General features: G+C 57.2%; 51 protein-coding genes, 1 tRNA gene and 1 other annotated feature (1 of these 53 running past the window's edge). Of the genes, 38 read left to right on the forward strand and 14 right to left on the reverse strand.

Features of this window, described 5'->3' with window-relative positions; all coding sequences use genetic code 11:
- From U9R25_03095 to uxaC, 14 genes are all read left to right on the forward strand, one after another.
- Nucleotides 1-244, forward strand: partial view of a uroporphyrinogen decarboxylase family protein gene (locus tag U9R25_03095; protein MEA3334868.1) — the end only. Its footprint begins 923 nt before the window's first position; only the last 244 of its 1,167 coding nucleotides appear in the window; its start codon lies off the left edge, out of view; its stop codon occupies nucleotides 242-244.
- Nucleotides 245-321: 77 nt separating this feature from the next.
- Entirely contained in the window at nucleotides 322-675 is a 354-nt protein-coding gene (locus U9R25_03100; GenBank protein MEA3334869.1) for a carboxymuconolactone decarboxylase family protein, read from the forward strand.
- Nucleotides 676-713: 38 nt separating this feature from the next.
- Nucleotides 714-899, forward strand: coding sequence for a hypothetical protein (locus U9R25_03105; protein ID MEA3334870.1), 186 nt, complete (start codon nucleotides 714-716; stop codon nucleotides 897-899).
- An 8-nt stretch (nucleotides 900-907) separates the two neighbouring features.
- Nucleotides 908-2,131, forward strand: a complete 1,224-nt coding sequence (locus U9R25_03110) for an AGE family epimerase/isomerase (protein MEA3334871.1) — start codon at nucleotides 908-910, stop codon at nucleotides 2,129-2,131.
- A gap of 9 nt (nucleotides 2,132-2,140) precedes the next feature.
- The gene (locus U9R25_03115; GenBank protein ID MEA3334872.1) at nucleotides 2,141-3,478 is read left to right on the forward strand and encodes a sulfatase; all 1,338 of its coding nucleotides are present in this window, start codon (nucleotides 2,141-2,143) and stop codon (nucleotides 3,476-3,478) included.
- A 7-nt stretch (nucleotides 3,479-3,485) separates the two neighbouring features.
- On the forward strand, nucleotides 3,486-4,481 hold the full coding sequence (locus U9R25_03120; GenBank protein MEA3334873.1) for a sulfatase-like hydrolase/transferase: 996 nt from the start codon (nucleotides 3,486-3,488) through the stop codon (nucleotides 4,479-4,481).
- A gap of 81 nt (nucleotides 4,482-4,562) precedes the next feature.
- Nucleotides 4,563-4,943 (forward strand): DUF4976 domain-containing protein, encoded by a 381-nt coding sequence (locus U9R25_03125; GenBank protein MEA3334874.1) that lies wholly within the window; start codon nucleotides 4,563-4,565, stop codon nucleotides 4,941-4,943.
- 94 nt (nucleotides 4,944-5,037) lie between these two features.
- Complete coding sequence (nagA, locus tag U9R25_03130; protein MEA3334875.1) at nucleotides 5,038-6,243, forward strand: N-acetylglucosamine-6-phosphate deacetylase; 1,206 nt, start codon at nucleotides 5,038-5,040, stop codon at nucleotides 6,241-6,243.
- A gap of 92 nt (nucleotides 6,244-6,335) precedes the next feature.
- Nucleotides 6,336-7,124, forward strand: a complete 789-nt coding sequence (locus U9R25_03135) for a glucosamine-6-phosphate deaminase (protein ID MEA3334876.1) — start codon at nucleotides 6,336-6,338, stop codon at nucleotides 7,122-7,124.
- A 13-nt stretch (nucleotides 7,125-7,137) separates the two neighbouring features.
- Nucleotides 7,138-8,310 carry a uroporphyrinogen decarboxylase family protein gene (locus tag U9R25_03140; protein ID MEA3334877.1) on the forward strand — a complete coding sequence of 391 codons (1,173 nt, stop codon included), beginning with the start codon at nucleotides 7,138-7,140 and terminating at the stop codon, nucleotides 8,308-8,310.
- Between the two features lie 101 nt (nucleotides 8,311-8,411).
- A complete protein-coding gene (locus tag U9R25_03145) occupies nucleotides 8,412-9,401 on the forward strand; it encodes an aldo/keto reductase (protein ID MEA3334878.1) in 990 nt (329 codons plus the stop codon).
- Between the two features lie 164 nt (nucleotides 9,402-9,565).
- The gene (locus U9R25_03150; GenBank protein ID MEA3334879.1) at nucleotides 9,566-10,552 is read left to right on the forward strand and encodes an SDR family oxidoreductase; all 987 of its coding nucleotides are present in this window, start codon (nucleotides 9,566-9,568) and stop codon (nucleotides 10,550-10,552) included.
- Between the two features lie 24 nt (nucleotides 10,553-10,576).
- Entirely contained in the window at nucleotides 10,577-11,635 is a 1,059-nt protein-coding gene (locus U9R25_03155; GenBank protein ID MEA3334880.1) for a uroporphyrinogen decarboxylase family protein, read from the forward strand.
- 47 nt (nucleotides 11,636-11,682) lie between these two features.
- Nucleotides 11,683-13,104, forward strand: a complete 1,422-nt coding sequence (uxaC, locus tag U9R25_03160; GenBank protein MEA3334881.1) for a glucuronate isomerase — start codon at nucleotides 11,683-11,685, stop codon at nucleotides 13,102-13,104.
- Nucleotides 13,105-13,124: 20 nt separating this feature from the next.
- Here uxaC and U9R25_03165 read toward each other — a convergent pair whose 3' ends face one another.
- A complete protein-coding gene (locus U9R25_03165; protein MEA3334882.1) occupies nucleotides 13,125-13,544 on the reverse strand; it encodes a type II toxin-antitoxin system VapC family toxin in 420 nt (139 codons plus the stop codon).
- Nucleotides 13,541-13,819 (reverse strand): type II toxin-antitoxin system Phd/YefM family antitoxin, encoded by a 279-nt coding sequence (locus tag U9R25_03170; GenBank protein MEA3334883.1) that lies wholly within the window; start codon nucleotides 13,817-13,819, stop codon nucleotides 13,541-13,543. The genes U9R25_03165 and U9R25_03170 overlap by 4 nt, the downstream gene beginning before the upstream one ends.
- 241 nt (nucleotides 13,820-14,060) lie before the next feature.
- Between U9R25_03170 and U9R25_03175 the strand changes: the two genes are divergently transcribed.
- The 7 genes from U9R25_03175 to U9R25_03205 all read left to right on the forward strand — a co-directional run bounded on the left by U9R25_03175 (nucleotide 14,061) and on the right by U9R25_03205 (nucleotide 21,792).
- Nucleotides 14,061-15,158 (forward strand): LacI family DNA-binding transcriptional regulator, encoded by a 1,098-nt coding sequence (locus U9R25_03175; protein MEA3334884.1) that lies wholly within the window; start codon nucleotides 14,061-14,063, stop codon nucleotides 15,156-15,158.
- Nucleotides 15,159-15,254: 96 nt separating this feature from the next.
- The gene (locus U9R25_03180) at nucleotides 15,255-16,730 is read left to right on the forward strand and encodes a tagaturonate epimerase family protein (GenBank protein MEA3334885.1); all 1,476 of its coding nucleotides are present in this window, start codon (nucleotides 15,255-15,257) and stop codon (nucleotides 16,728-16,730) included.
- A 54-nt stretch (nucleotides 16,731-16,784) separates the two neighbouring features.
- Entirely contained in the window at nucleotides 16,785-17,687 is a 903-nt protein-coding gene (locus U9R25_03185; GenBank protein MEA3334886.1) for a UTP--glucose-1-phosphate uridylyltransferase, read from the forward strand.
- Nucleotides 17,677-18,687: a galactokinase family protein gene (locus U9R25_03190; protein MEA3334887.1), complete on the forward strand. Its 1,011-nt coding sequence runs from the start codon at nucleotides 17,677-17,679 to the stop codon at nucleotides 18,685-18,687. The genes U9R25_03185 and U9R25_03190 overlap by 11 nt, the downstream gene beginning before the upstream one ends.
- A 20-nt stretch (nucleotides 18,688-18,707) precedes the next feature.
- The gene (locus U9R25_03195) at nucleotides 18,708-19,550 is read left to right on the forward strand and encodes an SDR family oxidoreductase (GenBank protein ID MEA3334888.1); all 843 of its coding nucleotides are present in this window, start codon (nucleotides 18,708-18,710) and stop codon (nucleotides 19,548-19,550) included.
- A 34-nt stretch (nucleotides 19,551-19,584) separates the two neighbouring features.
- Entirely contained in the window at nucleotides 19,585-20,487 is a 903-nt protein-coding gene (locus U9R25_03200) for an HAD hydrolase-like protein (GenBank protein ID MEA3334889.1), read from the forward strand.
- Between the two features lie 39 nt (nucleotides 20,488-20,526).
- The gene (locus U9R25_03205) at nucleotides 20,527-21,792 is read left to right on the forward strand and encodes a lactate racemase domain-containing protein (protein MEA3334890.1); all 1,266 of its coding nucleotides are present in this window, start codon (nucleotides 20,527-20,529) and stop codon (nucleotides 21,790-21,792) included.
- A 23-nt stretch (nucleotides 21,793-21,815) separates the two neighbouring features.
- Here U9R25_03205 and U9R25_03210 read toward each other — a convergent pair whose 3' ends face one another.
- Nucleotides 21,816-22,205 carry a PIN domain nuclease gene (locus U9R25_03210; protein MEA3334891.1) on the reverse strand — a complete coding sequence of 130 codons (390 nt, stop codon included), beginning with the start codon at nucleotides 22,203-22,205 and terminating at the stop codon, nucleotides 21,816-21,818.
- On the reverse strand, nucleotides 22,189-22,431 hold the full coding sequence (locus tag U9R25_03215; GenBank protein MEA3334892.1) for a type II toxin-antitoxin system VapB family antitoxin: 243 nt from the start codon (nucleotides 22,429-22,431) through the stop codon (nucleotides 22,189-22,191). Before U9R25_03215 ends, U9R25_03210 begins: the two co-directional genes overlap by 17 nt.
- Before the next feature lie 83 nt (nucleotides 22,432-22,514).
- On the opposite strand from U9R25_03215, the gene gnd reads away from it, so the two are divergent.
- From gnd to U9R25_03230, 3 genes are read left to right on the forward strand one after another with little or no spacing between them, the layout of a single operon-like run.
- Nucleotides 22,515-23,984 (forward strand): decarboxylating NADP(+)-dependent phosphogluconate dehydrogenase, encoded by a 1,470-nt coding sequence (gene gnd, locus U9R25_03220; protein ID MEA3334893.1) that lies wholly within the window; start codon nucleotides 22,515-22,517, stop codon nucleotides 23,982-23,984.
- An 11-nt stretch (nucleotides 23,985-23,995) separates the two neighbouring features.
- Nucleotides 23,996-25,279 (forward strand): diphosphate--fructose-6-phosphate 1-phosphotransferase, encoded by a 1,284-nt coding sequence (locus U9R25_03225; GenBank protein ID MEA3334894.1) that lies wholly within the window; start codon nucleotides 23,996-23,998, stop codon nucleotides 25,277-25,279.
- 47 nt (nucleotides 25,280-25,326) lie between these two features.
- Nucleotides 25,327-25,509: a CDGSH iron-sulfur domain-containing protein gene (locus U9R25_03230; protein ID MEA3334895.1), complete on the forward strand. Its 183-nt coding sequence runs from the start codon at nucleotides 25,327-25,329 to the stop codon at nucleotides 25,507-25,509.
- 92 nt (nucleotides 25,510-25,601) lie between these two features.
- Here U9R25_03230 and U9R25_03235 read toward each other — a convergent pair whose 3' ends face one another.
- Nucleotides 25,602-26,369, reverse strand: coding sequence for an HAD hydrolase family protein (locus tag U9R25_03235; protein MEA3334896.1), 768 nt, complete (start codon nucleotides 26,367-26,369; stop codon nucleotides 25,602-25,604).
- A gap of 271 nt (nucleotides 26,370-26,640) precedes the next feature.
- On the opposite strand from U9R25_03235, the gene dcd reads away from it, so the two are divergent.
- From dcd to pyk, 14 genes are all read left to right on the forward strand, one after another.
- Nucleotides 26,641-27,198 carry a dCTP deaminase gene (dcd, locus tag U9R25_03240; GenBank protein ID MEA3334897.1) on the forward strand — a complete coding sequence of 186 codons (558 nt, stop codon included), beginning with the start codon at nucleotides 26,641-26,643 and terminating at the stop codon, nucleotides 27,196-27,198.
- A gap of 16 nt (nucleotides 27,199-27,214) precedes the next feature.
- Nucleotides 27,215-29,002: a methionine--tRNA ligase gene (metG, locus tag U9R25_03245; GenBank protein MEA3334898.1), complete on the forward strand. Its 1,788-nt coding sequence runs from the start codon at nucleotides 27,215-27,217 to the stop codon at nucleotides 29,000-29,002.
- A 226-nt stretch (nucleotides 29,003-29,228) separates the two neighbouring features.
- Nucleotides 29,229-29,525 (forward strand): isoamylase early set domain-containing protein, encoded by a 297-nt coding sequence (locus U9R25_03250; GenBank protein MEA3334899.1) that lies wholly within the window; start codon nucleotides 29,229-29,231, stop codon nucleotides 29,523-29,525.
- An 81-nt stretch (nucleotides 29,526-29,606) separates the two neighbouring features.
- Nucleotides 29,607-30,623: a glucokinase gene (gene glk, locus U9R25_03255; protein ID MEA3334900.1), complete on the forward strand. Its 1,017-nt coding sequence runs from the start codon at nucleotides 29,607-29,609 to the stop codon at nucleotides 30,621-30,623.
- A gap of 140 nt (nucleotides 30,624-30,763) precedes the next feature.
- On the forward strand, nucleotides 30,764-31,507 hold the full coding sequence (locus U9R25_03260) for an NAD(P)H-hydrate epimerase (GenBank protein ID MEA3334901.1): 744 nt from the start codon (nucleotides 30,764-30,766) through the stop codon (nucleotides 31,505-31,507).
- 417 nt (nucleotides 31,508-31,924) lie between these two features.
- Nucleotides 31,925-32,563 (forward strand): cyclase family protein, encoded by a 639-nt coding sequence (locus U9R25_03265; protein MEA3334902.1) that lies wholly within the window; start codon nucleotides 31,925-31,927, stop codon nucleotides 32,561-32,563.
- A 46-nt stretch (nucleotides 32,564-32,609) separates the two neighbouring features.
- Entirely contained in the window at nucleotides 32,610-34,262 is a 1,653-nt protein-coding gene (locus tag U9R25_03270; protein MEA3334903.1) for an ABC-F family ATP-binding cassette domain-containing protein, read from the forward strand.
- A gap of 77 nt (nucleotides 34,263-34,339) precedes the next feature.
- Nucleotides 34,340-35,044: a ubiquinone/menaquinone biosynthesis methyltransferase gene (locus U9R25_03275; GenBank protein ID MEA3334904.1), complete on the forward strand. Its 705-nt coding sequence runs from the start codon at nucleotides 34,340-34,342 to the stop codon at nucleotides 35,042-35,044.
- A gap of 1 nt (nucleotide 35,045) precedes the next feature.
- A complete protein-coding gene (locus U9R25_03280; protein MEA3334905.1) occupies nucleotides 35,046-35,678 on the forward strand; it encodes a UbiX family flavin prenyltransferase in 633 nt (210 codons plus the stop codon).
- Nucleotides 35,679-35,735: 57 nt separating this feature from the next.
- Nucleotides 35,736-36,578, forward strand: a complete 843-nt coding sequence (locus tag U9R25_03285) for a class I SAM-dependent methyltransferase (GenBank protein ID MEA3334906.1) — start codon at nucleotides 35,736-35,738, stop codon at nucleotides 36,576-36,578.
- A gap of 33 nt (nucleotides 36,579-36,611) precedes the next feature.
- Nucleotides 36,612-40,100 carry a transglycosylase domain-containing protein gene (locus tag U9R25_03290; protein MEA3334907.1) on the forward strand — a complete coding sequence of 1,163 codons (3,489 nt, stop codon included), beginning with the start codon at nucleotides 36,612-36,614 and terminating at the stop codon, nucleotides 40,098-40,100.
- Nucleotides 40,101-40,224: 124 nt separating this feature from the next.
- Nucleotides 40,225-41,076, forward strand: coding sequence for a hypothetical protein (locus U9R25_03295; GenBank protein ID MEA3334908.1), 852 nt, complete (start codon nucleotides 40,225-40,227; stop codon nucleotides 41,074-41,076).
- Nucleotides 41,077-41,220: 144 nt separating this feature from the next.
- On the forward strand, nucleotides 41,221-42,210 hold the full coding sequence (locus U9R25_03300) for a hypothetical protein (GenBank protein ID MEA3334909.1): 990 nt from the start codon (nucleotides 41,221-41,223) through the stop codon (nucleotides 42,208-42,210).
- Nucleotides 42,211-42,244: 34 nt separating this feature from the next.
- Nucleotides 42,245-44,020: a pyruvate kinase gene (gene pyk, locus U9R25_03305; protein MEA3334910.1), complete on the forward strand. Its 1,776-nt coding sequence runs from the start codon at nucleotides 42,245-42,247 to the stop codon at nucleotides 44,018-44,020.
- A gap of 87 nt (nucleotides 44,021-44,107) precedes the next feature.
- Here pyk and rplL read toward each other — a convergent pair whose 3' ends face one another.
- The 9 genes from rplL to tuf form a co-directional block, all read right to left on the reverse strand.
- The gene (gene rplL, locus U9R25_03310) at nucleotides 44,108-44,494 is read right to left on the reverse strand and encodes a 50S ribosomal protein L7/L12 (GenBank protein MEA3334911.1); all 387 of its coding nucleotides are present in this window, start codon (nucleotides 44,492-44,494) and stop codon (nucleotides 44,108-44,110) included.
- A gap of 100 nt (nucleotides 44,495-44,594) precedes the next feature.
- Entirely contained in the window at nucleotides 44,595-45,155 is a 561-nt protein-coding gene (rplJ, locus tag U9R25_03315; GenBank protein ID MEA3334912.1) for a 50S ribosomal protein L10, read from the reverse strand.
- Between the two features lie 30 nt (nucleotides 45,156-45,185).
- Nucleotides 45,186-45,367, reverse strand: a sequence feature (ribosomal protein L10 leader region).
- Nucleotides 45,368-45,419: 52 nt separating this feature from the next.
- A complete protein-coding gene (rplA, locus tag U9R25_03320) occupies nucleotides 45,420-46,133 on the reverse strand; it encodes a 50S ribosomal protein L1 (protein MEA3334913.1) in 714 nt (237 codons plus the stop codon).
- 112 nt (nucleotides 46,134-46,245) lie between these two features.
- Entirely contained in the window at nucleotides 46,246-46,671 is a 426-nt protein-coding gene (gene rplK / locus U9R25_03325; protein ID MEA3334914.1) for a 50S ribosomal protein L11, read from the reverse strand.
- A 45-nt stretch (nucleotides 46,672-46,716) separates the two neighbouring features.
- Nucleotides 46,717-47,253 carry a transcription termination/antitermination protein NusG gene (gene nusG, locus U9R25_03330; GenBank protein MEA3334915.1) on the reverse strand — a complete coding sequence of 179 codons (537 nt, stop codon included), beginning with the start codon at nucleotides 47,251-47,253 and terminating at the stop codon, nucleotides 46,717-46,719.
- Nucleotides 47,254-47,393: 140 nt separating this feature from the next.
- Entirely contained in the window at nucleotides 47,394-47,606 is a 213-nt protein-coding gene (gene secE, locus U9R25_03335; protein ID MEA3334916.1) for a preprotein translocase subunit SecE, read from the reverse strand.
- 122 nt (nucleotides 47,607-47,728) lie between these two features.
- Nucleotides 47,729-47,805 (reverse strand) — tRNA-Trp (locus U9R25_03340).
- A gap of 65 nt (nucleotides 47,806-47,870) precedes the next feature.
- Nucleotides 47,871-48,035: a 50S ribosomal protein L33 gene (gene rpmG / locus U9R25_03345; GenBank protein ID MEA3334917.1), complete on the reverse strand. Its 165-nt coding sequence runs from the start codon at nucleotides 48,033-48,035 to the stop codon at nucleotides 47,871-47,873.
- Between the two features lie 72 nt (nucleotides 48,036-48,107).
- On the reverse strand, nucleotides 48,108-48,232 hold a 125-nt coding region (tuf, locus tag U9R25_03350; protein MEA3334918.1), incomplete at its 5' end, for an elongation factor Tu.

Below are 48,232 nucleotides of genomic sequence, written 5' to 3' on the forward strand. Positions count from 1 at the left end.
GGGCGAGGTGCGCGAGATGGTGGGCTACGACAACTTCACTGTCAACGGCGGCATGGATGCCGCGCGGCAGGAAATTGGGCAGGACGCGGAGGAACAGCTCCACGCCTATACTAGCGATCTGTTTGAGTCGATGGGCGACAAGCGGCATTTCATCTATGCATCAAGTTGCAACACCTCACCACTGACACCCTGGCGAAATCTGATGTTTCTCCGCGACGCGGCAAGAGCGTACGGTCAACTCTAACAGAGGTTGCGACATTCACGCGCTGTGCAGCCAGAAAAACCATGCGTGGTACACGAAGAATCAGAAGGAGAACCATAATGGCCAAGAACTATCCGGAAATATTTGAACACCTGCAGAAGAATATGGGCAAGTTCAGCGAGGACCTGGCGGGGCCTATGCGCGGCTTTGGCGTTCTACACAGAAACGCCGTGGCTGATGGCGCGCTAAGCACCAAAACCAAGGAGTTGATCGCCCTCAGTATTGCCATCTCGGTGCGCTGTGATGGCTGTATTTCCTTTCACGTACACGGTGCCCTTGAAGCGGGTGCAACCAGAGAAGAGATCCTGGAGACCATCGGCGTAGCCATTATGATGGGCGGTGGACCGGCCGTGATGTATGGTGTTGACGCCATGGAGGCAGTGGATCAATTCCTGGCGGCCGACGCTTTGTAGTTATCTCGATACCTTCCTAACCACAGGGACAACGTGACATGAAATACGTCTTTGAAACCGAGAAACCACGCCGTTACCGCTTTCCGACCCATACCAACTATCTTGTGATGGATCGTTCCGAGGCTACCACCAGCGAGGTCTTCATCGTGGAGATCGCACCGGGCGAGGCGCCGCCACTGCACCAGCACGATGACATGGAGCAGGTTTTCTACGTGACCGGATAGGATCGCACATGTTACCAATCGACGTTCGTTTTGTGGATCTGCTGGCCATCTATCGAGCCGAGTTGCTCCAACGGGTCGTGCCCTTCTGGTTGGATCACGCCATCGATCATGAATACGGCGGGATTCTCACCTGCATTGGCGACGACGGACGGATATTGAGCAGAGACAAATACATGTGGTCGCAGTTGCGCGCTATCTGGACCTTCTCTGCCCTGTTCAATCGAATCGAAGCCAACGCCGGGTGGCTCGATGTCGCCCGGCATATCTTCGATTTCGCGAAGCGATATGGCCGCGACGATCAGGGTCGCTGGGTGTTCGCCGTGGACAAAGAGGGCAATATCCTGCAGGACGCCAACAGCATTTACGCCGATGGCTTTGCCATCTACGGGCTGACCGAATATGCCCGCGCCACGGGGGACCAGGAGGCCATCGATCTGGCCCTGGCTACCTACGACAATGTCCAGCGGCGCCTGGCCGTGCCCGGTTCCTACCAGACCGAGCCCTATCCCCTGCCTGAAGGGGTCAAAGCCCACGGCGTGTCGATGATTTTTTCCCTGGTGTTTTTCGAACTGGCTTGTTTGCTGGATGACAAGGCCATTCTGACAGCAGCCCTCTACCACGCCGGCCAGGTGCTGGATGTCTATCGCCGCCCGGAGCGCCGGCAGCTTTTTGAGTTCACCCGGTTGGATGGCTCGCTCATTGATTCACCCCAAGGCCGCGCGATCGTGCCCGGTCATGCCATCGAGTCCATGTGGTTCATGGTCCACATTTTCCGCGAGCTGGGAGACGAGCAGCGCATTCGCCAGGCCATCGAGTGCATCAAGTGGCACGTCGAACTGGGCTGGGATGAAGAACAGGGCGGCCTGCTGCTGGCCCGTGACGCCGCAGGCAGCGAGCCCTGGTGGGCCTTCGCAGACAGCAAGCTCTGGTGGCCCCACACCGAGGCCCTCTATGCCCTGCTGCTGGCCCATGAGCACTCTGGCGAAGGATGGTGCCTGGATTGGTATCGCCAGGTCCATAATTATTCCTTTAGCCATTTTCCCGTGCGAAAATATGGCGAGTGGACCCAGAAACTGGACCGTCAGGGCCGGCCGTTTGCAGAAACCGTGGCGTTGCCGGTCAAGGACCCCTTTCACTTGCCCCGGGCGCTGATCTACGGTGTCGACGTGCTGGAACGATTGGCGGCGGCGCAAATGTCATCGGTAAACGGATCACCGATTACGGATAGCTGATAATCGATCATGATCTCACCCAACATTCTTTTCCTCCATACCCATAACACCGGCCGGCATGTGCAACCCTATGGCTATGCCGTGCCGACGCCCAATCTCCAGCGGCTGGCGGAAGAGGGGGTTCTATTTCGCCAGGCCTTCAGCACTGCTCCCACCTGTTCTCCAAGCCGGGCCAGTTTCCTTAGTGGGTTGTATCCCCACACCTGTGGGATGTCAGGTCTGGCGCACCGCGGGTTCAGGATGTCTGACTATCGGCAGCATCTTGTCCATGGGTTGAGTAAACATGGTTATCACACCGTTCTATCGGGAATCGAGGCCACGACCCTGAATGTGAGCGAGATCGGGTACGATCAGATTCTATCTGACCTGGATGTGAACTACCCGCACCAGACCAGGCCATCTGATCCAGCACAGGCGGCTGCTGACTTTCTGACAAACTCGCCTCCTGAGCCCTTCTTTCTGTCAGTGGGGTTGGAGGAAACGCACCGGCCCTTTCCACAGGCTGATTCTGGCGCCTTCGTCGCTGAAGATCCGCGCTACTGCCGCCCTCCCAATGCACTGCCAGACACATCCGAAACTCGTCGAGATATGGCTAACTTCAAGGCGTCGGCGCGGATCATGGACCAGAAGATCGGCACTGTGCTGCAAGTGCTTGAAGATGCAAATCTGGTGGACGATACGCTGGTTTTCTGTTTTTCTGACCATGGCCTGCAGTTCCCGCGTCACATGGCTACTCTTAGCGACCGGGGTATTGGCGTTTTCCTGGTTGTCCGCGGCCCAGGAGGATTCCAGGGTGGTCAGGTGATCGATGCCATGGTAAGCCTGATAGACATGGTCCCCACGGTGTACGATCTGGCGGGGATTGCGCCAACCGATCGTCTGCACGGCAAGTCGCTGCGGCCTTTGGTGAACGGCGAGGTCAGCCAACTGCATGAGGTCATCTTCGCCGAGTCCAGTTACCATGCAGCCTACGAGCCCATGCGTTGCATTCGGACCGAACGCTACAAGTATATCAAGCGCTTTGACGATCGAGACGGGCCGGTGCTTGCCAACGTGGATAGGTCACCCAGCAAAGATGTCTTGCTCGATCATGGTTGGGCCGGCCAGCCCTGTCCCAGGGAGATGTTATTTGATCTCGTCTTTGATCCCAACGAAACCTGTAATCTGATCGAGCAGCCCGAATTGGCAGCCGTAGGTAGTGATCTGCGAGCCCGACTGGCTGCGTGGATGGCGGAAACCGGAGACCCTTTGTTGACCCAAACCATTGTTCCCGCGCCGCCCGGCGCCCGTATCGACGATGCGGATGCTGCCGCACCCAACACCGTGCTGTATCGATTGGAGGAATGAACCGACCATGACCCTACCCAACCTGCTCTTCCTGATCACTGACCAGCAGCAGGCCGCTACGGTTGATCCTGGCTCCATTTGTCGGACGCCAAATCTAGACCGGCTGGTGACTGAGGGTGCGTACTTCAGCCGCTGCTACACCGTTAATCCGATCTGCTCACCGGCCCGCGCCAGCCTGATGACCGGCTTGTTCCCCACCAGTCATGGCATGGTGGATGTGACCCATGCCGTGGAGCCTTACCGTGCACAGCTGTGTGATGGGTTGTCTTTCTGGCCTCAAGCATTGCAGTCCGCGGGCTTTCATACGGGTTATTTCGGCAAGTGGCATGTCGAACGCAGCAATCGCCTGGAGAAATTCGGCTTCGATGTCTACGACGTCGAGCGCTATCATCAGTTGGCGGGCCTGGTCGAACGGGATGATCAGATGTCGCCCCGTGGCGTGGTCCATCAAAAGGGCTACAAGGATTTTCTGCTGTACGGCGTTACCGATCAACCGGTCGAGCAGACTCCTGAGTATCACCTCTATAGCAGCGGTATCGAGTTCCTGCGGCAAGCCAGCCAGGAATCGCAGTCTCCGTGGGCTCTCTTTCTCAGCACAGAGGCGCCCCACGACCCCTATGTCGTGCCCAGGGCATACTACGAACGGTATGATCCTTCCGCCATACCGCTGCCAGCCAGCTTCGACGACGATCTTGGCAATCGACCCGCGCTCTATCGCCGCATTCAGCGGATCTGGCAGGAATTGGACCGAACCCAGTTCGCCCAGGCTATTGCTTGTTACTACGGCCTCTGTTCGCTGGTGGACGACCAGGTTGGACGCCTCTTGTCGGTTCTGGAGGAACTGGGACAGCTGGAAAACACCATTGTTGTCTTCACGTCCGATCATGGGGATTACATGGGCGCCCACCGCCTGATGCTCAAGGGCATTCCCGCATTCGAGCAGGCCTACCGGGTGCCGCTGATTATCCGGGGGCCGGGCATTCCGGCCGGGAAATCGGTGTAGGAGATCGTTAGCCTGATCGATCTGCCCCGTACCCTCACCCAGCTGTTGCTTGGCGAGGATTTTCCCTGCCAGGGCCGGTCATTGCAGCCACTGCTTCAATCACAAGATGCACCATGGTGCAACGAGGCTTATGCGGAGATGCAGGGACAGCGCTTTGCCTATCAGCAGCGCGTGCTCTGGCACGATAACTATAAGTACGTTTTCAACACCTTTGATGAGGATGAACTGTACAACCTGGCCGACGATCCCCATGAACTGTGCAACCAGGCCGGCGACCCACAGAATCGGCCTGTATTGGAGGAGATGGCTCGTCGCATGTGGCAGATCATCCAGGAGACCGGGGACTCGAATATGTTGAAGGCGCAGTATGGCATGTTCCGTTTTGCCCCGGTCGGTCCTGAGACGGCAGATGGCGGTCAGAGGACGACAGACCGCGGACGACAGACCGCAGACGACTGGTGATGGTCGGTGGTCAGAAGACGACAGATCGCAGGCGGCTGATGGTGGTCAGTGAACGGTGGCCTTCCGGCGGCGGTCAGCAGTCATAGGTGATGCTATGAAAATGGAAGCAGCCAGACAACTTGCCGAACCTTTTACCCTGGTGAATGGCGAGATTGTGTTTCCCGACAGCGTTGCGGTCGGGGAAGCAGTGATCGTGCGCGGTGATAAAATTGAAGCCATCGTGCCCGTGGGCCGGCTACCCAAGGCTATGGCGCGCGTCGATGTGGGTGGACGGTTGATCACGGCAGGGTTGATCGACATCCACACCCACGGTGCCTTGGGTCATACCTTCAACGAAGCGACAGCCGAGGCCTTCGAAACCATCACGGTCGAAAACGCCCGTCGTGGGGTGACTTCTCTGCTGGCCACGCCCGCCACGGCGCCCATCGACGATCTGGTAGCCTGTTTGACATTCGCCCGAGGGTGGATGGGCGAGCCGTCCGCAGGTGCCCAGGTGCTCGGCGTCCACCTGGAAGGCCCCTATTTTGCCCTGGAACAGGCAGGCGCCCAGGATCCCGCCAACCTGCGTAACCCCGACGATGGCACTCCTGACCTGTTGTTGGAACACGCCGATGTGATCGAGATGATGAGCTACGCGCCGGAACTGCCCGGCGCCCTTGAGCTAACCGCCCGGTTGGATGGCCTGGGCATCGTACCCGCGGCGGGCCACAGCATGGCCCGTGATAGCGACGTACAAGCAGCCATGGACCGGGGTCTTCGACATATCATCCATGTCTGGAGTGGTCAGTCCACAACGGTCCGGGAAGGTCTATGGAGAAAGCCTGGTCTCCTGGAGGCCAGCCTGGCCTTTGACGGTTTGACCGTGGAGATGATCGCCGACAACAAACACCTGCCAGCCACCTTGATGAAGCTGGCCTATAAGTGCGTTGGACCAGATCGCCTGTGCATTGTCTCCGACGCCACCAGCGGCGCAGGGTTGCCCGAGGGCAGTCGCTATCGAATGGGTGAGATGGTGTACGAGGTTGAAGGCGGGGTCGGCGTGATGCTGGATCGCTCCTGCTTCGCGGGCAGCACTACCTTGCTTGACCGGATGATACCGGTGCTGATCGATGCCGTCGGCGTTCCCCTGGCCGAGGCTGTCGCAATGGCAACCCTCAACCCTGCCCGCGTTATTGGCATAGACGACCGCAAGGGCAGCCTGGCACCGGGCAAGGATGCCGATATCAGCATCTTCGATGACGACTTTATTGCCTGGCGTACCATGATCGGTGGGCGTTGGGTTTTTCCCAGTAATCGGTAAACGGTATTCGGTAACCCGATTTCCAATCTACCAGTTCACCAATCTACCTACCTACCAATTTACCAACCTAACCTAGCAAATCTGGAGCCAACATGTCAAACGCACCCATAAGGGAGACACAAATCAAAAACCTACCCATCAGCATCTACGAGAGCAACGAGGCGATGGGGCGGGCCGCCGCAGCCGAGGCTGCCATCATCATCAGACAGGCCATCGAGGAAAAGGGCCGGGCCAATATCATCGTGGCTACCGGCAACTCCCAGCTTAGCTTCCTGGCCGCCCTGCGCGGGATGCCCGCAATCGACTGGTCCAAAATCAGCGTGTTTCACATGGACGAATACGTAGGCATCGATCCGCAACACCCGGCCAGCTTTCCCCTGTTTTTACACAGGCATCTGGTCGATCATGTCCAGCCCGGGGCGTTCTATCCGGTCGGAGGCCGGGCCGACGATACCGATGCCATCTGCAGGGACTACGAGGCACTACTGCGCTCGAATCCGGCCGACCTGGTGGCCATGGGCATCGGTGAGAACGGACACATCGCTTTCAACGACCCACCCTACGCCGACTTCGACGACCCGGTTTGGGTCAAGGTGGTGAAACTGGATGAAAAATCCCGGCGGCAGCAGGTTGGTGAAGGGCATTTCGCCAGCCTGGATGAGGTGCCTACCCACGCCGTCACGCTGACCATTCCGGCTCTCCTGGCACCCGAAAACGTGTTGTGCATCGTGCCTGAAGCACGCAAGGCCGAGGCCGTCCGCGATGCCCTGCGCGGCCCCATCACCGAGGATTGCCCGGCGTCCATTCTGCGCCAACAACCGAACGTGCATCTCTTTTTGGATGCAGATGCGGCTGCATTGGCATTTCCCGTGGACGCATGATGCCGGAGGATAGATGAATTCACGACAACGTCTCTTAACTACCCTCGATCACAGGGAGCCCGACCGGGTGCCCTTCGACCTGGGCAGCACCCAGGTTACGGGCATCCATGCGGTGGCCTATCGTTCCCTGCGACAGGCGTTGGGGTTGCCCGATGTCGAGCCTGAGCTATGTGATACGATCCAGCAGCTCGCGCTGCCCGATCAAGACCTGGTCCAGCGGCTCGGGATCGACACGCGCGGCCTTTACCCGCTCAATAGTCATAACTGGGGCGGCACCACGAAGGACCACGGTGATCACTGGCTCTACCGGGATGAGTGGGGCATCGTTCACCGGCGAGAGAAGCCAGATGGTCTCTATTTCAGTATCGTCCAGGTGCCATTGCCCCAGTCCGATCTGACGGCCAAGAATATCCAGGACTACCCCTGGCCCGACATGGGAGGCCGTTGGCGGGTGGCGGGGTTGCGGGAGCAGGCAGAGCGCTTGCGGGCAGACGGCTATGCCGTGGTGCTCAAGGATGCCTTCGCCGGCATCTTCGAATTCGCCCAGCGCATCGTCGGTATGGAGAATCTCTTGATGATGATGGCGCTGGACGAGTCGCTGGCCTGCACGCTGTTCGATGCCATCCTGGCATTGAAGCTGGATTACTGGCAAACGGCGCTGGACGAACTGGGAGACCCTTCGGCAGGCTCGGGAAATAGCCTGGTCGATGTGGTTAGCTATGCCGACGACTATGGCACCCAGGTGTCCCAGCTCATCTCGCCGGCCATGTTCCGCCGGCAGTTGAAGCCGCGGGTCAGACAGGTCTTCGAGCTGCAGGCCAAGCTTGCGCCCCATGCCAAACGCTTTTTCCACTCCGACGGCAATGTACGCCCCTTACTGCCCGATTTCATCGAGATGGGCGTGCAGATCCTCAACCCCATCCATATCCGCGCGACCGGCATGGACCCGGTCGCTCTCAAGCGGGATTTTGGCAATGATCTTGTGTTCTGGGGAGGTGGGGTGGACACGCAGGGCGTGTTGCCATCAGGGACGCCTGAGGAAGTCAAGGAGGACGTGCGGCGCAACATCGAGGCGCTGGCTCCCGGCGGGGGCTATGTCTTCAACACGATCCACAACATCCAGGCCGACGTGCCACCGAAAAACATCATTGCCATGTGGGAGGCGTTGCGGGAATATGGTGGTTAGTGACCACAAAGCCCCAGGGCGAAGTGTTGTGGCGCGGCAAGTGGGAGGTATCCATCGCGGCCACTCACCGCCCACCGCTTTCCACTATCAACGGAGTCATCATGAATTACAAAAAGCTTGGACACACGGACATTCTTGTTTCCCCGGTGGCCCTGGGCTGCTGGGGCTTCGTGCAGGATTTTCACTGGGGGGCTCAGGAGAACGCCCAGTCCATCGCGACCGTCTACGCAGCCCTGGACGCTGGCATCAATTTCTTCGATACGGCGGAGGCCTATGGAGACGGTCGTTCGGAGGAGGTGTTGGGTAGGGCATTGGCCGGTCGGCGCCACCAGGCTGTGGTTGCCAGCAAGGTCAACGGCGAAAACCTGGCTCCCGCCGATCTGCGGCGGTCCTGCGAGGCCAGCCTGCGCCGGCTCGGCACAGACTACCTGGATCTCTACCAGATTCACTGGCCCAACCTGGCGATTCCCCTGGCTGAAACCATGGGCGAGCTGCAGGAGCTGCAGGCCGAGGGCAAGATTCGGGCCATTGGCGTGTCGAATTTCGCGGTGGCCGGCATGCAAGAGGTGCTTCCTCTGGGTAGCATTGGGTCCAATCAACTACCCTATAACCTGCTCTGGCGCGCCATCGAGTTCGATATTCAGCCGATTTGCCAGCAGCGAGGGGTGGGCATTCTCTGCTACAGCCCCTTGATGCACGCCTTGCTGGCCGACAAGTATCCTACGCTGGCCGACATGCCCGACAGCCGCGCTCGCAGCAGGCATTTCTCCGGCCAACGGGCCCAAACCCGGCACGGTGAGGCAGGTTGCGAGGCTGAAACCATGGCAGCACTGGCGCGGATTCGGGAGATATGCCAGGAGATTGGCGAACCAATGGCCCATGTGGCCATCGCCTGGCTCATGCAACGGCCGGCCGTAACAGCGGTCATCGCCGGCGCGCGCCGGCCCGAGCAGGCGGTGGACAACGCCGAGGCTGCCCGGTTGGTTCTCAGCCCGGATGTCGTGCAGGCACTGGACGACGCCACAGAAGAGGTCAAACAATGCCTTGGGCCCAACCCAGATATGTGGCAGTCGCAGTCGCGGTTTTACTAACTGGAGTTACGCAGGTAACAATGTGCTCAGAAGGCGGCGGACGGCTTTCAGAAGACCGCAGACGACGGACGGCGGACCGCTTCCAGAAGACGGCGGTCGGTGGTCCGTGGTCGGCAAGGTAGCGCTCTAACTGCGTAACATGAGTTACTGAAGAGGATTCCATTATGAAAGTTCTGTTCATTGGCGGCACCGGTATCATCAGCTCGGCCTGCACACCCCTGGCTGAGGAGCGGGGAGTCGACCTGTATCTCTTGAACCGAGGCCAGACCGATCGACCCGTGCCCGAGGGTGTGACGGTATTGCATGGCGATATCCGTAGCCCCGACACTGTGGAGTCAGTGCTCGACGACCACACCTTCGACTCGGTGGTGAACTGGATTGCTTTTACACCGGAGCACGTGCAGACCGATATCGAGCTCTTCCGCGGTCGCACAGGGCAGTATGTCTTCATCAGCTCGGCCTCGGTCTACCAGACCCCACCGGCCAGCCTGCCGGTCACCGAATCGACCATGTTGGATAATCCTTTTTGGGAATACTCCCGGCAGAAGATCGCCTGCGAGGAATTGTTGGTGCGGGCCTATCGCGATGAGAAGTTTCCCATGACCATCGTGCGTCCTTCCCATACCTATGATGCCCGCATGATTCCGATCTTCGGCGGCTACACGGCCCTGCACCGCATGATGCGAGGCCAACCTGTGATCGTGCCTGGCGATGGCACATCCCTGTGGACGCTGACCCATCACACCGATTTTGCCAAAGGCTTCGTGCCCTTGCTGGGCAATCACCGAACCATTGGCGAGGCCTACCATATTACCTCCGACGAGTGGCTGAGCTGGAATCAGATCACCCGAATCCTGGCCGATGCTGCGGGGGTCGAGCCCAGCCTGGTGCATGTGCCGTCCGAGTTGATCAATGCTTTTGACCCTGATTTGGGTGCCGGGCTGTTGGGCGACAAGCAGCACAGCATGATCTTCGACAACAGCAAGATCAAACGGTTGGTGCCCGATTTTGCCTGCATCATTCCATTTTCTCAGGGCGCCAGGGAGATGGTTGCCTGGCGTCTGGCCGATCCGGCTCGACAGATGATGGACGACGGGATGGATGCATTGATGGAGCGGATCATAACCGCGTTCAGGATGGCCTGGCCATAAATCACACCGAATAACGAGACAAGCATGAATACGTTGCCCTCACCTCTTCTTGTGCCCATCGAACTGGTTTTCAATCCCAACTGGTGGTACCGGACCGCTGGCATCAGCTTCGACAAAGCCTTTTATTTCGATCCTGACACCCGCATTGGCGATGATGTCACGATGCGCCGGGTGCTGTATGAACGATTCGGTGATCTGGGTATGGGAGAAGCCAACCCCCAGCCGCGGCCGGTGATCGGCTCCATGCACGTGGCCGGAGGATTCATCATTCCGGCGCTGCTGGGCGCAGAAATCCAGTTTGAGATCGATGCCGCGCCCCAGCCGCTACCACAACAACTGACTGCCGCCGGGATCGATGCCTTCGAAGTCCCCGATTTCCGTACCACCTGGCCAATGAACGAATTGATTGCCCAGATGGACGCCCTGGAAGCGACGTGGGGATATGTGCTCGGCGACATGAACACCGATGGATTGCTCAACACCGCCTATCACTTCTATGGCCAGGATTTGTTCATGGACTTTTACCTGGCGCCGGAGCGGGTCAAACGATTCCTGGAACAGATCGGTGGATTGATCGTCGATGTGGCCAGCTACCTGCGGGAGCGCACTGGCACCTGTTCGGTCTCCGTCAACCGCATGGTGGCGCATGTGGATCCGGCCATGTTCTTCCATGCAAACTGTTCGGTGCAGATGATCTCTCCCAACAGTTATCGGGAGATGCAGTTGCCCATCGAACAGGGCATGGCACAACGCATTCAACCCTATGGCATCCACCATTGCGGCGATAACCTGCATCAGATCGCGCCGGTCTATGCCGAGTTGCCATTGCGCATGGTGGGCGTGGGTTGGGGCTCTGACGTGGCGGCGGTGCGGGAGGCCTTGCCTGATACATTCCTCAACCTGCGCTTGAGTCCCATCCGCATGCTGCGGGCCACGCCTGAGGAGATCGCTGCCGACACCGAGCAATTGCTGCACGCCGCGGGTTCGCTGGACCGGGTGGGTCTCTGCTGCATCAACATGGACTACGGCACCCCGGACGAAAACATCTTTGCCATGGCCCGGGTGGCCGAACGCTTCCGTTAGCGTTGACAATTGGCAATTGACTATTGACCATTAAATCGAGGCTTCATATGACCACACCCCAGTGGAATCTTTCCCCCGACCGCTTTTTCGATCCCGATCCCGGTCAGCGTGCGGTGGCCCGCGAGCTGTATGAAACCGTCGCCGCCCTGCCGTTGATCTGTCCCCATGGTCACGTGGACCCGCGTGTCTTCGCCGATCCCGATTATGACTTCGGCACACCCACCCAGATGCTCATCATTCCCGATCATTACGTCTTCCGTATGCTCTATTCCCAGGGCGTTCCATTGGAGGATCTGGGTGTGCCGCGGGTGGACGGAGGACCGGTAGAAGGAGATCACCGCAAGATCTGGCAGATCTTCGCTGAGAACTTCTACCTCTTTCGGGGCACCCCCACCGGCACCTGGCTGGCCGCGGAGTTCGCCGAGGTCTTCGGTATCCAGGAAAAGCTGAGCGGCGAGACGGCCCAGGCTATCTACGAGCAGATCGCCAAAAAACTGGCATCGCCCCAGTTCCGCCCCCGGGCGCTGTTCGAGCGCTTCAATATCGAGACGCTGTGCACCACCGACGCGGCCACCGACCAGCTGGAGGCGCACCAGGCCATTCGCGATGGCGATTGGCAGGCCAGGATCCTGCCCACCTTCCGGCCCGATGCAGTGGTGAATCTGGACAGTGCCGGCTGGCACGGCCACGTCGAGACCCTGAGCCAGGTCAGCGGCATCGATGTCGGTTCCTACGCCAGCTTCATCCAGGCGTTGGAGCAACGGAGGGCCTATTTCAAGTCCATGGGTGCCCGGGCCACCGATCACGCAGCCTTGACTGCTTACACTGCCCCCTTGAGCTTAGCCGAGGCCGAGGCTATCTTTGGGCGGGCCTTGAGCGGCCAGGCGACCGACGAGGATTCCCGGCGTTTCACCGGCCACATGATGATGGAGATGGCCCGCATGAGCATCGAGGATGGCCTGGTGATGCAGTTCCACGTGGGCTCTCTGCGAAACCACAATCAGGTCATTTTCGATCGCTTCGGGCCGGACAAAGGATGCGACATCCCGGTGGGCAGCGAGTTCACCCGTAACCTGCGCCCCTTGCTCAATAGATATGGCGACGATCCGCGGTTGATCCTGATTCTCTTCACTCTGGACGAGACCGCTTACGCCCGGGAGTTGGCGCCCCTGGCAGGCCATTATCCAGCGCTGTTGTTGGGTCCCCCCTGGTGGTTCCACGACAGCGTGAACGGCATGAATCGTTTCTTCGATCAGGTGATGGAGACGGCTGGCTTATACAACACCGCCGGTTTCAATGACGATACCCGGGCCTTTCCCTCGATTCCGGTCCGGCATGACGTGTGGCGTCGGGCAAGTGCCAACTGGGTGGCAGGATTAGTGGTACGGGGCATGGTGGACGAGTTGGACGCGCAGCGTATGGTCTACGACCTGGCCTACGGGCTGGCTAAACGGGCCTATCGATTATAGCCGCCGACGGTGAACCGAGATCATCCCAGCCAGTTCTCCACGGCCAGGTCCCGAAAGAGAGCAAAGTCGTCAAGATTGATTGTGACCAGCACGAGATTGTTGGTTTTGGCAGTGGCGGCTATCATCCCATCGGCAAAGGGAGGGGTCTTGCCCAGAGCAGTGAGACGGGCGCGTTCTGCCGCATGCCAGTCGGCGGCCGCGTGGTCGTAGGGCAAGATCGGAACGCCTGGCGCCACCACCTGGACCAGGTAAGCCTCGATGGCTTGCCGTCTGGCGGAAGGCGCCAAGCGATAGCAACCAAACCACATCTCATGCCAAACCACGGCGGCTATGGCGATTTTGTCCTGGTGACGTTGCAGATGCTCCAGGACTCCCCTGTTTGGCTCAGGCCGCAGTGGTTCAGACAGGATGTTCGTGTCGATCAGGAAACGTAGAGTCACCAGCTCGTCTCCCGGCCCGGGGAGCGGTCTCGCACTCCCTCGAAAATCGCAGGCTCGATGGCCAGTTGCGCCAGGTCGACTTGGTTTCGAAACGCTTGATAGTTTTCCCAGAACTGGGTCCTGCCGGCCGCCAGGCGTTCGTACTCTTCAATGGAAAGCAGGATCGCCACCGGCCTGCCTCGCCGGTTGACCTGGATCAGCGGCGTGGTCTGCAGGTCGTGAACTATGGCGGCGAAGTGGTTTCGGGCTTCGGCAATCGAGTATTCTTTGATCATGTTTGTCTCCAGATGGCTATCTAGATGGCTATTTTATCAGATGCTGTTTGTTCTGTCAAAGGGAGTCTCACCAAGCCGATCTGGAAACACTGCCGGCCGAATAAAGTGATACATCTTGACAGCTTGCAGTGGATATGGTATTCTGATCGTGAGCGGTCACGTGACCGCTCACGACAACAGGAACTCAAGACCCTTCCGGTTCGAACCGGAAGGGTCTTCAACCGCACCAGGATCGGTCGCAGTGAACAACCGAGTCACTATCGAGGATGTTGCCAAGGCTGCCGGCGTCTCCCGCCAGACGGTCTCCCGTGTCCTCAATCACAAGTCAGATGTCAGTGACGAAACCCGCCACCGTATTCTGCAGATCATCGACCAGCTGGGCTACCGGCCCAGTCGCATCGCCCGAGGCCTGGCCACCGATCGCACCGGCACCTTTGGCCTGGTTTTTCCCGATGTCGCCAATCCCTATTTTGCCGAGATCGTGCGCGGTGCCGAGGATGTGGCCCGCGAGCGCGACAACAGTGTTTTTCTCTGCAACACCGACGAGAATCCCCAACGGGAGCTTACAGCCCTGCGTTCGCTGGATGCCCAACAGGTGGATGGCATCCTGTTATGCAGCCCACGCCTGAACGATGACGAGCTGCGCAGCCTGATTCCCCGCTTGCCCCCCCTGGTGCTGGTGAACCATCTGCTGCGTTTCAATAGGCGACCGGTTGCCAACGACCGGTTGTCAGGCTCAGGGCAACAGCTTTCTCCGGCGTCGACAGAGCAGGCCACTGGGCAGAAAGGGGTGATGGTCAGCGCTGTCCTGGTGGATGATGGCGCGGGTTCAGCTGCGGCTGTCAAACACCTCTGGGCGCGCGGGCACCGCCATATCGGGCTGCTGGCCGGGCCGTCGATCTCCCACAGCAGCCAGCGGCGCATACAGGGGTATAGCGAACAGCTTGTGGCCCTGGCCGACCATGTCGATTCAGCGCTGATTCGCTACTGTCAGGCAACAGCAGCCGGAGGGCAGCAGGCAGCCGCTGTCTTGCTAACCGATCATCCGGAGATAACGGCGCTGGTCACCTACAATGATCTGGTGGCAGCCGGCGCCCTGCGGGCCTGTCGGACGTTGAACCGTCGGGTGCCCGAGGATGTGGCCATTGTCGGCTGCGACGATATCTATATGGCTTCGTTGGTCACACCAGAGCTGACTACCCTGCGCGTCTCGGGTCGGGCGTTGGGGCAGGAGGCCATGCGACTACTTCTTAGCGATCTGGCTGCCGGCAACGGAACCGACCGGTCCAGGGAAATCTGGATGCGACCCACCCTGGTGGTGCGGGAGTCGGCGCCATGAGCGATGGCAAACGGATGGATGTGCGACCTTTGCGACCCTGCGATTGTTCAAATTAGCATCGCAGAGGTTTGAGAACAGGTAATGGAGCGGATGAATATGAGTGAACTCCCGACTTTGGCAGGATTCGTGGCCTATCCCCGATCGGCGGCCACTATCGGCAGTGCGACCGCTTTTCTGGTTCGTGATGCGGTCAGCGACGTGAAAAGGCTGGCACTGGTGGCAGAGGCTGACGATCCGGTGTTGAATGCATTCGACGGTGAGCGAAGTGAACTGGATGGCCGGGTCCTGCTGCTTTGCGAAATGACCCCTGGCAATGCGATTTGCCTGCGCGAAGCCCTTTCCTGGCTGCGACCCCAACCCCTGGGCCTCAGGACCTCGGCCGGCTGTGGCGATCGGCTTGGTCTGGCAACGCCCGGCCACGTGCGGGCCATGCGCAACGCCCCGGGCGTGATGCCGATCTATGCCCAACAGTCGATCCGCGAGAATGCCCGTACTGGCCGCAGCCCCCAGGAGGTGGTGGATGATGCCACCTGGGGCGTTTTCCAGGAAGGGTGGCGTGAGGGCTACGGTGCTGATGCCGACCATCTGAAGACCACCGATGACGCGGACGTGACCGTTGCCGCCGGTTATACCTTTTTCACCGTCGATCCTGGCGATCACGTAGACGACGAGGCACATACTGCTCCCCTGGATCTCTTGAGGGAGAAATACGAGCAGTTGCCATGGGAAACCCTCGATTCCTCCCCCGATGCCTTGCGCTCCCTCTATCTCGGACGCAGCTATGACCTGGAGGGACTTCAGCTGGCCTTTGATGAAGAGAGTCTGCTACGGGCTGCCGCTAAATATGCCCGAGCCACTGTCCATGCTGCTCGCATGTATCGCCACCTGGATGAAACGATCGTCGACCGTACCTGGGAACTGGAGGTTTCCGTGGACGAAACGGCAACGCCTACTTCCCACCTGGAACACCTGTATATCGCCTCCGAGCTGAAGCGCCTGGGCGTTCGCTGGGTGAGTCTTGCTCCCCGCTACGTGGGTGACTTCGAAAAGGGCGTAGACTACATCGGCGACCTGGACATTTTCCGAACGGACTTTGCCGGCCACGCGGCCATTGCCCGCGCTCTGGGACCCTACAAGCTCAGCTTGCATTCGGGATCTGATAAGTTCAGCATCTATTCCATCGCTAATGAGGAAACGCACGGTGTGGTTCATCTGAAGACTGCCGGTACCAGCTATCTGGAGGCACTGCGGGCCATTGCCCGGGTGGAACCCGATCTGTTCCGCGCCATCTATGAATTGGCCTTCCTTCGTTACGACGAGGATCGAGCTACCTACCACGTTTCGGCGGAAACTGATCGGGCGCCCCGTCCAGAGGTCGTGCCCGATTCGGTTCTGCCCGATGTTCTCGACCAGTTCGATGCGCGGGAGATGTTGCATGTCACCTTTGGCTCGGCCCTGGCGCGCTACGGCGATCAGATCAAGGCAGCGCTGATTGCCAACGAGGAAGCTCATTACGCGGCCATCGAGACCCATTTCGACCGGCACCTGGCACCCTTTGCGGGCCGGTCGTAGGGGTTAAAAGGAGATTTAGCTCCCGCGAGTTCCCATGTTTAACCAGGAGTTACCATGACTAAATCCATCACAAGAGCTGTCATCCCGGCAGCAGGATTGGGCACGCGGCTGCTGCCGGCGACCAAGTCCCAGCCCAAGGAAATGCTACCCGTAGGCCGCAAGCCCACCATGCAGTATGTGGTGGAGGAGCTACAGGACGCCAATCTGCGCCAGATGCTGATTATCACCGGGCGCCGCAAACGAGCCCTTGAGGACCATTTCGATCCTGACCCGATGCTCATGGCAGCACTGGAGCAGGCCGGCAATGAGGCACTGCTCGATGACCTCCAGTTCGCTGAGAGCAATGTCCGTTTCTTCTTCACCAGGCAGAGTCCGCCCAGGGGATTGGGTCACGCGGTGTTGCTGGGTGCTGAATTCGTGGACACCGATAATTTCGTCGTGGCCTTGGGCGATTCCCTGATCGCCGGCGAGGATCCCGCCTCACCCCTGCGCGCCATGATGGACGCTCACCTGTCGCTGGGTGGCGCCGCTGTGGTGGCCGTCGAACAGGTGTCCCAGGAGGAAACCTATCGTTACGGCATCGTCAGCATCGGGGGCGCTGCGCCGCCTCCGGGCGAACCTGTGCTGATGAACGGTATTGTCGAAAAACCGGGGCGGGGCAACGCCCCGTCAAACCTGGCGGTGGCAGCCCGTTATGTCTTCAGCCCGGCAATCTTTGAAACCCTGCGCCGTACCACGCCCGATCGCAAGGGTGAAATCCAACTGAGTGATGCCATTCGATTGCTCATTCAGCGGGATATGCCGGTTTATGCCTGGTTGTTGCCGCCGGAAAATCGTCGCTACGATGTGGGTAACTTCGAGAGCTACTTCCGGGCTTTCATTGACTTTGCCCTGGCCGATGAGCGCTATGGCTATCTGCTACGCCAGTATATCAAAGAAAGGGCTTATGAGCTCTAAGCAGGGCAAACTGACGGCATCCGCGCCCGGCCGGGCAGGGATCATCGGAAATCCCTCTGATATGTATGGTGGCTCGGTGCTTGCCTGTTCGCTTCCGATGCGGGCGTGGGCAATACTGACCCCTGCATCCGGATTAACCCTGGTCACCGATGGCCAGGAATGCGAGATTGGGAACTGGGATGACCTACGGCCGGCCGGAGACCTTTTCGACATCGCCAAGGCTGTATTGCGCTATATTCAACCGCGGCCTTTGGCCTGTCGTATCGAATATGGCAGCGATATTCCGAGGCACAGCGGCATGGCCGGTTCCACTGCCCTGATGGTTGCCCTTCTGAACGTCTTGTTGACCTGGCAGGGTCGGCGCCTGGGACGGTATCAGCTTGCCGAGATGGCCCGTTACATCGAACTGAACCACCTTCGGGTCGTCTGTGGCTATCAGGATGCCTACATGACCACCTTTGGTGGCCTGAACTACCTGGATTTCCGCGGCAAACAGTTTTATCGCCGGGCGGAGGCGGAATTGTTCGCCACTGTGGAGTCGCTGAATCCCTTTGTGGAGCAACTGCCCTTCGTCCTGGCCTACACCGGTGTGGCCCATTCCTCGGGCGCTGTTCACAAGCCGATTCGGGAACGGTGGCTGGAGGGGGAGCAAGAGGTCGTGGCAGCGTATGATCGTATCTCCGAGTTGGCTCGGATGGGCAAAAAAGCCATTTTGCAGGGGGATTGGCGGGAACTGGGCCAATTGATGAACGAAAACCACCGTATTCAGCGCGACGTGGGCGGCTCGGGTTTGTCAAATGAGCGGTTGATTGAGGCTGCTCTGGACGGTGGTGCGCTGGGCGCCAAGCTGGCTGGCGCTGGCGACGGCGGGACTATCATCGCGTTGTTTCCCAACCTCGACGACCAGGCCCTGGAATTGGCATTGATGGCCGCCGGTGCAGAGGCAATCTATCACCTGGCGCTTTCCGAGGGGACTACGGTTACGGAAGAGGATATCTGAGCAAGGAGTATTGATCGCAAATGGATCTTCAAGAACTCAAAAAAACCTATGACTTCAGCGGAAAAACGGTAATCATCACCGGCGGAGGTGGCGTTCTCGGTGGTGAAATGGCATGTGCCCTGGTTGGATGCAACGCCAACGTGGCTATTCTGGACCGGGACCTGGGCCTTGCCAAGCAGGTGTTTCATCGCATCGAGATGATGGGAGATGTCAAGGGCAAAGCTGCCGTGGTTTATGCCGATGTGCTGGAAATGGGAACTCTGGTACGGGCTGTCGAGACGATTCGCCAGGAATTCGGCAACGTTCATGCCCTGATCAACGCGGCCGGTGGTAACCGCCCCGAGGCCACTACCAGCGCCGACCTGCAGTTTTTTGACTTGCCCATCAGTGCCATGCAATTCGTGTTTGAACTCAATATCCTGGGCACGATTCTGCCCAGCCAGGCCTTTGGCCGCGTCATGGCCGAACAGAACGAAGGTGTCGTCTTGAATATGTCTTCGATGAGCGCCTTCCAGCCCTTGACCCGCGTGCCAGCCTACTCTGCGGCCAAGGCGGGTATCAACAGTTTTACCCAGTGGCTTGCTGTCCACATGGCACAGGAGTATTCACCGCAAATCAGGGTGAACGCCATTGCGCCAGGTTTCTTCCTGACCCATCAGAATCGTTTTCTGCTGACCGATGAGGAGACTGGGGAACTGACCGATCGGGGGCGCACCATTATCGAACATACGCCAATGGGTCGTTTTGGTGATCCCGTCGATCTGTTGGGCACCGTACTTTGGCTTCTTTCAGACGCGTCGGCCTTTGTCACCGGTGTGGTTGTGCCCATCGACGGCGGCTATTCGGCGTTCAGTGGCGTGTAGAGAGGTAGATTTTTTCATAGACTGGAGACCAATCATGACAGACTATCCCGAAGCAGCTCGGCCTCTGGCGGAGCTACAGCCCAAACATAAGTTTTTCGTCGGTATCGACTCCGATGGCTGCGCGTTTGACACGATGGAAGTCAAACACAAGGAGTGTTTCATCCCCAACATCGTGAAGTATTGGGAGCTGGCAGCCGTTTCCAAATACGCCCGCGAGGCAGCCGAATTCGTGAATCTCTACTCGCGCTGGCGCGGCATCAACCGCTGGCCCGCGCTGACCATGGTCTTTGACCTGCTGGAGCAGCGTCCGGAGGTGCTTGCCCGCAGTGCAACGATTCCGAAAGCGAGCAAGGTTCGGGCATTCATCGATCAGGATATCTATCCCCACAGCAACGACGGTCTGGCCGCCTACATGGCGGAATACCCTGATCCGGAATTGGATCGCGCCTGGGCATGGACCACCGGGGTCAACGCCACGGTTGGTGAAATCGTCCACGGGGTGCCGCCATTTCCCTTCGTCCGGGAGAGCCTGGAAATGATGTCTGGCAGGGCAGACATGGTAGTGGTCTCGGCTACGCCGGTCGATGCCCTGTCACGCGAATGGCACGAACACGAGATCGCTCCCTACGTGCGCGTGATCGCCGGTCAGGAGATGGGGAAGAAGGCCCAACATCTGGCGCTGGCAACCGGTGGTGGCAAATACCAGCCGGGCCATGTATTGATGATCGGTGACGCTCCCGGTGATATGAAGGCTGCGAAGGCCAACGATGCCCTTTTCTACCCCATCAATCCCGGACACGAAGACGCCTCATGGCAGCGTTTCTACGAGCAAGCCTTCGATAAATTCGTGGCTGGCGAGTATGCCGGCGCTTATGAGCAGATGCTTATCGACGAGTTTCTGGCATATTTGCCCGAAATTCCCCCGTGGAAGGGGTAAGATTCGCATATTCATTCACTTCCTGGATAGGAGGGCCCCATGGTCATTGGCAAAGGTTATGTAGATGGTTACCTGAGCGAAGCGGAAATCCGCGGGTTGATGGCGCAGGCACTTGACCCGATGCCTCTCGAAGGCAAAAGGATTCTGGTCATAATCCCGGATGCGACGCGCACGGCACCCATTCCCTTGTGTTTCCGTTTGCTTCACGAGTCGCTTGCCGGACGGGTGGCAGCGCTGGACTATCTGGTGGCCCTGGGCACCCACCAGGCAATGAGCCCAGAGGCGCTCAATGAACTGGTTGGCGTTACGGCGGCGGAACGAGCCACGACTTACCCAGGCGTGCAGCTTTTTAATCACCGTTGGGATCTGGAGGGCACCTTGATCTCTATCGGTATGATCGGGGCAGACCAGATTGACGATCTCACGAGCGGTCTCTTTGCCCAGGACTTGCCCGTGACTGTCAACCGCCTCATTTTCGACTATGACCAGTTGATCGTTTGCGGGCCGACCTTTCCCCATGAAGTGGTTGGGTTTTCCGGGGGAAACAAATACTTCTTCCCTGGCATCTCCGGTCCGGAGGTGATCAACTTCACCCATTGGGTAGGTGCAATGATCACCAGCTATGAGGTGATTGGCACTAAAATGACCCCGGTCAGGGCGATAATCGACCAGGCTGCGTCTATGATCGATTTGCCCAAAATTTGTTTCAGCATGGTGGTCAAGGGAGATAGCCTGGCCGGGCTTTACATAGGCGCCCCGGAGCAAGCCTACAGTGCTGCTGCTGACCTGTCCAATGACCTGCACGTTGTCTGGGTGGATAAACCCTTTCAACGGGTACTGTCGGTGATGCCGAGAATGTACGACGACATCTGGACGGCAGCCAAAGGCATGTATAAGATGGAACCAGCCGTCGCCGACGGTGGTGAAGTGATCATCTACGCGCCCCACATCGATGAAATCAGCTACTCCCATGGTGCGGTCATCGATGAAGTGGGCTATCATGTGCGTGATTACTTCGCGAAACAGTGGGATCGCTTCAAGGACTATCCCTGGGGCGTTCTGGCTCATTCCACCCACCTGCGAGGAATCGGGACTTACGATGTCGAGAGTGGGGTAGAAAGGCCACGGATCCAGGTAACTTTGGCTACCTCTATCCCGCGCGAACGCTGTGAGGCGGTCAATCTTGGCTACATGGATCCCGACTTGATCGATCTTGAGGAGTGGAAGAATCGAGAAGATGAAGGCATGTTGCTGGTACCGAAAGCCGGAGAAATGTTATATCGAGTAAAACCGGAGGTTGGTTAATTGACAGGGTGAGGTGTTGCAGATCACGCTTCCATCGAGCCCAGATCGACAAAGTGGGAGAAATCCCGATCAGCGTGGAGCAGCGGCACTCGATTCTCGATGCACCAGGTAGCGATCAGGCAGTCGATGGTCTTGCGTACGGTGATGCCCCGGCGGCGTAGTTGCCGGTGGTTGGCAGCGCTCTGGCGGGCGATTGCCTCTCCGACAAGTGGTGCGACGGAAAGGGTTCGTAGAACGGATTCGACCTGGAATCTCTCCGACTCACGGATGCCTTGCAGCAGTTCAGCCAGGATCAGGTCACCGATGAGAAGTTCCCGGTCTTCGGCGATCAACTGCTTTAGTCGTTGAGTTGAGGGTGTTTGGTGGCCGCGAAAAAAGGCGATCATGACCGAGCTATCAATCAGCGTCGACATCGTAGTCAACCTTGTCATCGTCATCGGCGATGAACCGCGATGTCCGCATCTCGTCCAGATCACCTTCCCAGTGGACAGCACCCTCCAGGGTCAAGAGTTCTCTCTGGCGTTTGATGCGCACCAGGGTTCGTAACGCCTCGTCAATAACCTGCCGCTTGGTCTTGATACCGGTTAAGCGCATGGCTTCGGCCACCAATTCATCGTCTAAAACAACGTTGGTTCGCATATGGACCTCCAAGGAGTGTGTATAACCGTGTGTGATTACACACATCCATCTATCATTTGTCAACAGACTAGGAGAAACAGACAATGACAACCGCAAAAGCAGACTTTGGCCTTATTGGCCTGGCAGTGATGGGCCAGAACCTGGTCCTGAACATGGACGACCATGGTTACACCGTGGCGGTTTTTAACCGAACGGTTTCCAAGGTGGACGACTTCATCGACGGCAACGCCAAGGGAAGCAAAGTTATCGGTACCCACTCCATCGAAGAGCTGGTTAGTGTTCTGAAACGGCCTCGCCGGGTGATGCTGTTAGTGAAGGCCGGTCCTGCGGTGGATGCGTTCATCGAAAAGTTGATTCCCCACCTGGAGCAGGGTGATATCATCATCGATGGCGGTAATTCCAACTACAACGATACGATCCGCCGCGCCGAGTATGTCGAATCAAAGGGCTTACGATACATCGGCACCGGTGTTTCCGGCGGGGAAGAAGGTGCTCGTTTTGGGCCATCGATCATGCCGGGGGGAACGCCCGAAGCATGGCAATATGTCAAGAATATCTTCCAGGATGTATCGGCCAAAGTACCCGAGGGTGATCCCAATGGCACACCCTGCTGCGATTGGGTCGGTGAAGGTGGCGCCGGTCACTTCGTGAAGATGGTTCACAATGGGATCGAGTACGGTGACATGCAGATTATCTCTGAAGCCTATCAACTGATGAAGGAAGGCCTGGAGATGAGCAACGAGGAGATGCATAAGGTCTTTGCCGAATGGAATGAGGGCAAGCTGGACTCCTATCTGATCGAGATCACGCGCGATATTCTTGGCTACAATGACGAGGATGGAAAGGCCGTCATCGATTTGATTCTGGACACGGCAGGCCAGAAGGGTACCGGCAAGTGGACCGTCATGTCTTCGCTGGAAATGGGTGTTCCCTTGACCCTGATCGGCGAGGCGGTTTTCGCTCGTTTCCTGTCAGCCCTGCTGGATGAACGCAAAGCTGCATCGGAAGTGTTAACCGGGCCGGAGCCCGTCTTTGATGGCGACAAGGACGCCTTCATCCTGGACCTGCAGGAAGCGGTCTATGCTTCCAAGATTATCTCGTATACCCAGGGGTACATGCTGATGAGGGCCGCTGCTGCCGAGTATGGTTGGCACTTAAACTACGGCGGCATCGCCATGATGTGGCGCGGCGGCTGTATCATTCGTTCTGCCTTCCTGGGGAAGATCAAGGATGCCTTCGACAACGATCCAGAGCTGCAAAACCTGCTGCTTGATTCCTACTTCGAGGACCAGGTGGCGGCAGCTCAGGACGCGTGGCGTCGGGTTATTGCCAAGGCCATAGCAATGGGTGTACCGGTACCAGCCATGTCCAGCGCGCTGGCATTCTACGATGGATACCGCCGCAGGCGTGGATCCGCCAACATGATCCAGGCCCAGCGTGATTACTTTGGTGCCCACACCTATGAGCGCGTCGATAAGCCAAGAGGGGAATTCTATCACACGAACTGGACCGGAACAGGTGGTGATGTGACGGCCAGCACATATATGGCATAGGAGTATCAAAAATGCCAAAAAACGTAGTAGTTGCCCAATCTGGTGGACCCACGCCGGTCATCAATAGCTCACTGCGCGGTGTGGTGGACATGTGCCGGGCCATGCCGGACAGCTTCGGAACAGTATATGCAGGTTTCCATGGTATCGAGGGCGTCTTGAAGGAGGAATTGCTGGATCTGTCAGCTCAGTCGCCCGAAGAGATCGCTCTGCTGGGCACCACACCAGCTGCGGGCGCCATTGGTACCTGCCGTTACAAGCTCAAGGCCCAGCAGGAAGAGGATTTCGAGCGCGTTATCGAGGTGCTTAAGGCGCATAACGTGGGCTTTTTCTTCTACAACGGCGGCAACGATAGCATGGATACCGCATACAAGATATCTCAGATAGCACGCGAGCAGGGGTTGGAATTGATTTCCACCGGTGTGCCAAAAACCATCGACAACGATGTGGGCGATAGCGAGTTCAAACTGATAGATCACACGCCCGGGTACGGCAGTGTTGCTCGTTATTGGGCGCTGACAGTGCAGAATGCCAACGAGGAGAACGCCGGTTCCTGTCCATCCGATCCTGTGTTGGTCATGCAGGCAATGGGCAGGAAGATCGGCTACATCCCCGCGGCGGCCCGGTTGGCCGACCCGGACCGCGAGCTGCCACTTCAGATCTACATGCGGGAGTCGGGTCTGACCCTGGAACAGATGGCTGATCTGGTGAACGAGCAGCTGAAACGCAGTCGTCGCTGTATCGTAGTGGTCAGCGAGGGCTTCGATGTGGGCGAACTGGCGGCACGCAGGGACAGCTTCGGCCATGTTCAATTCTCGGCCAGTGGTACCACGGTCGAGCAGGTGGTGGTTAACTATCTCAACGATGCGGGACTGGCTGCTACCGGTTCGGCCCGCGGCAATGTTCCCGGTACCGATCAGCGGAACAACATGATCTATGCTTCTACGGTGGATCTGGAGGAGGCCTACAAGCTGGGCCAGAAGGCGGTGGAAATAGCTGTTACCGATGGCAACGGCTACATGAGCACGATCCTGCGCCAGCCTGGCGCCCTCTACAATGTCAAGTATGATAAGGTACCGCTGGAGCTGGTGGCTAACTCCGAGCGCACCTTCCCATCCGGGTGGATCAGCGAGAGTCGCGTCGATGTCACCGACGAGTTCATTGCTTATGCCCAACCGCTGATCGGAGAAAGCTGGCCCAGCATACCGCTGGTGAATGGCCTTCAGCGCTTCGCCCGTTTGAAACCCATCTTTGCGGAACCCAAGCTGGCACCGTACACACCGCAGACTTATCGCTGAGTCGTGATAAGCTGCAGAAAATCGTCTATCGACAGAAGGAGCGACACATGATTAACAGCAAAGGTCACCCTGATCGCCATAACGAAGAAGTGCCTGCCGGCAAGGTCGTGGCTTTATGCCGCTGCTGGCAGTCCAACAAGTTTCCCTATTGCGACGGGACCCATAGAGAGGTAAACGCCGCGAATAACGATAATGTTGGCCCGGCCATCATCAAAGCAGTCGCGGAATAGGGTAGAGTCGCTGTGTAGACACAACCTGGCGGGAATGAGCCAAGAGGCATGAGCGTAATGCCCATGCCTCTTCTTCCTGCCGCGAACCGGGATTACTCAGCTCGCCTGGTCACGTGGTGCATGATATCCAGTACCCCGCGCGTGAACGGCCAGGGTGAGACGTAGTCCACCATTTCCAGTACGGGATCTGCCGCGTTTGCCGGGGCAGCCGCCACTGCGGCCAACTCCAGAAAACAGATGTCGGAGGGGGAATCTCCTATACCTGCTACTTGATCGAGGCTTCCGTTCCAGCCCTCGTTTCGCAGTTCGCTCAGTAACCAGAGCAATCCCGTTCCCTTGTCCACTGCCAGGGGCGTGACATCCACTGAACTTGCTGTATGCCCGACTTTGAGGGGCAGCCCGGCTTCGCAAACCTGGGAAGCCACGTATTCAGCAAAAACTGGCACCGTCACATCGTTTGGCGGGAAGAAGGTAACCAGGGCTTCCTTGCCACATTGCCGGCCAGCACCGGTTTCCTGGACGATTCGTTCAGCCAGATTGTGCCATTGCTGTCGCTGCGGTTCTTCAAGACGGGCTGCAGGATGATAGACACATTCCCGACCTAACTCTCTTTGTGGAAAATACAGACCGCAGCCATGTTCGAAAATGGCTGGAAGCTGTCCGTCGATCATCTTTAGCATGGCTTCGACATAGGGATAGGGACGGCCGCTACAGATTGTCGCCTGGGGAATGGTGTTTGTCGGTGATGCCTTACGGTTCAACTCGCGGATGGCAGCCAGTGCCTTGAAGTCGTAAGGAGCTTTCTCACCTTCGATCAGACAGCCGTCGATGTCGATGACTATGAGTTTGATGGGGATCATGCGGGGCCAACTCTCTTCTGGCAATCACGAAAATGAAACATGTTGCACGGAACACGTCATGGATAGCGCCCGTGTACAAAGCGCAAGGCGGCTTCCGTCAGGAGGGCTGCACCGATGGATTATACAGGCAAGGACACCTTAGCGCCAGGCTCATCGACGAATCCTCTTGTGTCGAACGGTCCTTCCGTGCGAGGGAATCGCCAACGGACAGGATTTCCGTATAATGGCAACAACCGGCCTTAACCAACCCTGTCTCGGGAGAAGCAAACTCGTGTCAATCAAACCTGATCACTGGATCCGAAAAATGGCCATGGAAGAGGGCATGATCGAACCGTTCATCGATCACCAGGTGCGCGATGACGTCGTTTCCTATGGCTTGAGCAGCTTCGGCTATGACATCCGGGTTGCTTCCGAGTTTCGCATTTTTACCTCCGGTCTGGGCGACCTGACCGTAGTCGACCCCAAACATTTCGACGCGCGATCTATGGTGGAATTCGAGGGGGATGTATGTGTCGTGCCGCCCAACTCCTTCGCACTGGCCAGAACCATCGAGTATTTTCGCATCCCTCGCAACGTGCTCACGATCTGTCTTGGGAAAAGCACCTATGCGCGCTGTGGAATTATTGTCAATGTGACTCCCTTCGAGCCGGAGTGGCAAGGGTTTGCTACTTTGGAGATATCCAACACCACCCCCTTGCCTGCCCGGGTCTATGCCAACGAGGGTATCGCCCAGGTATTGTTCTTCGAAGGGGACGAGCCGCTCCAGTCCTATGCCGACAAAAAGGGAAAGTACCAGGGACAGGTGGGCATTACGCTACCGAAGCTGTAGAAAAGGAGGAACGACCATGACCAAGACCAAGAGAATTCACGTCTGTGTTGCCTGGCCCTACGCCGCCGGCGATCGGCACATTGGTCATCTGGCCGGTGCCTATCTACCACCCGATATCTTTGCCCGCTACCACCGGCTTGCTGGAAACCAGGTGCTCATGGTGTCAGGCTCCGATACCCACGGCACACCCATCACCGTGCGTGCCGAGCAGGAGGGCATCGATCCGGACCAGATCATCGAGTATTATCACCGGCGATTTGTGGAGGGTTTCGAGCGTTTCGGCCTGACCTTCGATCTGTATACCCATACCGATACCCAGAAGCATTGGGAAGTGACCCACGACCTCTTTCTCCGTCATCTGGAGCGCGAGTACATTTACACTGCGGTTCAGGAGCATCTCTATTCGATCGACGAGGATCGCTGGCTGCCAGATCGTTACGTTGAGGGCACCTGCCCCTATTGCGATTTTGAAAGCGCCCGCGGTGATCAGTGTGACAACTGCGGGCGTACCTACGATGCTATCGAGTTGATCAACCCGCGTAGCAAGGTCAGTGGCAGCACCAATATCGAAGTGCGCCCGACTGAACATTTTTTCCTGGACCTGGGCAAGGCCAACGACTTTCTGATCGGATGGCTAAACGAGCCTGATAAAGCTGATTGGCGACTCAATGTTATCAACTTTGCCCGAGCCAGGGCCGAGAGTCGAGAGCTGCGTGGCCGTCCCATCACCCGGGATCTTTCCTGGGGCATTTCCATTCCGGTGTCCGGTTACGACGATAAGCGCATCTACGTCTGGTATGATGCTGTGATCGGTTACCTTTCCGCCACCAAAGAATGGGCGCTTTTTACCGGCCAACCCGATGTCTGGCGCGATTGGTGGCACAACGACGAAAGCGTGGAGTCCTATTACTTCATCGGAAAGGACAATATTCCCTTCCACGCCATTATCTGGCCCTCCATGCTGCATGCCTATGGCCCGGTCGACGGTGAGGATTGGTGGCTCAAACTACCCACCGATATCCCGGCCAATGAATTTCTCACGCTTGGCGACTTCAAGTTCAGTAGTAGCTTTGGCAATGTCATAACGATCAACGAAGCTGCCGAAAGATATCAGGTGGATGCCTGGCGTTTTGCCTTGACCGCCATGGCACCGGAGGCCGCTGATAGCGAGTTCACCTGGGAGGAATTTGTCCGGCGCGTCAACACCGAGTTGGTCGCCAATTGGGGCAATCTGGTGAACCGGGTGTTGGGTTTCACCTACAAACGCTTCGATTGCCATGTGCCTGAACCGGGTGAGCTGGACGAGATCGACCAGGCATTGCTCGCCACGATTAGTGGCGGTTTCGACAGCGTCGGTGCCCTCTACGAGGCGCGCAAATTCAAGGCTGCACTGGATGCTTCGCTGCGGCTGAGCCAGGAAGTCAATCGCTATCTGAACGAGAAAGTACCCTGGCATCAGATCAAGACCGATCCCGCCGCCGCGGCAACGACCATCTATGTCTGCCTGCAGGCCATTGACTGGTTGACCCTGCTCTTTGCCCCCGTTTTGCCTTTCAGTTCCCAGCAGGCACGTGAATATCTGGGCTACGATGACTCTCTCTTTGGCCAGCAGTACACAGAAACCGTTGCCGACGAGCGTGGTGAACACCTGGTTTTGCGTTACGATAACAGCGAAGCTGAGGGCCGTTGGCAGCCAACCAGCCTGCAACCTGGACAGGCGCTGCGCAGCCCCAAACCCTTGTTCGATAAATTGGAAGAGAGTGTAATCGACGAGGAGTTGGCTCGCATGGGTGTGGCCTCCTGACACTACAAGCTGTGATCGGGGCAGGCATTCCCGGGATCACGAGATTTGCCAAAACAAGACAACTGGCTATACTGCCCCGCGAGGTTGACCGAGCCAAAGGCAGGTTCGTCGCCGTCCTGGTTTCTGACCAGGCAGGAGCCAGGGTGTGTTGAACGCATGGCTGGCAATCGGCGGTACCTGCCTCTTTCTCGCTCGGAAATGTTAGAAAATATAAGGAGACTAAAACATGTTGAAGAAAAGCTATTCCAAGACTGGAAGTTCCTGCCGCGTGACCTTTGCGCTGCCTGCCGAGGTCGAAGCCGGCAGTGCCGCTCTTTGTGGTGATTTCAACGACTGGGATTCAACTGCTTCCCCCATGACGCAGCGCAAGGATGGTCGCTTCTCGGTGACTGTTTCCCTGAAACCTGGAAGTGATTATCGCTTCAAGTACCTGGTGGATGGAGAGCGCTGGGAGAATGATTGGGACGCCGATGCCTATATGCCCAATGAGCATGGTGGCGAGGACTCGGTCGTAAAAGTCTAAAATAAAACAGGCAGCCCTGCTCCACGATGTTTTTGACCTCTGGAGCTGGGCTGTGGTATCAGTGGAGGAGAGGAGTGCAAGGTGTCAACACGGCTGTTAGCCGGTGACATTGGTGGAACCAAGACGCATCTGGCGATCTTCGCGCCGGATCAGGGTCCTCGTACCCCCATCGTGGACAAGGTCTATCCCAGCGGACAATACCAGAACCTTGAAACCATCGCCAAAGAATTCCTGGCTGAAACGGGTCAGCAGGTAGAGAGCGCTGTTTTCGGAGTTGCCGGACCGGTGGTTGGTGGACAAGCAACCATTACAAATCTGCCCTGGATTATCCGCGAGCATCGCTTGCAGGAGGTTCTGGATATTCCGTCGGTCACCCTTTTGAACGACCTCCAGGCTATCGCCTACTCGATTCCAAACCTGGACACTGAAGATGTGCACACGCTGAATGATGCGGATGCGGACCCCGAGGGCCCCATTGCGGTCATCGCTCCCGGTACAGGATTGGGCGAGGCCTATCTAACCTGGAATACCGATGGCTACCGCGCCCATGCATCGGAAGGGGGGCACACTGATTTCGGTCCAACTGATGCCCTTGAGGTCGGGTTGCTGAACTACATGATGCAGCGATTCGACCATGTCAGCTATGAGAAGGTCTGCTCCGGCCTGGGAATTGCCAATCTTTATGCCTATCTGAAAGATACCGGGTGTGCACCGGAACCTCCCTGGCTGGCGAAGGCACTGGTGATTGCAGACGACCCCAATCCCGTCATAGTAAATGCTGCGTTGCGACATGATGAAAAAAGCTGTGAATTGTGTGAAACCACTTTGCGGCTTTTCGTGTCTATTTTGGGGGCCGAAGCAGGTAATCTGGCCCTGAAGCTCATGTCTACAGGAGGAGTCTATCTCGGCGGCGGCATTCCTCCTCGTATCCTGCCCTGGCTTGAGAATAAGTACTTCATGCAGGCCTTTTTGAACAAGGGACGGTTCTCTACCGTTCTGATTCGCATTCCCGTCCACGTCATTATGAACCGTGACGCCGCGCTTCTGGGGGTGGCTTGCTACGGTTTGCGGATTACGTGGCATTTTGGCGTGGCGTAACCGTATCATGAAAACAGCTTAGCCCTCGCGGAGTACCCCTGGGAACCAGACTGGTGCTGCTATTCCGGTCTTCGGGCGAAGTTAGGCGTTTGTAAAGGACACGACAGGGCTTTCTAACGTTGCTCAGACCAGAGGTGCCGATGGATGATATCCCGTTTGTTGATAGTACTATTCCCTGGCTAACCACCGAGCAGATGATCGAGGTGGATCGAGCCATGATAGAGGATTATCACATTGATCTGATTCAGATGATGGAGAACGCAGGCCGTTGCCTGGCTCATCTGGCGCGCCAGCGCTTTCTGAATGGTGATCCTCGGGACCGATCTGTGGTGATCCTGGCTGGCACTGGTGGCAATGGCGGTGGCGCACTGGTCGCTGCCCGGCGGCTGCACAACTATGGGAGTCGAGTACAGGTGTTTGTGACCCGGCCGGACGAACGTTTTTCTCCCGTCCCTGCCCACCAGCTGGACATCCTTCGCCGGATGGGTATCTCCATCGAATCCACTGAAAGTCTGGATCGTGCGGAGAGGCCGGAGCTGATTCTGGATGGCCTTATTGGCTACAGCCTCAAAGGCGCACCCCGCCAATCGGCTGCAACGCTGATCCGCTGGGCCAACACATCGGGCGCGCCGGTCCTGGCACTGGACACTCCTTCAGGTGTGGATGCGAGCACTGGCAGCGCTTATGATCCGGCGATTCGCGCCACAGCCACGATGACACTTGCACTGCCCAAGGAAGGGTTGAGGGCCCCGGGGGTCGGTCAATACGTGGGTGAACCGTACCTGGCCGATATCAGCGTGCCGCCGTCGTTGTACGGGGCACCTGCCCTAGGCCTTCAGGTGGGCGAGATATTTGCCACCGGCGATATCGTGCGGCTTCGCTAGCCCCACCTTCAATTCTCAATATGGAGGGGAGTCGAGGCTGTACGAAGTCCCCATTTTTTGGGTCAGCCGGGTTGATCTTGCGCAAGTACAACTGGCGAACCACCTTACCCTAACCTGGACAAGCCAGAGGAACGCTGATTTTCGCAGACCTCCGGCGCAGAGGTCGCGGTACATTCTTGGTTAGGTCCGTGGCGAATTTTCTTGCCCAGTGTGCAAGAATCTGACTCGAGAGGTACTGAAGGGGGCTACGCATAGACTCTACTCCAGCGTCCATGTCGGCCATATTGAGAATTGCTACAGCTCACCTGATACTTTGACTTGTGCAACGGCCTGTGGCATCATGGAAAGGTGTACCGAAACGGTCGTCTGGCAGGAATCGGGCGGCCGGTTTATTTTCTGTGGAAAAGGACTCTGCTAATGACCATTCACGATGTTTCTCTGCCGATAACCGCTTCGCTGGTTGTCTGGCAGGATGACCCACCGGTCAGTTTGACCTACATAGCTCACCAGGATGACGGCGAAGTTGCAACGCTCTCCAGGGTGGAAATGGGACTGCACACGGGCACCCATGTCGATGCGCCGAAACATTTTATCAGGGGCGGCGCAGGAATCGACAGCCTCGATTTGAACATGCTGGTCGGACGGGCAGTGGTGGTCGAGCTCATGGACGTGGAAATCATCACTGCCGATGTGCTGGAGTCCCTGGATATCCCTGAAGGCACGGAGCGTCTGCTTGTCCACACTCGCAATTCAGAATTATGGGAACAGGGCCACCGGGAGTTTTTCACTGACTATGTTGCCTTTGACCGCAGTGGTGCCCGGTGGCTCGTGGACCATGGCGTCAGGCTGATTGGTGTGGATTATCTCTCGGTAGCATCTTTTCAGGACCTGGTTGTGACCCATGAAGTGCTTCTTGATGCGGCGGTGATCGTGGTGGAAGGGCTGAACTTAACCGGTATCTCACCGGGAGCCTACCAGTTCGTCTGCCTGCCCCTGCTCTTTTCCGATCGTGATGGGTCGCCTGCCCGGGCCATCTTGATTGATTCTGTCGATTGATTGAAAATCACACAGTCGCACATTCTCAAAGCACCTCGATGCCATCATGATTGCCGTACACCTGGACCGGGTCTCGATCACCTACGTGCAGGATTCCATCTTTGAGAATCTCTCCTGGGAGGTTCACGATGACCGTTGCGTGGGCCTGGTGGGCCCCAATGGCTCAGGCAAGAGCACTTTACTTCGACTCATCGCCGGTGAATTGGCCAGCGACACCGGTTTCACGAACCGCAAGAAGGGCTTGACCGTGGGCTATCTGCAGCAGGAGCCTGAGCTGCAAGCAGGGCAGACGGTGTTGCAGGAGGTGATGGCGGCATCTGAGCAGCTTGCTCAAGTCGAAGCAGACCTGGTCCGGGTCGAGCAGCGCCTGGCAGACCCGGATATCTATGGCAATGAAAGAGCCCTCGATCGAGCGCTGACTCGGCAGGCGCGGCTTCTGGAGGAGTTAGCCGAGTCGGGTGGGCACGGGTACGAGGGACGGGTACGGGCAACTCTGCATAGTCTCGGTTTCAGCGCAGCCGACCTGTATCTTCCTGTTGAGGTCCTGAGTGGGGGGCAGCGCAAGCTTGTAGGGTTGGCGAAATTGATGGTGACTCGTCCCGATCTTCTCCTGCTGGATGAGCCTGACAACCACCTCGATCTGGCGGGCAAAGCCTTCCTTGAGGAGTTCATTCGTGGCTACAAGGGCGGTGTCGTGATCGTCTCTCACGATCGCTACCTGCTGGATGTGGTCGTCGATGAGATCGTGGATTTGGAAGATGGTCGGCTTACGCGATACGCGGGCAACTATTCCGAATTTGCCTACGAAAAAGAGACTCGTTTGCTCAAACAGCAACAGCGTTTTGATGTGCAGCAGCGAGAGATCAGTCGCCTCGAACAGGCCGCTCAACGCCTGTTGACCTGGGGAAGATCCCACGACAATGAGAAGTTGATCAAGAGGGGCAAGGCGATTCTCAAGCGCATTGACCGCATCGATCGCATCGAAAAACCTGTGCTTGAACGTCGCCAGATGGACCTGGAATTGAAGGGCTGGCGAGGTAGCAACAAGGTGTTGGAGATCAACGATTTGGACAAGGGCTATCCGACGACCAACGGCAACGATGGGGACAAGATCGTTCTGGCAGGTCTGGATTTGCTCATCCGCCGCGGCGAGCGGGTTGGTTTGATCGGCCCCAACGGTGCAGGCAAGTCGGTGCTGTTTCGACTGATTTTGGAACAGGAGACCCCCACGGGCGGCGAGATCAAGATTGGGCCGAGCATCGAGACCGGTTACTATGCCCAACAGCATGAAACCCTGGATCCAAATCGGACTCTGATCGATACGGTTCGGTTAGCTGCGCCTCTGTCTGAACAACAGGCGGTTGCATTTCTTAACCGTTTTCTCTTTACCTATGATCAGGCCCGTAGCAGGGTGACAACGCTGTCCGGTGGCGAACGCAGCCGGCTGCAGATGGCGTTGCTGATGCTGGGTGGCCCTAACTTTTTGTTGCTGGATGAGCCCACCAACAATCTGGATATTCCCTCGGCCGAGGTACTTGAGGCAGCCCTTGAAGACTTCGAAGGTACCGCGTTGATCATCTCCCACGATCGCTATTTCCTTGACCGGGTTGTCAATCGCATTGTCGAGCTTGACGAGGGCTGCCTGACAGAATTCATCGGCAATTATAGCGATTATCAGGCCGCCATATCACACGCCTGATTGCCTCGAATCTCTTAACCTTCCTCTAATCTGCCATTCTTTTTACCTCAACCCTTCCTGTGGTAGAATCAATTGTCATGTCTGTATTACCGCCCAGCGACAGGAAAGCGGATTATGTCAGCGATATGTTCGCAGGCATTGCCGGTCGCTATGATCTGATGAACCGTTTGATGACCATTGGTCAGGATGTGCGCTGGCGCCAGATGCTGGTCCATGCAGCGGCCTTGCCCAAAGGGGGATACCTGTTGGACATTGCCACTGGCACTGGGGATATTGGGATTGAGGCTCTGTCCATGGTGCCCGATGTTCGCGTAGTAGCAGCTGACTTTTCTCTTCCGATGATGGAGGCTGGACGTTTCAAGGACGAAACCGGTCGATTGGCCTGGCTTGGTGCCGATACCCTTCATCTGCCTTTTGAGAATGATACGTTCGATGCTGTGTCATCCGGGTTTTTATTGCGCAACCTGGTCGATGTGGTCCAGGCGCTGGCAGAACAACGGCGGGTCGTACGACCGGGTGGGCATGTAGTCTGCCTGGAAACCAGCCCGCCTCCCGGCAACTGGCTGCGCCCCTTTATCCAATTTCACCTTTCGTGGGCGATTCCGACCCTGGGTAAACTGATAAGCAATTCCAGTGACGCCTATGCCTATCTGCCTCAATCTTCCCTTGCCTTTATGGCGCCCGATGTACTGGCCGAGGCATTCAGAGCGGCCGGGCTACGCGAAGTCCGCTATCGCCGATTGATGTTCGGCACGGTCGCGATTCATATCGGTGTGAAATAGTGTGATTAACGATAGTTCAACCACGCCCAGGCGACTGATTGTCGCGCTGTCCGGCGCCAGCGGTCAGGTCTATGGCATTCGTCTGTTGCAGGTGCTTCGGACCGGTGGGAAGCAGGTTGACCCGGGTCAGGCGATCGAGACTCACCTGGTTATCAGCGAGGCTGCCAGGATTATCATTGCGCAGGAAAGCGCCTATACCGCCAGAGAGGTCGAGGCCCTGGCGGATGTGGTGCACCGGCAGCGGGATATCGGGGCTTCCATTGCCAGTGGAAGCTTCGAGACCATGGGCATGGTGGTGGCGCCTTGCAGCATCAAGACCCTTTCGGCCATCGCCAACTCCTTCACCGCCGATCTTATCAGCCGGGCGGCAGACGTTCAGCTGAAGGAGGGGCGGCCGGTGTTGCTCCTGGTTCGCGAAACACCCCTGCATGTCAATCACCTGAGGTTAATGGTGCGCGCGTCGGAGGCAGGTGCGATCATCATGCCGCCGGTTCCCGCCTTTTACAGCCTTCCCAGGACGGTGGATGACATCGTCGACGACACGGTCGGGCGCTTGTTGGCCCGAATGGGCATCGAAAATGAGTTGTATTACCGTTGGTTGGGCACGCGCAAGGCAGTTGCGGATCGCGATTGAGCGAATGGGCGGACGGGCGATTGTGAAGCAGAATAGAGTGACTTGGTGAGTTTTGCTATGCAACACACAACACATATTACCCAACAGAAGCAGCATCCTCAGCATGGGGATCGCGCGGCCATCCGCGGCGTTCCATCGCTGGTTTGGCGGGCCGGGCAGGAACGGCGTCTGAACCTGATTCGCCAGTGGGCGCCAGTCGACGGCGCGCGGGTATTGGTGAATGGGTGTGGTATTGGCATGTATGTAAGGGCGTTGCGGGAATCCGGCGCGGCGGTCTGGGGCGTAGATATCGAGCGTGACCATGTGCAAGAAGCGCTTGAAAACGCCCCTGACACCTTTCTTTGCCAGGCTGCCGGGGAAACCCTGCCCTTTCCCGATGATAGCTTTGATCTGGTGTTGAGCCATGAGGTCATTGAACATGTTGGTGACGATCGGGCATATGCCCGGGAGATGGTCAGGGTATTGCATTCTCCGGCGAACGGAGACGAGAGTTGGACAGGTGTCAATGGCCAATTGCCGGTGACCAATGCTCCAAGCGGGGGAGGCAGGGCGGTGATTTTCTGCCCCAATCGGCTGTATCCGTTTGAAACCCATGGGCACTTCTGGCGGGGCACCTATCATTTCGGCAATACACCGTTCATAAACTGGCTGCCCAATCCGTTGCGCAATCGTTTGGCGCCTCACGTGCGGGCTTACAGCCGAGGCGGGTTGCGGCGCCTCTTTGACGGGTTGCCTGTGCGGGTAGTGTATCACGGCGCCATCTTTCCTGGCTTTGACAATATCGTCAGACGCCAACCTGAACTGGGACGTTGGCTTCAACGTGTAACCTATGGCATGGAACTGACCCCTTTGCAGTGGTTTGGCATTTCCCATCTGTTGGTGATCGAAAAGATTGCATGACCCGATTGATGAAAAAAGAAGAAAAACGACAAAATGAGCTACGATCCAGAACAAGTTTTGGTTAAGAGACGACGGCGAGATCGCCGTTGGAGACATCGCCCCAGGCCCTTTTTGCGAGCCGCCCAGGTGTTGCTCGTCCTCGCGATCGCCATTGGCCTGTCTGTTTTTCTGATAGTTGGCTCGGCAGTTGGCTCGGTAGCGGGAGTTTACGCCTTTTTTTCCCAGGATTTGCCCGATGCCAGCGCTATCGAAACGGAGCAGGTGGAGTTTGAAACCGTGCGGATCTATGACCGTACAGGAGAGCATCTGCTTTTCGAAAGCGTCGACCCGAGACCCTTTCGGGGGGACCGGACCCATGTGCCTCTGGACGAGATATCGAGTTGGGTTATTAGCGCCACCGTCGGCCTCGAGGATCGCAGTTTCTGGCAGAATCCCGGGGTGAACATCACGGGACTGGCGCGCGCATTTCTTTCCAACGTGCGGGGCGGCAGCGTGCAGGGTGGTAGCTCCATTACCCAGCAGTTGATAAAAAACATCATCATCGATCCGGAACTCCGTTACGTCAAGAGTTATACTCGAAAGGCCAAAGAGATTATCCTGGCCCTGGAGATCACGCGCCAATACCCCAAGGAGCAGGTTCTGGAATGGTACCTGAATTCTAACAACTACGGAAGCTTCGCCTACGGCATCGAGGCTGCCTCTCGCGTTTACTTTGACAAGTCCTCTCGCGACCTGGATCTGCCAGAGGCGGTGATGTTGACAACGATTCCCCAGTACCCGGCCCTCAATCCCTTCTTTAATCCCCAGGATGCCTATCGCCGACAGCGAAAAGCGCTTGATGCGTTGGCAAGCGAGGCTGGGGTAATTACCCAGGAGGAAGCGGATGCTGCCAAAAAATACTTCGACGAGTACATTCTTGACGACCTGCTGGAGGCCGGCTTGATCAGCCAATTCGATCATGATAACGCTGCCAACGACAAGGATGCCAGCGATCGTGTGCTCGACGCTCTGGTGGCATATGAGTGGTTGACCCAGGAGCAGGCGGATGAGGCCAGGGAATTTGGCGGCAATCGTTGGATGTTCCTGAGTGCTCGCTCAGCGGAGCGTTTCGAAAACACCAGCGCGCCCCATTTTGCCCTGTACGTGCTGGAGGAACTGCAGCAGCGTTTTAACTCGGTAGATGATCCCTATTTCATCTGGCGCGAGGGTGTTACTGTTTATACAACCCTGGATTTTGACCTCCAGAAAGCTGCGGAGTGTGTGGCTCGAATCCGTATTGCAGCGATCAATGGCACGCCTGTGGAGGAATACGTGCCACCTGAAGGCACTGCGCCTGATGCCTGCGATGATTTTAAGGACATCGATATTCCATCCAATGTGGAAGGAGTGGATCACAACGCACATAACGCGGCGGTCGTGGCGGTCCGTCCGCCTACCGGCGAGATTCTTGCCATGGTTGGAAGCGTCAATTATAACGACGAGGAGATCGACGGTGAGGTAAACGTCGCGATCGCCGAGCGTCAGCCTGGCTCCAGCTTCAAACCCTTTACCTACCTGGCGTCTTTCCTGCAGGGCTATACGCCCGCCACCCGCATCATGGATGTGAGGACGGTGTTTCCCAATCCGCCAGAACCGCCCTATGTGCCGGAGAACTACGATCGCAAGTATCACGGACCCCAGCTGTCCCGTTATGCTCTTGCTCGTTCCTACAACATCCCTGCGGTTTGGCTGATGGACAAAGTGGGCGTGAAGAACGTCATCGATCTGGCCCATAAACTGGGCATCAACACACTGGAGAAGGAGTACTACGGGCTAAGCCTGACCCTCGGTGGGGGTGAGGTGCGCTTGCTGGATATGGTCTTCGCCAACAGTGTCTATGCAAACCAGGGTGTGATGGCAGGTCAGCCGGTGCCTCTGGACCAGCAGAAGCCTGGTTTTCGTACGCTCGATCCGGTTGGCATTTTGCAGGTACGGGATAAGAATGGACAGATTCTCTACGAGTACGAATCCCCTGAGACAGAACGGGTGATCGATCCCCAGCGGGCCTTTCTGTTGCAGGACATCATGTCCGATTACAATGCTCGCAAGGCGGCTTTTGGTGAGTACGCCAGGTTCCTGGAATTGCCCGACCGGAGAATCGGGGCCAAGACTGGTTCGACTAACGGCTGGAAGGATGCCTGGACCATCGGATATGCGCCTCAACTTGCCGTGGGCGTTTGGATCGGCAACTCCGACAACGAGGCCATGGATGAGGTCCCTGGTAGCCGAGGCGCCGCCCCCATATTTCGCGGGGTCATGGAATATGCGCTCACCGGGAGGGGCGAACCTGCGGAGGAGTTCATCCGCCCGCAGGGCATTGTGGATAAATCGGTCTGTTGGGAGTCGGGTTTGTTGCCCACCACCGATTGTGCCCGCGTTGTGAACGAGAAGTTCATCGAAGGCACCGAGCCCACTCAATTCGACATTGTCTGGCGGGCGTTCGAAATCAACCGGGAAAACGACAAGCTGGCGACTGTTTATACCCCGCCCGAACTGCGCGAGCGCAGGGTCTACCAGATATATCCGCCCGAGGCTGCCGACTGGGTTGCCGATCAGGGCATTCCGCAGCCTCCGACCGAATATGATACAACGGTTGGGCAAGGCACGGTGGACCACGAGGTCGCCATTATCGAGCCGACTCCCTTCTCCTACGTGCGGGAGCAGGTGGAGATCAAGGGCAATGCCCGGCTGGGTGATTTTCGCAACTACCGCATTGAATTCGGGGAAGGTGTCAACCCGGGAAGTTGGACTCAGATCGGGCCAGAGCATGGCAACCAGGTCGGCGAGGGCACGTTGGAATTTTGGGACACGGCGCCCTTCAACGGCCTTTACAGCCTGCGGGTTGTCACCACCCGCGGTGATGGCAGCACCAAGGAGGGCGTGGTTCAGGTGACTGTGGACAACATCTCGCCCACAGTGAGCATTGAGCATCCCAGCGATGGTGACCTTTACCTGATGGAAGACGACGAGTGGGTAAGTATCACTGCCGACGCCAACGATGATTGGGCCATGGATCGGGTGGATTTTTACCTGGATAACGAGCTGTCCACCTCCAGTATCGTGCCGCCATACAGCCGGCGTTGGGATATCACGATGCGGGATTGGACGCCCGGCAAGCCCCGGCAACCAATAACGACGACGCGAGAGCTTGCCCAACCTGATGGCACTGTCATCACCGAGACGGTCGAGCTGACAAGCCAGTTTATTCCCCAGCTGGATGAGAATGGTGCGCAAACGGGGCGTTTCTTCGAGATGTGGGAGAATGGATTCGGCATCCTGATCGACGCCAGCGATGGTTACACTGAAACCCATATCCTGCAGGTTAAGGCCTATGATAGAGCGGGCAACGAGGCTGTTAGCGAGGCAATCCGAATCTTTGTGGCCCATCAGCCTGACGAGGAACCGAGGGAGAACGGGGTAGGTTTGTTGCCCTTATTGGCGATCGTTCCTGCGCTGGCACCCCGCCGGCGCGATTGGGCCTGACACATTTCATTGCATAAAACGCCAAGCTGTGCATACTTGATAGTCGATGATGTAGATCGCAGCGATTCCCGTAAGGGAGGATAGTCCGAAGCCAGCCAAATAGACCACTTTTGAGGAGCTAGGCATGACCGCAAATTCAATGTCCCCCAACAATGTTCTCGTTGCGCTCAGCCGCATGGAACCTGACTTGCCCGACCTGTTGAGCCTGGAGGATTGGCAGGCTGACGGTGACACCTTTAGCGCACAGCTGGAGATGCTCCGGCAAAGTACCGATCCTGATGAACAACTTGCCATATCGCAGTCCCTTATCGACTTGTTGACCGATTATCCAGTGGTTAACGACCGTTTGCAGACGGAGCTACACGCTCAGGCGATGTTCGAGAGAATGCTCACCACTCGCATGAGCGCACTGGCCGAAACCATGGGTATCGAGAGCGATGCCGTGGAACCATCGATAACTGCCGCGATGCGAGCGGTGCACGCCGACGTTGTGGAACCCTCTCGATCGACTGACCCCTCGCGATTGATCACGATCAAGGCTGGTGGCCGCGATGGTGGCGAGGTAATCAAGCTTAGCAACCTAACCCTCGATTTGGCGACCATGGCCAGCCTGCTTGCTAACACCACCCTGATCGGCGCCAGTTTATTACACCAGACAAATCCCATCCTCATTGCCGCCAGTATCCTTTCTCTGATCGTGAGTTTTCGCGAAGGACTCTCCGTTGAACTCAGCGAGCAGGATGCCACTGTGTTCTGGGGTTTGGTAAAGGCATGCGACTGGGATCAGATTGCCGATGAAGCTGCCATCATCAGCTGGACCAATTACGAACGGGAGCGGGTTGGCATGCCGCCGCTGCACGACTATTACGTGAAGCGGACACTGGAAAAGCTGGAAGACCTCAAATGTATCCGCCCGGTGAAAGGGCGTCCCGACACCTGGCGTCTGGTCGATCGTTACGTTATCAGGATCAGATAGCAACGCCTCACTGTTCCTCGGAAACCACATCGCTATAGACGCCCCTCCGGTTCTGGCAGGATTCAGCTGTCGAGTGCCCTATGTTTGTTTCAGGCCGCATGTTAACGTTTGGCTTTACGTTTCCACCTGTGCTAGACTGTTTGTATGACTGAACCAGATCCATCCAAGTCACTCGAAGCAGCTTCTCAATATCAGAAGGCCCGGCGGCGAGCCCTGTTTGGCGAGATGTTGGGCGTCGTACGTGGCCGTTCCCCCGAGCTGCTCTCCTTTGATGCTGTGCAATCCGCGTTGGGGGCCTGGCAGTTCGTGGAGGGTCGCGAGCCCGAAGCTATCCCCCTGGACAAGATCGTTGGAAGTGTTGGCCGGTACCGCGATTTTACGCGTGAATTCCTGCCCAGAGACACCGTCAGTGAGCACCGCTGGCGCACGGTTGCTGCCCTCGTGGATAGCATGGAGGGATTGCCGCCCATCGAGGTGTATCAGGTTGGTGACATCTACTTTGTACGCGATGGCCACCACCGCGTATCCGTCGCCCGGGCCAACGATTTCGAGGACATCCACGCCTACGTGACCCGGGTCGACACGGCGGTATCCATCGACGCCGAGACCACGGCCGAAGACCTGGCTTTGAAGGCAGCCCAGGCCGATTTCCTGCGTGCCAGCCGTGTTGAACAGGTCCGTCCTGACGCCGATTTGGATGTCACCGACGTGGGCAGCTATTACGAGTTGATGCAGCATATCGACGTCCATCGCTACTATATGGGCCTGGAGAAAAACCGCAATATTCCCTGGGGAGAAGCTGTGGCGAGCTGGTACGATTTGGTCTACCTGCCAGTGGCTGCCGCTATCTGGGCTTCCGATATTCTCGATCGTTTTCCCGATCGTACGGCGACCGATCTTTACCTCTGGGTTTGTCAGCACCGGGAGGAATTGGTCGAAGGGGGAAGCGTCCAGCCATCTCCCGTCGAAGCTGTCACCAGTTTGGGACAGCAGAGTGGAGAAAAGCCCAAAACGGGGGTTGTCAATACTGTCAAACGGGCCCTTGGCGCAAAAGCGAAGACCACTGATCTGGCTGCCGAAGCAACCAAGGTGAAACAGCGCGGAACGCGGGAGGACAAGCCTCCTGCAGATTAAGCGAAAGATCGCCGGAAGAGGGAGAAAAGACACCATGCTCAGAACCAAGATCGTCTGCACCATCGGTCCTGCGACCGACGATCCCGAGGTGTTGAGAGCATTGACAGAGGCGGGTATGAACGTGGCTCGTTTCAATATGTCGCATGGCTCACAGGAATACCATGGCGCGAACATCACCAATATCCGCGAGATATCTTTGGGCATCAAAAAGGCTGTCGGGGTTTTGGTGGACCTACAGGGGCCGAAGCTCCGGGTCGGTACCATGCCGGAAGAGGGAATCCTTCTGGAAAAGAACCAGAAGATCGTTCTCAGCACCGATGATATCGAGGCCACGCGGGAACGGGTTCCTGTGCAGTTTGAAGGACTCGCTGAAGAGGTCACGTCGGGAAACCATATCCTGATCGATGACGGCCTGCTCGAACTGGTGGTGGAATCCAGCAACGGCAAAAACGAAGTTGTCTGCCGGGTTGAGACTGGCGGCGTTCTCAGGTCGAACAAGGGGATGAACCTGCCACGTGCCGATCTGGCGATTCCCTGCATTACGGCGAAAGACCGGGAAGATCTACGATTTGCATTGCAGCGTCAGGCAGACTGGATCGCTCTTTCCTTTGTTCGCCGGGCTGAAGATGTTTTGGAACTAAAGGAGCTAATCCGGGATACCTCTCCCTTCGGTCGCATGACTCCGGTGATTGCCAAGATCGAGAAGCCTGAAGCCGTGGATAACATCGACAGCATCATTGAAGCAGCTGATGGTATCATGGTCGCGCGCGGGGATCTTGGCATCGAGACCTCGCCTGAATCGGTACCCATGATGCAGAAGATGATCATTCGTAAGTGCCTCGAGGCGGGCAAGACCGTCATTACAGCTACCCAGATGTTGGACTCGATGATTCGCAATCCGCGTCCAACCCGGGCCGAGGCCAGCGATGTCGCCAATGCGATCCTGGATGGCACAGACGCGATCATGCTTTCAGGTGAGACTGCTGTGGGAAAATACCCGGTGAAATCGGTGCAGACCATGGTTCGCATTGCCCGGGAGGTGGAGAAGAACGCTCCCTACACCTATGAGCCCCACGTCGAGCCGGCAGAGACGATCACCGAAGCGGTCTGCATGGCAGCTGCCGACATAGCGGAGTCGCTGTGCGCCGCGGCCATTATCGTGCCGACGGTAGGGGGTACCACTGCACGAACGCTGGCCGCTTTTCGACCCAGCCGGCCCATCATCGCTGTCACCATGAAACCAACCACCTTGCTTCGCCTGACCCTGGTGTGGGGCGTGCATCCATTGCTCAGCCCCCGAACCCACTCGACCAATCAGGTGGTCATCGGTTCTGTCACTCGCGCTCTTGAGGTTGGCATGATTCAGGAAGGGGATACTGTGGTGGTAACTGCCGGCGCCGTGGGAACAGCTCCCGGTGTTACCGATCTGATCAAGGTGCACACCGTGGCTCGCACGCTGGCCAGGGGGCTCGGTGTCGGCTCAGAGATAGCCACGGGTCAGGTGCGACGGTTGCAATCTCCCTTGGCCGGTGATGTCGAATTGACCGACGACGAGATCGCTGTCACCGACTCAACGGACCGCAGCTTCATCAATGCCCTTTCACAAGCCGCCGGTTTGATTACCTCCACGGGAGGGGTTGACAACAGTCATTGCGCATTGTTGGCCTCGGAGCTGGGCCTGCCCGCGATTCTGGGCATTGGCGAGGACATTGATGCCCTGGAGGAGGGCCAATGGATCAAGATGGATGCTGAAAAGGGGGTTGTGACTGAACTCTATCCGGACCGCGAGGCAAACGTTGTGCGGCAATGATGGTCGATCGATATGTCCATGAAAACCAGGAGCCTCCGCCAGATCGGCGGAGGCTCCTGGAATCTATGCTGTCTGTGAGATTGTTTTTTACTTGATCTCGACGGTAGCGCCCGCAGCCTCGAGAGCAGTCTTGTACTCCTCAGCTGATTCCTTGGAGATGCCCTCAACTACGGTGGTGGGAGCATCCTCGACCAAAGCCTTGGCTTCCTTGAGACCCAAGCTCGTCACCTTGCGAACTTCCTTGATGACGTTGATCTTCTTGGCACCCACATCCTTGAGGACGACGTCGAACTCGGTCTGTTCTTCGACTTCCTCCTCGCCGCCGGCAGCACCGGCCACAGGGCCAGCCATGGCCATCATGGGAGCAGCAGCGGAAACACCCCATTCGTCCTGGAGTTGCTTGGCCAACTCGGCAGCCTCGAGCAGTGTCAGGGAATTCAGTAGTTCTTTGACTTGTTCGATCTTATCAGACATTTAGCTAACCTCCAATTTGGTTGTAGAAAAATATTTCCAGTGTTGTTTGCCCATCCTTTTGGACGGGATAGCGCCAATAGTGACGCTGCGATCGGGTTTTCTAGGCGCTTGCGCCCTTTTCGGAATAGGCCTGTATCGTCAGCGCCAGTTCTCGCAGAGCGGCCTCCAGCGTGCGGTAGAGTTCATTGGCTGGCGCCTCAATGGTCCGCGCCAACTCGCTCGCCGGGCTCTGAATAGAGCCAAGCAATTGCGCCCTTACCTCGATTCGGGTAGGCAGATCGCGCAGACTCATGGCGCCCTCTGCATCAAGGACCTGGCCTTCCAAAATGGCGGCCTTGATCTCAAGCACATTCGAGGCTTTAGCGGCAGCAAACAGAACTTTGGCTGCCGTGGCGATGTCGTCAGGCATGTAGGCGATGGCCGTTGGAGTAGTCAGATGCTCCTCTGGCACGGGCATGCCAGTACGTTCCAGCGCCATCTTGATCAGCGTGTTTTTGACGACCTGAACCTGAGCATCTCGCTCACGCATTTCCTTGCGCAAGTCCTGAATTTCCTGAACGCTCATGCCCCGGTAGTCGGTCAGCACGATGGCCTGGCTATTGTTCAGTAGCTCGACGTATTGCTCTACGAGTTGTTCCTTCTTTTCTCTCGATATTGCCAAGTGCTTTACCTCCTGTTAGGATGTTAGTACTAATGACAGCAAAAAGCCCTCACGCCGGCCGACGCGAGGGCTCACAGACCAGGTTGACCTGGGCCATATCAAGGGGATAGATAGCCCGCGATCTCAGGTTCTGGATTCGTTCGCTTCGGCAGGCGGTTGATTAAGCCACGTTACATGGCACCTGCTGTCTTCAGCAACGGAAACGGATTGGTTGTTAACTACTGTCCGGTGGAAAAACTCACCGGCAGGTGTTCTCTGTTGGTCTTAGGCTGTGCGCAGGGCACTTGCCAGGTTTGCGTCAACCTTCACGCCAGGCCCCATGGTTGGTGCCAGGGTGACACGACGAATATAGGTGCCCTTGGCGCCCGAAGGTCTGGCCCGGTCGACTGCTTCCATGATTGCGGTGAAATTCGCCATCAACTGCTCTTCGGTAAAGCTGGCCTTGCCGATCTGGGCATGCAGGTTAGAGGTCTTGTCGACCCTGAACTCAACACGACCCTGGCGGGCCTCAGTGATAGCCTGGGCAAGATCGTCCTCGTTGACGATGGTACCAGCCTTGGGACTGGGCATCAGGCCGCGGGGACCAAGGACCCGGCCAAGACGTCCCACCTTGCGCATCATGGATGGCGTGGCAATCGCCATGTCGAAATCCAACCAGCCGCCCTGTATCTTTTGTACAATCTCGTCACTACCTACGAAGTCGGCACCGGCTTCCTCGGCCGCCCTGGCAGCATCGCCTTCGGCAAAGACCAGAATGCGAACTTCCTTACCTGTGCCAGCGGGAAGCAGTACCACGCCACGCACCTGCTGGTCGGCATGTCGGGGATCGACACCCATGCGCAGATGGGCCTCTATGGTCGCATCGAATTTGGCGTAGGAGACTTCCCGGATCAGCTTGATGGCCTCTTCCGGGGGATAAAATGTGTCGTTATCTACCAATTTGCTGGCGTCCCGGTATTTTTTGCCGCGTTTTGCCATTGTATACTCCTGGTGGTGCAAACGGAAGTGGCTGTGCACTTCCTCCCACGGGTGTTGAATCTTTGTTAACTAAATGGACAGATGGATGCTCATAATGGTGAGCAGGTTTTATCTAACCTTCGACGGTGATACCCATGCTGCGGGCTGTGCCCTCAATCATCCGCATCGCGCCATCAACATCCGTGGCGTTGAGGTCCTTCATCTTCAATTCCGCGATATTGCGCAGATCAGCCTGGGTGACAGTACCTATCTTTTCTTGGTTGGGCTCCGATGAACCCTTGTCGACGCTTGCAGCTTTCTTCAAGAGGTCACTGGCCGGTGGGGTTTTGAGAACAAAAGAGAAGGATGAATCCTGAAAGATAGTGATCTCAACAGGAATGATATTGCCAGCCTGGCTGGCCGTTTTTGCATTGTATTCCTTGCAGAAACCCATGATGTTCACGCCATGCTGGCCCAATGCCGGACCAACTGGAGGAGCCGGGTTTGCCTTGCCTGCCGGAATCTGTAATTTTATGATCGCTTTAACCTTTTTTGCCATGCTCGATGTTCCTCATGCACCGCGATTGAGCGGTGAAAGAATGTGTTACACTTTTTCTAGTTGTAAAAAATCTACGTCGACCGGAGTCTCCCGATTGAAGAATGATACCATGATCCGTGCCCGGCCTTTGTCCGGGAAAAGCTCATCCACCGTGCCGGTGAACTCGGCAAAAGAACCCTCCACGATACGTACCTTCTGGCCAACCTTGAAATCGACCTTGATCTTGGGCTCTTCCGACTCCAGCTTTTGCAGGATTCTCTGGACTTCCTCGTCGGGAAGGGGCGTTGGCTTATTGCCCATGCCGACAAAGCCAGTCACATTGGGCGTATTACGCACCACGTACCATGATTCCTCGTCCATGATCATCTGGACAAGGACGTAGCCAGGGAAGACCCGCTTTTCTACGATACGCCGCTGGCCATCCTTGAGTTCGATTTCCTCTTCGGTGGGTACGACCACCTGGAAAATCTTGTTCTGCATGTCCATCGACTCGATCCGGTGCTCAAGGTTTCTTTTGACCTTGTTCTCGTAACCGGAGTAGCTATGGACAACGTACCAACGAGCATTCTCAGGCACTTCCAGGGTTTCAACCTGCTCGTCAGCCGTTTGCTCGGCCTCGGTAGTTGGGTCTTGTGTTGTATCGGGCGTGTCTTTGCTCACAGTAACTCTCAGGTTCAGGCGATGATCTTGAGGACGACCACCAGATGATATCCTATCGACGGTTAGCTGACAATCAAGCCAACCATGGATGAAAAGATGTTATCAAGCGTCCATAAAAAGAGAGACATGGCTACCGTAACCACGAGCACGATGAACGTGAGGTTGATTGCTTCTTCACGGGTTGGCCACGTCACCTTGCGCATTTCGGCACGCGTTTCGCGCAGGTATTTGAGGATAGGATTCTCTTTTTTCTTGGCTGTTGCAGCTTTACTCACGCTTATCTTCTCGCTTACGAAACTGGAAACACCGGTCTGAAATCCAGGACGGCATCTCGCGTACGTCACGGTCGCAATGCGCCGCGTTCACCTTATATCTTGAGCAATGCTCGACGAAACAGTGGCAGGCGTGGCAGGACTTGAACCCGCAACCTACGGTTTTGGAGACCGTCGCTCTACCAAGTTGAGCTACACGCCTGTGCTGAACGATGGTGATGCCAGGGACAGGAGATCGTTATGCGTTCCGCACCCTCGTTTCAATGCCTACTTTGTCTCCCGGTGCGGCGTATGCTTTCGGCAGCGGGGACAGTATTTGTTCAGTTCAATCCTTGCCTGGTCGTTGCGGCGGTTTTTCTCTGTGGTGTAATTGCGTTCCTTACACTCGGTGCACGCCAGGGTAACAACAATGCGAACTGATCTTTTTGCCATTTTTATCTCTCAGTTAGTTGAGTGAGGGACAAGGTCAGAAACCTGCCCCTCACCGAAATGCTATCCAGTTTTTTACTCGATGACCTTGGTGATGACACCAGAGCCGACGGTGCGGCCACCCTCGCGGATGGCGAAGCGGGAGCCGGCCTCCATGGCAACAGGCACGATGAGCTCAACACCGAGGTTGACGTAGTCAC

This window comes from Chloroflexota bacterium (assembly GCA_034717495.1).
Classification (GTDB): Bacteria; Chloroflexota; Anaerolineae; order JAAEKA01; family JAAEKA01; genus JAYELL01.

What these genes read in the sequence shown, in the direction of transcription:
- U9R25_03100 (MEA3334869.1), top strand. Translation starts at nt 322, where the DNA reads ATGGCCAAGAACTATCCGGAAATATTTGAACACCTGCAGAAGAATATG.
- U9R25_03105 (MEA3334870.1), top strand. Translation starts at nt 714, where the DNA reads ATGAAATACGTCTTTGAAACCGAGAAACCACGCCGTTACCGCTTTCCG.
- U9R25_03110 (MEA3334871.1), top strand. Translation starts at nt 908, where the DNA reads ATGTTACCAATCGACGTTCGTTTTGTGGATCTGCTGGCCATCTATCGA.
- U9R25_03115 (MEA3334872.1), top strand. Translation starts at nt 2,141, where the DNA reads ATGATCTCACCCAACATTCTTTTCCTCCATACCCATAACACCGGCCGG.
- U9R25_03120 (MEA3334873.1), top strand. Translation starts at nt 3,486, where the DNA reads ATGACCCTACCCAACCTGCTCTTCCTGATCACTGACCAGCAGCAGGCC.
- nagA (MEA3334875.1), top strand. Translation starts at nt 5,038, where the DNA reads ATGAAAATGGAAGCAGCCAGACAACTTGCCGAACCTTTTACCCTGGTG.
- U9R25_03135 (MEA3334876.1), top strand. Translation starts at nt 6,336, where the DNA reads ATGTCAAACGCACCCATAAGGGAGACACAAATCAAAAACCTACCCATC.
- U9R25_03140 (MEA3334877.1), top strand. Translation starts at nt 7,138, where the DNA reads ATGAATTCACGACAACGTCTCTTAACTACCCTCGATCACAGGGAGCCC.
- U9R25_03145 (MEA3334878.1), top strand. Translation starts at nt 8,412, where the DNA reads ATGAATTACAAAAAGCTTGGACACACGGACATTCTTGTTTCCCCGGTG.
- U9R25_03150 (MEA3334879.1), top strand. Translation starts at nt 9,566, where the DNA reads ATGAAAGTTCTGTTCATTGGCGGCACCGGTATCATCAGCTCGGCCTGC.
- U9R25_03155 (MEA3334880.1), top strand. Translation starts at nt 10,577, where the DNA reads ATGAATACGTTGCCCTCACCTCTTCTTGTGCCCATCGAACTGGTTTTC.
- uxaC (MEA3334881.1), top strand. Translation starts at nt 11,683, where the DNA reads ATGACCACACCCCAGTGGAATCTTTCCCCCGACCGCTTTTTCGATCCC.
- U9R25_03170 (MEA3334883.1), bottom strand. Translation starts at nt 13,819, where the DNA reads ATGATCAAAGAATACTCGATTGCCGAAGCCCGAAACCACTTCGCCGCC.
- U9R25_03180 (MEA3334885.1), top strand. Translation starts at nt 15,255, where the DNA reads ATGAGTGAACTCCCGACTTTGGCAGGATTCGTGGCCTATCCCCGATCG.
- U9R25_03185 (MEA3334886.1), top strand. Translation starts at nt 16,785, where the DNA reads ATGACTAAATCCATCACAAGAGCTGTCATCCCGGCAGCAGGATTGGGC.
- U9R25_03190 (MEA3334887.1), top strand. Translation starts at nt 17,677, where the DNA reads ATGAGCTCTAAGCAGGGCAAACTGACGGCATCCGCGCCCGGCCGGGCA.
- U9R25_03195 (MEA3334888.1), top strand. Translation starts at nt 18,708, where the DNA reads ATGGATCTTCAAGAACTCAAAAAAACCTATGACTTCAGCGGAAAAACG.
- U9R25_03200 (MEA3334889.1), top strand. Translation starts at nt 19,585, where the DNA reads ATGACAGACTATCCCGAAGCAGCTCGGCCTCTGGCGGAGCTACAGCCC.
- U9R25_03205 (MEA3334890.1), top strand. Translation starts at nt 20,527, where the DNA reads ATGGTCATTGGCAAAGGTTATGTAGATGGTTACCTGAGCGAAGCGGAA.
- U9R25_03210 (MEA3334891.1), bottom strand. Translation starts at nt 22,205, where the DNA reads ATGTCGACGCTGATTGATAGCTCGGTCATGATCGCCTTTTTTCGCGGC.
- U9R25_03215 (MEA3334892.1), bottom strand. Translation starts at nt 22,431, where the DNA reads ATGCGAACCAACGTTGTTTTAGACGATGAATTGGTGGCCGAAGCCATG.
- gnd (MEA3334893.1), top strand. Translation starts at nt 22,515, where the DNA reads ATGACAACCGCAAAAGCAGACTTTGGCCTTATTGGCCTGGCAGTGATG.
- U9R25_03225 (MEA3334894.1), top strand. Translation starts at nt 23,996, where the DNA reads ATGCCAAAAAACGTAGTAGTTGCCCAATCTGGTGGACCCACGCCGGTC.
- U9R25_03230 (MEA3334895.1), top strand. Translation starts at nt 25,327, where the DNA reads ATGATTAACAGCAAAGGTCACCCTGATCGCCATAACGAAGAAGTGCCT.
- U9R25_03235 (MEA3334896.1), bottom strand. Translation starts at nt 26,369, where the DNA reads ATGATCCCCATCAAACTCATAGTCATCGACATCGACGGCTGTCTGATC.
- metG (MEA3334898.1), top strand. Translation starts at nt 27,215, where the DNA reads ATGACCAAGACCAAGAGAATTCACGTCTGTGTTGCCTGGCCCTACGCC.
- U9R25_03250 (MEA3334899.1), top strand. Translation starts at nt 29,229, where the DNA reads ATGTTGAAGAAAAGCTATTCCAAGACTGGAAGTTCCTGCCGCGTGACC.
- U9R25_03260 (MEA3334901.1), top strand. Translation starts at nt 30,764, where the DNA reads ATGGATGATATCCCGTTTGTTGATAGTACTATTCCCTGGCTAACCACC.
- U9R25_03265 (MEA3334902.1), top strand. Translation starts at nt 31,925, where the DNA reads ATGACCATTCACGATGTTTCTCTGCCGATAACCGCTTCGCTGGTTGTC.
- U9R25_03270 (MEA3334903.1), top strand. Translation starts at nt 32,610, where the DNA reads ATGATTGCCGTACACCTGGACCGGGTCTCGATCACCTACGTGCAGGAT.
- U9R25_03275 (MEA3334904.1), top strand. Translation starts at nt 34,340, where the DNA reads ATGTCTGTATTACCGCCCAGCGACAGGAAAGCGGATTATGTCAGCGAT.
- U9R25_03285 (MEA3334906.1), top strand. Translation starts at nt 35,736, where the DNA reads ATGCAACACACAACACATATTACCCAACAGAAGCAGCATCCTCAGCAT.
- U9R25_03290 (MEA3334907.1), top strand. Translation starts at nt 36,612, where the DNA reads ATGAGCTACGATCCAGAACAAGTTTTGGTTAAGAGACGACGGCGAGAT.
- U9R25_03295 (MEA3334908.1), top strand. Translation starts at nt 40,225, where the DNA reads ATGACCGCAAATTCAATGTCCCCCAACAATGTTCTCGTTGCGCTCAGC.
- U9R25_03300 (MEA3334909.1), top strand. Translation starts at nt 41,221, where the DNA reads ATGACTGAACCAGATCCATCCAAGTCACTCGAAGCAGCTTCTCAATAT.
- pyk (MEA3334910.1), top strand. Translation starts at nt 42,245, where the DNA reads ATGCTCAGAACCAAGATCGTCTGCACCATCGGTCCTGCGACCGACGAT.
- rplL (MEA3334911.1), bottom strand. Translation starts at nt 44,494, where the DNA reads ATGTCTGATAAGATCGAACAAGTCAAAGAACTACTGAATTCCCTGACA.
- rplA (MEA3334913.1), bottom strand. Translation starts at nt 46,133, where the DNA reads ATGGCAAAACGCGGCAAAAAATACCGGGACGCCAGCAAATTGGTAGAT.
- rplK (MEA3334914.1), bottom strand. Translation starts at nt 46,671, where the DNA reads ATGGCAAAAAAGGTTAAAGCGATCATAAAATTACAGATTCCGGCAGGC.
- rpmG (MEA3334917.1), bottom strand. Translation starts at nt 48,035, where the DNA reads ATGGCAAAAAGATCAGTTCGCATTGTTGTTACCCTGGCGTGCACCGAG.